The organism is Janthinobacterium sp. 13 (genome assembly GCF_002749695.1).
GTDB lineage: Bacteria > Pseudomonadota > Gammaproteobacteria > Burkholderiales > Burkholderiaceae_D > Janthinobacterium > Janthinobacterium kumbetense.
On record NZ_PEEQ01000001.1, the window covers coordinates 2,120,190 to 2,175,625 of the forward strand.

Below are 55,436 nucleotides of genomic sequence, written 5' to 3' on the forward strand. Positions count from 1 at the left end.
CCGCGCGCGCCGGACAGGTCGATGCCATCCAGCAGCGGCGAAGCGACAGCCTGTTCCGCGGCGATGCGCGCGCGGTCGACGCCGGATGCCGTCGCCGTGCCCATCATGGCCTTGCCCTGCTCGCCCATGATGGTTTTCACGTCGTTGAAGTCGACGTTGATATGGCCCGGCACGTTGATGATCTCGGCAATACCGGCCACCGCGTTGTTGAGCACATCATCGGCATGCTGCATCCATTCCAGCATGCTTTCGTCTTCGTAGATCTCTTCCAGTTTTTCGTTGAGGATGATGATCAGCGAATCGACGTGCAGGGACAGCTGCTCCAGTCCTTCGTCGGCGATGTCCATGCACTTCTGGCCTTCATACGAGAATGGCTTGGAAACCACGGCCACCGTCAGCGCGCCCAGTTCCTTGGCCACTTCAGCCACGATAGGAGCGGCGCCCGTGCCCGTACCGCCGCCCATGCCGGCAGCGATGAAGACCATGTGCGCGCCGCGCAGCGAATCGGCGATGCGCGTGCGCGATTCTTCCGCCAGCTGGCGGCCGACGGCAGGCTTCATGCCGGCGCCCAGACCGGTATCGCCGATCTGGATGATGTTGTGGGCCTTCGATGTCGACAGGGCCTGTGCGTCGGTATTGGCGGCAATGAACTCCACACCCGACATGCCTTTGTTGATCATGTGTTGGACTGCATTGCCACCCGCACCGCCGACGCCGACGACCTTGATGACGGTACCTAAAGCTGTGTTATCGACCATATCGAACTCCATGATGTGCTCCTATCAGATGCGGTTTCCAAGCGCCAGGCCTCATATTGGTAGGAGAACTGGAGATTGAAAACTGCGGTTAAATATAAAATAAAGTTATGTGTGTGTACCTGCGATGCTGCCAAAAAAACCTGACCTACCGGGCGTAAATCAAGCCCTTAAAAATTCCCTAAAAACCATTCCTTCATGCGCTGCCAGACTGCCTTCACCGAGCCGTCCTGACGCGTCACGATGTGGCCGCGCAGGTATTGCTTCTTCGCTTCCAGCAGCAGGCCCAATACCGTGGCATAGCGCGGACTGCGCACCACGTCGGCCAGCTGGCCCCGATACTCGGGCGTGCCAAGGCGCGCCGGTTTCAGGAAAATGTCTTCCGCCATTTCCACCATGCCGGGCATGATGGAGGTGCCGCCCGTGAGCACGATGCCCGACGACAGCACGCCTTCGTAGCCGGATTCGCGTACCACCTGGTGCACCATCGCGAACAGCTCTTCGACGCGTGGCTCGATCACTGCCGCCAGCGCCTGGCGCGACAGGTTGCGCGGGCCGCGGTCGCCCAGGCCAGGCACTTCCAGCGATTCGCCGGGATCGGCCAGGACCTGCTTGGCCACGCCATAGCGGATCTTGATTTCTTCCGCTTCCGCGGTCGGGGTGCGCAAGGCCATGGCGATGTCGTTGGTGATCTGGTCGCCGGCGATGGGAATGACTGCCGTATGGCGGATCGCGCCATCGGAAAATACCGCCACATCGGTCGTGCCGCCGCCGATGTCGATCAGCACCACGCCCAGTTCCTTCTCATCGGGCGTGAGCACCGCATCGGCGGACGCCATCGGCTGTAGGATCAGGTCCGACACTTCCAGGCCGCAGCGGCGCACGCACTTGACGATGTTCTGCACTGCCGACACGGCGCCGGTGACGATATGCACCTTCACCTCCAGGCGGATGCCGCTCATGCCGATAGGCTCGCGCACATCTTCCTGGCTGTCGACGATGAACTCTTGCGGCACCGTGTGCAGCAATTGCTGATCGGTCGGAATGTTAACCGCTTTTGCCGTCTCGATGACGCGCGCCACGTCGGTCGCCGTCACTTCCTTGTCCTTGATGGCCACCATGCCGCTGGAGTTGAAGCTGCGGATATGGCTGCCCGCAATGCCCGCATACACATTACGGATCTTGCAGTCGGCCATCAGCTCGGCCTCTTCCAGCGCGCGCTGGATGGACTCCACCGTGGCCTCAATATTGACCACCACGCCCTTTTTCAGGCCCTTCGATTCGTGCTGGCCCAGCCCGATCACTTCGTGGCGCCCGTCGGACATCACTTCGGCTACCACCGCCACCACTTTCGAGGTGCCGATGTCGAGGCCGACGATCAGGTTTTTCGCGTCTTTTGTCATTTCTTTCGCCTAGTTTTTTGGGCTATTAATTGATTAATTGATTATTCGGTTAAGTCGGTTTTTTAATCGGACTGCCATTTTTCTTCTTGATTGCCGCTGCCGGCCTGCCATCCTTGCCTTCGGCCGGTATCACCAGGCCGGCTGAACTGAGCGCCAGGCCATTCTGGTAACGCATATCGATCGTGTCGATATTTTCCAGCCGGCTCGCCAGCTGCGGGTAAATGCCCACCAGCCGGTCGACCCGCGCCTTCAGGGTCGTATGATTCTGTTCGCGCCCCAGCGCCACGCTCATGCCGTTATCCAGTTTTACGGTCCACGCATAGCGGCTCGACAGCGACAGGGTTTCCGGCACCATCTTCAACGGCGCAAACCACTTTGCCAGCTGCACGTAGGTCGCCAGCACTTCCTTTTCGCTGCCATCGGGGCCGGCAAACGCAGGCAATTCATGGTCGTCTTCCGCCTCGGCCACATTCGCCGTAAACACGTCGCCCTTGACTGACAGCAAGCGCCCGTCCTCGCCCCAGGTACCCAGCGCCTCATGTTCTTCCAGCGCCACGATCAGCTGGTTCGGCCACTCGCGCCGTACGCTGGCACGGCGCACCCAGGGCACCGATTCGAACACGCCGCGCACGCTTTCCAGGTTGGTCGTGAAGAAATTACCCTTGATGCGGCCCAGAGTGCCACTGCGCAGGGTCAGGTAATTCACGTGGCGCAGGCCCTTGTCGTCCGCGCTTTCCACCTTGATCGTGCGCAGGTCGAACATGGGACGCTGCGACACCCACCAGACGCCGGCGGCCACGCACACGACCAGAACCGCGGCCAGCAAGCCGTTGGCAGTCGTATTGAGGCTTTTAGCGTCATGCCACATATCAGCGCTGTCCCTTGTGCATTTTCAGGCTGGCGCCGGCGACAATTTCCAGACACAGGTCTTCATAGCTGGTGCCCTCCGCGCGCGCCGCCATCGGCACGAGCGAGTGCCCCGTCATGCCGGGCGAGGTATTTACTTCCAGCAGGAACAACGCGCTGTCTGCCGTGCGCATCAGGACATCGACCCGTCCCCAGCCTTCGCAGCCCAGGGCGCGGTAGGCGGCCAGGGCGATGCGCTCCATCTCTGCGATGATCGCGCCATCGAGCTGCGGCGGGCAGAAATACTGCGTGTCGTCCGTGAAGTACTTGTTCTGGTAATCGTAATTGCCTTGCGGCGCGACGATTTCAATCGGCGGCAACGCGCGCGCCGTGGCGCCCTTGCCCAGGATCGCAACGGTAAACTCGCGGCCCTTGATGAACTCCTCGGCCAGCACCGAATCATCGAGGCCGGCGGCGATGTCGTAGGCGGCCTGGAAGGCCGACGCTTCGTTGACGGTCGTGATGCCGATGCTCGAGCCTTCATGCGGCGGCTTGACGATCAGCGGCAAGCCCAATTCCGCGGCGACCTTGGCCAAGTCGGAACTGTCGTCCAGTACCGCGTACTTTGGCGTCGGCAGCTGGTGCATCAACCAGATCATCTTGGTGTAGACCTTGTCCATGCCCACCGAGCAGGCCATCACGCCGCTGCCCGTGTATGGAATGCCCAGTTGTTCCAGCGCGCCCTGCAGACTGCCGTCTTCGCCGAAGCGGCCGTGCAGCGCGATGAAGACGCGGTCAAATTGCTCAGCGGCCAATTCGGCCAGGCTGCGTTCGCCCGTATCGAAGCCATGCGCATCCACGCCATGGCTTTTCAGGGCTGCCAGCACGCCCGCGCCGGACATCAGCGACACTTCGCGCTCGGCCGAACGGCCGCCGAACAGGACGCCGACCTTGCCCAATTGTTTAACGTCGATAGCTGAAGCTTGGTTCACGTCAGGCCTTTACAGTGTGAGATTGATACGTTGTCAGTTGTTGCGGGATGCCGCTGATCGAGCCGGCTCCCATGGTCAGCACGACGTCGCCGTCGCGCGCCACGCTCATGATGGTGTCGGCCATGTCCGTCATGGACTCGACGAAGATCGGTTCAATCTTGCCACGCGCGCGCAGTGCATGCGCCAGTGCGCGGCCGTCGGCGGCGACGATAGGCGCTTCGCCCGCCGCATACACTTCGGACAGCAGCAGCACGTCGGGCGCGCCCAGCACTTTCACGAAATCCTCGAACAGGTCGCGCGTGCGGCTATAGCGGTGCGGCTGGAACGCCAGCACCAGGCGGCGACCAGGATAGGCGGCACGCGCGGCGGCCAGCGTTACTTCCGTTTCCACCGGATGGTGGCCGAAATCGTCGACCAGCGCAAAGGTGCCGCCGTTCGGCAGCGCCACGTCGCCATAGCGCGTGAAGCGCCGGCCCACGCCGGAAAACTCGGCCAGGCCCTGCTGCGTGGCGCTGTCGGCGATGCCGATTTCGCGCGCGATGGCAATCGCCGAGCAGGCATTCTGCACATTGTGCATGCCAGGCTGGTTCAGCACCACGTCCAGGTCCGGATAGCCTTCCTGCTGCACGGTGAAATGCATTTCCAGGCCCACGGCGCGCGCGTTGATGGCGCGCACCTGCGCGTCTTCCGCGAAACCATAGGTGGTGACGGGCTTGGTGACGGACGGGATGATGGCACGCACGTGCGGATCGTCGATGCACAGCATGGCGCGGCCATAGAACGGCAAGCGGTGCGTGAACTGCACGAAGGCCTGCTTGAGCTTTTCGAAATCGTGCTCGTAGGTGTCCATGTGATCGGCGTCGATATTCGTGATCACTTCGATCATCGGCGTCAGGTTCAGGAACGAGGCGTCCGATTCATCGGCTTCGGCCACCAGGTAGTCGCCCGAACCCAGCTTGGCGTTCGCGCCTGCGCTGGTCAGGCGGCCGCCGATGACGAAAGTCGGATCGAGACCGCCCTGCGCCAGCACGGAAGCGACCAGGCTGGTCGTCGTCGTCTTGCCATGCGTGCCGGCGATGGCGATGCCGCGTTTCAGGCGCATCAATTCGCCGAGCATCACGGCGCGCGGTACCAGAGGAATCTTGCGCGCACGGGCGGCCGCCACTTCCGGATTGTCTTGCGGGACGGCGCCCGACGTCACCACCGCATCGGCGTCGCCGATATTTTCCGCCGCGTGACCGAGCATGACGGTCGCGCCCAGGCTCGCCAGGCGCTGCGTCGCCGCATTGCTGCCCAGGTCGGAGCCCGACACCTTGTAGCCCAGGTTGACCAGCACTTCGGCGATGCCGCTCATGCCGCTGCCGCCAATGCCGACAAAGTGGATATTGTTTACTTTATGCTTCACAGAGCTAACCTCATGCCAGTTTTTCCAATACGTGTGCGATCGCCTCATTGGCGTCGCGCTTGCCTGCTGCCAGTGCCGCCTGCGCCATCTGCTGGCAAGTGTCGCGGCTCAGCGACGCCAGCAGCGCGCTCAGCGACGCGGCACTCATTTCCGTCTGCGGCAGATGAATCGCCGCGCCTTGTTTCGCCATCCATTGCGCGTTGTCGCGCTGGTGGCTGGTGGTCGATGCCACCAGCGGCACGAGCACGCTGGCCACGCCGGCCGCCGTCAATTCCGACAGGGTGATGGCACCAGCGCGGCAAATCACCAGGTCGGCCTCGGTATACGCCTTGGCCATGTCGTCGATAAAGTCGACCACATTGGCTTGCACGCCCGCCTGCGCATACGCGGCATGCAGGGCATCGATATTCTTCTTGCCCGACTGGTGCGTCACTAGCGGACGTTCCCCCTCCGGCATCAGGGCCAGCGCGGCAGGCAGGCTGTCGTTCAGCGCTTTCGCGCCCAGGCTGCCGCCCACTACCAGGATGCGCAATGGGCCGCTGCGGCCCGCGAAACGCGCGGCCGGCGGCGCCATGGCGAGGATTTCCGCGCGCACGGGATTGCCCGTCACGACAGCCTTGCCGGCAGCGCTGCCGAAATCGGCGGGAAAACCGAAGCACACTTGCTGCGCCAGCGGCACCAGGGTCTTGTTCGACAACAGCAGCGCCGCGTCGGCATTGACCAGCACCAGCGGCACGCCTTTCAGGCGCGCCATCAGGCCACCCGGCACGGTGACGTAGCCGCCCATGCCCATCACCACGTCCGGCTTGCGGCTGGCGATGAAACGGCGAATGGCAAAGAAGCTGGCCAGCATCTTGAAGCCGCCTTGAATGGTATGCGCCAAGCCCTTGCCGCGCATGCCGGAAAATGCGATGGCATCCATGGGAATGCCGCTCTTCGGCACCAGGTCCTGCTCCATGCCGTGAGTCGTGCCCAGCCAGCTCACCTCCCAGCCGCGCGCGCGCATCGTCTGCGCAATCGCCAGGCCCGGGAAAATATGGCCGCCGGTGCCGGCCGCCATGATCATCAGTCTTTTCGTCGTTTTCAAGTTCGTCGCGTTGTTCATAGCCGGCCTCCCCGCATGAGGATCCGGTTTTCGTAATCGATGCGCAGCAAAATCGCCAGGCCGATACAGTTAATCAATACGCCCGTGCCGCCATAACTCATCAAGGGCAAGGTCAGGCCCTTGGTCGGCAGCAGGCCCAGGTTCACGCCCATGTTGATGAAGGTCTGCACGCCGATCCAGATGGCGATGCCTTTCGCCGTCAGTCCCGCGAAGGTCTGGTCGATGGCGATCGCCTGGCGGCCGATGTCGAACGCCCGCTTGATAATCCAGTAAAACATGCCGATCACGACCAGCACGCCCACCAGGCCCAGCTCCTCGCCGATCACGGCCAGCAAAAAGTCCGTGTGGGCTTCGGGCAGGTAATGCAGTTTTTCCACGCTGCCGCCCAATCCCACGCCAAACAGTTCGCCGCGCCCGAAGGCGATCAGCGAGTGTGTCAACTGGTAAGCCTTGTTCAGGGCATTGTCTTCCTGCCATGGGTCGAGATACGCAAAAAACCGCTCGCGGCGGAATTTTGACAGGGCGATGATGGTGACGAAGATCGCCGTCAGCATGGCGCCGATACCGCCGAACCAGATGGCGTTAACGCCGCCCAAAAACAAAATGCCCATGGCGATGCAGACGATCACGCCGAAAGCGCCCAGATCGGGCTCCATCAGCAGCAGCAGGCCGACGAAGCTGACGGCCAGCGCCATCGGCATGAAGCCCTTGGTCAGCTTGTGCATGTATTCCTGCTTGCGCACCGTGTAATCGGCCGCGTACAGCACCATCACCACCTTCATCAGCTCGGACGGCTGCGGCCGCAGGCCCGGTAGGTTCAGCCAACGGCGGCCGCCGTTGACCGACACGCCCAGGCCAGGTATCAGCACCATCACCAGCAGCACCAGGGTGCCGATGAACAGCCACGGCGCCATCTTTTGCCAGGTCGCGACGGGGATACGGAACACCAGCGCGCCGACGACAATCGACACGCCGATGAACAGCGCCTGGCGCACGACAAAATAATTGTTCGTATAGGCGGCAAACTTGCGCGCATCCGACAGCGAGATCGAAGCCGAATACACCATCACCATGCCCAGCAACATGAGCAGCAGGACGACCCATACCAGCGGCTTGTCATAGTCCATCATCTTCGATTGCCGCGCGCGGCTATCCAGCGGCTTGGCAGCCGAACCGGAACCAAAGCTGAAGGGCAGTTGGAAAGCCATCAGATATCCTGTCCGTTTTCCAGGGCGATGTCGCGCACGGCGTCGACAAACACCTGCGCGCGGTGCGCATAGTTCTTGAACATGTCCAGGCTGGCGCACGCGGGCGACAGCAGCACGGCATCGCCAGCCAGCGCCAGGCTGCTGGCGCGTTTGACGGCTTCCGGCAAGGTGGCGCAGTCGACGATGTCCACGCCGGCCGGCTCGAGGGCCGCGCGCAAGGCCGGTGCATCGCGTCCGATCAGCACCACGGCGCGCACGTAGCGCGATACAGGTTCGGCCAGCGGCGAGAAATCCTGTCCCTTGCCATCGCCACCGGCGATCAGCACCAGACGCTGTTCCGCGCCGCCAAACGCCTTGCCCAGACCGAACAGGGCCGCCACGGTCGCGCCCACATTCGTGCCCTTGCTGTCGTCGTAGTATTCCACCTCGCCCACTGCCGTGATCAGCTCCACGCGATGCGGCTCGCCCTGATATTCGCGCAAACCATGCAGCAGCGGCGCGAATGGCAGGCCGATGGCGCGACACAGGGCCAGCGCCGCCAGCGCATTCGAGGCATTGTGCTGGCCGCGGATTTTCAGCGCGTCGGCCGGCATCAGCTTTTTCGCCATCGTCGGCACCGGTTCCGGCGCCGGATCGTTCTTCTTGCGTTTTTTCTCGATCACTTCTTCGCTGGGTACGGCTTGCGCCAGCCAGAAGATGCCCCGTTCATTGACCAGGCCAAAGCTGTCGACTTCCGCCGGTTCGCCCGTGCCGAAGGTGATGGTCTCGACCAACGGGTCGGCCATGTGCATCACGGCCGCATCGTCGCGGTTCAATATGCGCACGGTCTGGTCGCCGAAGATGCGCGCCTTGTCTGCGGCGTAGGCGGCCATGTCGCCATGCCAGTCCAGATGGTCCTGCGACAGATTCAAGACCGTGGCCGCATCGGCCTGCAGGCTGAATGTCGTGTGCAGCTGGAAGCTGGATAATTCCAGGATCCACGCTTGCGGCAAGGTGCTGGCGACGGGTTCCGCCACTTCAGCCTCCGCATCCACCGGCTGCGGCGCAGGCTCGGCATCGAGCACTTCGCGCAGCACGTCCAGCGCGGCCGGGCTGATATTGCCGGCCACGCGCGTGGCAAGGCCGGCGCGTTCGCACAACAAGCCTACGAGGCTGGTGACGGTCGTCTTGCCATTCGTTCCCGTGATGGCGATGACTTTCGGAGCATAGCCGCGTTCTGCCTTCAAGGTGGCCAGCGCCTGCGCGAACAGTTCGATTTCGCCCCACACGGGAATGTTTTTCTCAGTAGCTGCCGGCGCAATCTGCGCCAGTTCGCGGCCCGGCGCGAGGCCTGGGCTGACGGTGACAAAGTCCACGCCGTCAAGCAAGTCGGCCGTGAAGGCGCTGGCGATGAACTGCGCCTGCGGCACGGCGGCCTGCAACGCGGCCAGGCGCTCCGGGGCCTCCCTTGTGTCGGCCACGCGCACGGTCGCACCACTGCGGGCCAGCCACAGGGCCATGGCCAGGCCTGACTCCCCGAGGCCCAGTACCAGTGCGGTTTTAGCGTCGTACATCATCAGCGCAGCTTCAAGGTGGTCAGGCCGAGCAGCACCAGCATCATGGTGATGATCCAGAAACGCACGACAACCTGCGTCTCCTTCCAGCCTTTTTGTTCAAAATGGTGATGCAATGGCGCCATCAGGAAGACGCGGCGGCCAACGCCAAAGCGCTTCTTGGTGTACTTGAACCAGACGACCTGGATGATCACGGACAGCGTTTCAACCACGAAGATGCCGCCCATGATGAACAGGACGATTTCCTGGCGCACGATGACGGCGATGGTACCCAGTGCGCCGCCCAGTGCCAGCGCGCCCACGTCGCCCATGAATACTTTCGCGGGGTGGGTGTTATACCAAAGGAAGGCCAGACCGGAACCGGCCAGCGCGCCGCAGAAGATCACCAGTTCGCCGGCGCCCGGAATGTGCGGGATGAACAGGTAGCGCGCATACGTGGCATTACCGGTCAGGTAGGCGAACAGGCCCAGGGCCGTGCCCACCATCACGGTCGGCATGATGGCCAGGCCGTCAAGTCCATCGGTGAAATTGACGGCGTTGCTGGTGCCGACGATGACGCAATACGTCAGCGCGATGAAGCCCCACACACCCAGCGGATAGCTGATGGTCTTGAAGAACGGGACGATCAGATCGGCCTTCGGCGGCAAGTCCATGGCGAAGCCCGACTGCACCCAGGCGTAGATCAGATTCCACACCTGGCCGGCATTGGGCTCGGAGATGGAGACGGAAAACGCCAGGTAAAACGCGGCGGCGATGCCGATCAGCGACTGCCAGAAGTATTTTTCGCGCGAGCGCATGCCTTCCGGATCCTGGTGCACCACCTTGCGGTAGTCGTCGGCCCAGCCGACGGCGCCAAAGCCCAAGGTGACGATCAACACGGGCCAGATGAAACGGTTCGACAGGTCGGCCCACAGCAAGGTGGAAATGCCGATGGCGATAAGGATCAGCACACCGCCCATGGTGGGGGTGCCGTGTTTTTTCAGATGCGTTTGCGGGCCATCCGTACGCACGGCCTGGCCAACCTTCATGCGCGTGAGCATGCGGATCACGGCAGGACCGGCGCACAGGCCAATCAAGATCGCCGTCAGGGTGGCGAAGACGGCGCGGAACGTGATGAAGTTAAAGACCCGCAATGGGCCAATGTCGTCCTGGAAATAATGAGCGAGCCAGAGCAGCATGATTAGTGAGCTTCCTTGTTATTGTTGTTTGAACCAATCAAATGCTGCACGGCCCGTTCCATCTTCATGAAACGGGAGCCCTTGATTAATACTGTTGCATCCGAACGGCCGGACAAATGCGCATCGAGCGCCGCCAGCAAACCGTCGAACTGTTCGAAATACTCCACGACCGTGCCTGATTCCTGGCTCGCGGCTGCCTGCGCCGGATTGACCAGATGGCGCGCCAGACCGCCCGTCGCCAGCACGTGTTCAATGCCTTTGGCGGCGGCGTAGGCGCCGATCTCTTCGTGGAACTGCTGCCCCTGCGTGCCGACTTCGCCCATCTCGCCCAGCACCAGGATGCGCGGCGCCGCTGCCTGCGCCAGCACATCGATGGCCGCGCGCGCCGAATCCGGATTGGCGTTATACGTGTCGTCGATGATGGTGGCGCCATTGGCGGCGCGTTTTTTCTGCAGCCGGCCGTTCACGGGAGAAAACGCCTCCAGGCCCTGCTTGATATGTTCTGGCGCGATGCCTGCGCCGATAGCGCATGCCACGGCCGCCAGCGCATTGCGCACATTGTGTTCGCCTGCCGCCTGCAAGCCCACGAAGAACTGGCGCAAGCCGCCGTCCTGTGCGCGCACGCTGACGAACAGGTCGCTGCCAAAATCCTCGGCCGCGCGGTGCGTGCAGCTGACATCCGCCTCTTTCGACAGGCCGAAGGTAATGACGGCGCGCGCGCCGGCCAGTTCGCGCCACACGGGCGTGAACTCGTCGCCATGCGGGAAGACGGCCACGCCGTCATGCGCCAGGGCTGCCAGCGCGGCGCCATTCTCGCGCGCCACCGCTACCACCGTGTGCATGAATTCCTGGTGCTCGCGCTGCGCATTGTTCACCATTGCCAGGGTTGGCGCGGCAATCGCCGCCAGACGCGCAATCTCGCCCGGGTGGTTCATGCCCATTTCGATGACGGCAGCCTTGTGTTCTTCATTCAGACGGAACAGGGTCAATGGCACGCCGATCTCGTTATTCAGATTGCCGCGCGTGGCCAGGCGCGCCTCTTCACCAAAGGCGGCTGCCAGGATGGATGAAATCATCTCCTTGACGGTGGTCTTGCCGTTGCTGCCGGTGACGCCGATGACGGGCAAATTGAAACGGCCGCGCCAGCGGTTGGCGATGCGGCCCAGCGCGGCCAGGGTATCGGCGACCACGATGGCCGGCACCTTGCTACTGTCCCAGCCCGCCGGCAGGCGCTCGACCACCACGGCGGCGACGCCGCGCGCGGCCACTTGGTCGAGGAAATCGTGGGCGTCGAAACTCTCGCCGCGCAGGGCCACGAACAGCGAACCGGCTTGGGCGCTGCGGCTGTCGGTGGACACACCGTCAAAAACGGCGTCGCCCGTCAGCTGTGCGCCGTCCAGCGACGGCATCAATTCAGCCAGGCTTGCGTGCATCAGGCTATCCATCAGTTCGTCCTCATCATCGTCAGGCGCGCGGACAGGGCCAGCTGCGCATGGTCGGCATCGGAGAACGGCAGTTTCTTGCCCTTGATTTCCTGGTACGGCTCATGGCCCTTGCCCGCCAACAGGATCACATCCGGCTTGGCCGCGTGCTTGATGGCCGACAAAATGGCCCCGGCGCGGTCTTCGATGGCTTGCGGCTGCGGACCGTCGGCACGCATGCCGGCGACGATCTGCGCGATGATGGCGTGCGGGTCTTCGCTGCGCGGATTGTCGCTGGTGACCAGCACGTGATCGGCCAGCTGCGCGATGGCGCCCATCTGCGGACGCTTGCCCGGATCGCGGTCGCCGCCGCAGCCAAATACGCACCACAGCTGGCCGCCCCGCTCCTGCGCCACCTGGCGCAAGGCAGCCAGGGTTTTTTCCAGCGCGTCAGGCGTATGCGCGTAATCGATGACGACCATCGGCGCTTCCTGGCCGCCCACCTGCTGCATGCGGCCCGGGGCCGGCTGCAGGGATTCGATGCCGTCGATGGCGGCGCGCAGACCGGTTCCGTGCGCCAGCAAGGCGCCCAGCACGGCCAGCGCGTTGCTGATATTGAAGTGGCCCACCAGCTGCGTCTTGATCAGCGCAACGCCCAGCGCGCATTCCAGATGGAAGTCGGTGCCGGCATTACGGCTGCGGAACTGGCTGGCGCGCAGCATCAGCACACCCGGCAAATCGGGCAAGGCGGCCGCATCCTGCAGGGTATAGCCGATAACCGGATACTCGCCGGACAGCTTGCCGTCCACATGGCGGACCAGGCGCAAGCCCATGGGGTCGTCCAGGTTGATGACGACCGTTTTCAGGCCGGGCCAGTCGAACAGCTTGACCTTGGCCGCCTCGTAGGCTGCCATGTCGCCATGGTAGTCGAGGTGGTCGCGCGTCAAATTGGTAAACATGGCGACATCGAAATGCATGCCGGCCGCGCGTTCCTGGTCCAGGCCGATCGACGACACTTCGATGGCGACGGCCTTGGCGCCGGCGTCGCGCATGGCGGCGAGTTTGCGCGCCAGCAGCACGGCGTCCGGCGTGGTGTAGCCGGTCACGTCGAATTCGATGGCGCCGCGCGGCTTGCACAGGCCTACGCCCAGGGTGCCGATGACAGAAGAGGTTTCACCGAGGCGCGCCAGGGCTTGCGCCAGCCACAGCGCGCACGAGGTCTTGCCATTCGTGCCCGTCACGCCGGCGCTGAACATGGCGCTGTCGGGCATGTCGTAAAAAGCATGCGCCACGGGGCCGGCCACGCGTTTCAGGTCGCTGACCAGCAGGTGCGGCACGCTCCATGCGGCGTTCCATTCAACGGCGTCGTGCACGATGGCGGCGGCGCCCTGCTCGATGGCAGCTTCGATAAAATGCGTGGCGTCCGCGTAGGCGAAAAACACGTCGCCGCGCTGCACACGGCGCGAATCGGACGTCAGCTGCCCGGACGGGGCAGCCGTTTTGATCCACAAACTGATGTCTTGTATGGTCATGAGTGACTTCACATGGCCTCCGGGCCGGCATTGGCCGGGACCACGATTTCGGTAACGGAGGAATCGGGCGGTACGTTCATCGCGCGCAGCGCGTTGGTCGCAATCGCCGCGAAAGCGGGAGCGGCAACCTGGCCACCATAGTGGGCAGGGCCGGTCGGTTCATCGATCATCACGGCAATGATGAAGCGCGGTGCCGACATCGGCACCATGCCCACGAACGAGCCGATATATTTGCGCGGCATCGCATAGCGGCCGTTTTCCACTTTATAGGCGGTACCCGTCTTGCCGCCCACGCGGTAGCCGGCGACCTGGGCGCGCTTGGCCGAACCGTGCGCGCCGGAGACCACGAGTTCGAGCATGGCGCGCATTTCGGCAGCCGTCTTCGGCTTGATCACTTGCTGGCCCACGGGCAGTTCATTGACCTTCTGGAACGACAGGGGAATCGTGTCGCCGTCGCGCGCGAACATCATATAAGAGCGCGCCAGCTGGATCAGCGAGACGGAAATGCCGTTACCGTAGCTCATGGTCGCCTGTTCCACAGGGCGCCACGACTTATACGGACGTACGCGGCCGGCCACGGCGCCGGGGAAGCCCCATTTCGGCTGCTGGCCGAAGCCCACCTTGGTAAACATTTCCCACATTTCCTGCGACGGCATGCCCAGCGCGATCTTCGAGGTGCCGATGTTCGACGACATTTCGATGATTTCGGAGACATTGATCACGCCATGCGGCTTGGTGTCGGTGATCGTGCGGTCGGCGATGGTGTAGCGGCCCGGCCCCGTGTCGATCAGGGTGCCCGGCTTGACGCGGCCCGTGTCGAGCGCCAGCGAGACCGTGATCGGCTTCAGGGTCGAACCAGGTTCAAAGGTATCGGTCATGACGCGGTTGCGCAGCTGCTGGCCCGTGAGCTTGCGGCGGTCGTTCGGGTCGTAGCTGGGGTAATTGGCCAGGGCCAGCACTTCGCCCGTGTGCACGTCGAGCACCACGGCGCCGCCGGCCTTGGCATTGAATTTTTCCACCGCTTCCTTCAACTGCGTGAAGGCGATGTACTGGATCTTGCTGTCGACGGACAGGGTCAGGTCCTTGCCATCGTGCGGTTCGTGGATGAAGCCGATGTCTTCGACGATGTGGCCCAGGCGGTCCTTGATCACGCGGCGGCTGCCGGTGGTGCCGACGAGGGTCTTCTGCTGCGCCAGCTCCATGCTTTCCTGGCCCACGTCTTCCACGTTGGTAAAACCCACCACGTGGGTCATCACTTCGCCCTGTGGATAAAAGCGCTTGTATTCCTTGCGCTCGTCGATGCCGTCGATGCCCAGCTTGGAAATCTTGTCAGCCACGTCCATCTCGACCTGGCGTTTCAGGTAAACGAAGCTGCGGTCCGAATCGAGCTTCTTGCGCAATTCGTTGACGTTCATTTCCAGCAGGCCGGCCAGCGCATTGATTTTCTCGGGCGACGCCTGCAGCACGTCGTCGGGAATGGCCCAGATGGCTTTCACGGGGACGGACGAGGCGAGCACCTGGCCATTGCGGTCGGTGATCTTGCCGCGCGTGGCCGGCAATTCCAGCGTGCGCTCATAGCGCGCCTTGCCCTGCTTTTGCAGGAACTGCGTCGAGACGCCCTGCAGCCACAGCGCGCGCGCGCCCAGGCCGGCGAAAGCGAAGAACAGCAGGAACAGCACGACGCGCGAACGCCAGACGGGCAGGCGCACCGCCAGTACGGGGTTCTTCGAGAATGGCACGCCTTTCGATGCCGCCACCCGGCCGTTGCTGTTACCGCCCAACTTCATTATTCGCCCTCCGTCAGGTATTGCGTACGCGCCGCCGTCAGCGGCGTCATGCTCAGGTCGCGCCGCGCGATCGATTCGATGCGTTCATGCTTGCCCAAAGTGGACTGGTCCAGCTGCAGTTGCGCCCAGTCGATGTCGAGCTGGCGCGACAGCGCTTGCGCGCGCTCCAGGTCGATCAACAGGTGGCGCGACTGGTATTGCGCGTTCACCAGCGACAGGCCGCAGCACACCAGCAGGGCCGACAGCACGACACACAGCTTGCCAGTCATCGGGCGCCGCCGTTTGCAGGGGCGGCCAGCGGCAGGCGCTGCGCCACGCGCATCACGGCCGAACGCGAACGGGGGTTGCCCTCGATCTCGGCGTCGGACGGCTTCATCTTCGAAATCAGCTTCATTTCCGGCTGCGGCAAGTCCACCGCGCGGATCGGCAGGCGGCGGTCAGGCTGCTCCACGTTCGCCTTCGAGGCGAAGAAGCGCTTGACCATGCGGTCTTCCAGCGAATGGAAACTGATCACGGCCATGCGCGCGCCGGGCGCCAGGCAGGCATACGCCTGGTTCAGGCCGATCTCGAGATCCTCGAGCTCTTTGTTAATGAAAATGCGTATGGCCTGAAAGGTGCGGGTAGCGGGGTCCTTACCCTTCTCGCGGGTCTTGACGGCGCCTGCCACGATGCCGGCAAGCTGTCGTGTGCTTGAAATTGGCTGGACTGCCCGGCCAGCAACAATCGCCTTTGCAATCTGAAAAGCAAACCGTTCTTCCCCATAATCGCGTATCACTTTCTCTAAATTCTGCTCGGTTTCCACCGCCAGCCATTCGGCCGCGGAGATGCCGCGCGTGGTATCCATGCGCATGTCCAGCGGTCCGTCGTTGCGGAAGCTGAAACCGCGCGCCGCGTCGTCGACCTGCGGCGACGAGATGCCCAGGTCGAGCAGGATGCCGTCCACCTGCTGCACGCCGCGTTCGGCCAGGCTGGCCGTCATGGTGGCAAAGCTGTCGTGGACGATTTCAAAGCGGGGGTCGCCGATCTGTTCGGCCGTGGCGATCGCCTGCAAATCCTTGTCGAAGCCGATCAGGCGCGCATCGGCGGCCAGGCGCGACAGGATCAATCGGCTATGGCCGCCGCGGCCAAACGTGCCGTCGACGTAAACGCCGTGCGCGCGGTCGCCCGACAGGTCGAGCGCATCGACCGCTTCATCGAGCAGCACCGTGCGATGCTGAAATTCCGGCACCGTGAGTTGTGTCATTACGGAGCCTTAGAAAGAAAAATTGGAAAGTACATCGGGGGTGCCGGCATCGATCGCCTGCTGTTCTTTGTCGGCCAACTTGGCGGCATCCCATATTTCAAAGTGGCTGCCCATGCCGATCATCATGACTTCGCGCGCCAGCCCGACGGCGTTGCGCAATTCAGGCGAGATCAGCACGCGGCCGGCCGAGTCCAGCTCGACGTCGACGGCGTTGCCGAGGAAGATGCGCTGCCAGGCGCGCGCCGACATGGGCCAGGCGGCGATTTGCTGGCGGTGGCTTTCCCACACGGGACGGGGGAAAAACAGCAGGCAACCATCGGGGTGTTTGGTCAGGGTCAAGCGGCCTTCGCATTGAATCGCCAGCGCGTCACGGTGCTTGGCAGGGATAGACATCCTGCCTTTGGCATCGAGATTGATTGCGGACGCGCCTTGAAACACGGAAGACCTTTTTTGAGCTTGGGTTGCGACGCTTGCGCATCATGATGAAAAGGGAAAATTTCCCACAAAAACACACTTTTTCACACAGTTGCCCACTTTAGAGGAAGCAAAGATAGTGGTCAAGCGGTTTCCGATTGGCAAAACAGGAATTTTATTAATGAAATTAAGGACTTAGCGCATATCGTTGAAGGAGTCTCAAATAAAAATATATCGATAAATTAGATACTTATGAAAGATAGTGAATGTGCTACCTCATCTGCACACATGTGTTTTCCTACCGTAAACATCGAAAAAAACGAAATCGAAAAATTGAATTTTTTACAGTTAGTTGACACATGACAATAATTTCGTCATCCAGACACAACAGCAATCAGCCGCAACGTAAGACTTGGTTTAAAGCAAAAAATAATCGTCCACGGCGCGTATCGGCCCTGTTTTCAGGGGTTGGCCTGACGCAGGAAAACTATTTTTGCAATGCAGCAATTAATTGTAGATAAGAAACTTTAACCAATTATTCACTTTTAGTTGTATATACAACTTTATCTTAAGTGCTATACTTTTAGAAACAAAAAAAGCCCCGTTGCGGGGGCTTTTGCGTGGCGCGCAGCAGGAAAAGCCGCCGCTGCCGAGGTGCTCCCTGGCAGGCCAGGGAACGGAATTCAAGTGAAGCAGGCCGGTAGGCCGGATTTTGTTACGGCGCCTTCCCTTGCAGGTTGGCGCTATGACAGTCATTCCTCTAGGCGCCAGATTACTCGGGCGCTCAAGCTTTCTACCCGCACGCTCCGCGAGCAGCATCATCGCGTGCCTATTTGAAATTGCACCAGGTGGAGGTTACCGCGTTTCACCGTAACTTAATACGCTCGTCTCTGTGGCCCTATTCCTCGCCTTATACCTTGCGGCTTTCGACGGACGGCCGTTAACCGTCACCCCGCTCTATGGAGTCCGGACCTTCCTCCCGCCAGCGCATTGCTGCGCCGGCCAGCGACTGTCTGGCCTGCTTCACCCGCCATTGTACCGCGCCGCAGCATGTTTCTGCAAAAAGGTCGGTACAGGCGCGGCGCCGCCCGCCGGGCGCCCTCGTCGTCACCCCGGGGGATTGTGTAATTCGGTGTCGCCATTTCAAAAGCCGGGCCAAATCGGCTCACATAGAATGAGGCAAGCTGCTTGCATGCAAGCGCATGCGCACCGCTTGCCCCATTTCTTTGCCACCCACTAGAATATAAAGAGCCGAACATGACGCAACAATCCCGTACCGGCGGCCAGATCCTGGTCGATGCCCTGCAGATCCACGGTGTCGACACCGCCTTTGGCGTGCCTGGCGAAAGCTACCTCGACGTGCTCGACGCCCTGCACGACTCGGGCATCCGCTTCATCATCAACCGCCAGGAAGGCGGCGCCGCCTTCATGGCCGAAGCCTATGGCAAGCTGACGGGCAAGCCGGGCATCTGCTTCGTCACGCGCGGACCGGGCGCCACCAACGCCTCGATCGGCGTGCACACGGCCTACCAGGATTCCACGCCAATGATCCTGTTCATCGGCCAGGTGGGCAATGATTTCGTCGACCGCGAAGCGTTCCAGGAAATCGACTACCGCCGTATGTACGGCCAGATGGCCAAGTGGGTGGCGCAGATCGACCGCGCCCAGCGCATCCCCGAATACCTGGCGCGCGCCTTCCAGGTGGCCACCAGCGGGCGTCCCGGCCCCGTCGTGCTGGCCTTGCCGGAAGACATGCTCATTTCGCTGGCCACGGTGGCCGACACGCGCGCCTACCAGCCGGTGCAGGCGGCGCCATCGGACGCCCAGCTGCAGCAGCTGCGCAGCATGCTGGCCACCGCGAAACAGCCGCTGGTCTTGCTGGGCGGCACCACCTGGACGCCGCAAGCGTGCGCCGACCTGCAACAGTTCGCGGAAAGCAATCACCTGCCCGTCGCCTGCGCCTTCCGTTTCCAGGACTTGCTCGACAATGCCCACCCGAACTACATCGGCGACGTCGGCATCGGCATCAACCCGAAACTGGCCGCGCGCGTGAAAAATGCCGACCTGGTCATCGCCATCGGCCCGCGCCTGGGCGAAATGACGACGGGCGGCTACACCCTGTTCGACTCGCCCGTGCCGCGCCAGCGCCTGGTGCACATCCATACGGATGCCGAGGAGCTGGGCAGCGTCTACCAGGCCGAACTGATGATCAACAGCGGCATGCCGCAAGTGTGCGCCATGCTGGCCGCCATGGCGCCCGTCGATGCTGCCGCATGGAAACATACGCCGGCCGAAGCGAAGGCCGAGCTGGCCGCCTACCAGGAGCGCCCGCCCATCTTCCAGGATGGCCGGGCGCCGCTGGACCTGTGGCAAGTGACACAAGAGATCATGGCGCAGGCGCCTCTCGATACCATCCTGACGAACGGCGCCGGCAATTACGCCTCGTGGGCGCACCGTTTTTACCGCTACGGCGCCATGCGCACGCAGCTGGCGCCGACCAACGGCGCCATGGGCTATGGCGTGCCGTCCGGCGTGGCGGCGAAGATCGTGCACCCCGAGCGCACCGTGATCACCTTTGCCGGCGACGGCGAATACATGATGAATGGCCAGGAATTGGCCACCGCCGTGCAATACCAGGCGGGCGTGGTCATCATCGTCTTCAATAACCAGATGTTCGGCACCATCCGCATGCACCAGGAACGCGATTACCCGGGCCGCGTGTCGGGCACGACCCTGCACAACCCGGATTTTGCGGCGCTGGCGCAAGCGTATGGCGCGCATGGCGAAGTGGTGGCTACGACAGAAGAGTTCGCTCCTGCCCTGCGGCGGGCGCTGGCACACGCCAAGGCCAACAACTTGCCGGCCTTGATCGAGCTGCGCTACGACGGCAACCTGATCACGCCGAACGCGACCCTGGCCACCATCCGGGCGAATGCGGAAAAAGCGCAAGCGGCCCAGTAAGCCCCTTGCTGCGCTGAAAATAGCAAAGGCCCGGTCGATACCGGGCCTTTTTCTTTTTCACAGCGGCAATCGCTCAAGCTGCGGGTGCTGGCGCGCTTTCCTCGGCAGGCACTGCCTCGGCGGGCGCCTGCGGCATCGGCGGGCATGGCGTGCAGTTTTTCAAAGGGCGGCCGAAATCGCGCACGCGGCTCAGCTTCATGGGCATGCGCACGTTGCCGCCGCAATAATCGCCTTCCAGGGTCAGGGTCTGGCCGTCCTTGGAAAACTTGCCGACGATGGTGCGCTCTTCGCTGTCGGCGCCGGCGATGGTGAAGTCGAAGGCGCCCGTGGCGGCGTCCAGGTTGACGTCGTTGGCCACGATGGGCCAGCTCAGGGCGCCTGCCGTGAATTCATAGATGACGGAATCGGCCTCGGCGAAGCGATGCAGGGTCACGCGCTGGCCACCGATTTCGCCGCTATCCTTTTGCAGGCACAGGTCGGAATAGACGGCCACGCCATAGCGCTCCAGTCCGGCCGGCTTCTTGCCCTTGACGGCAGCGACTGAGGCGCCTGTGGCGCCAGCGAACAGCAGCGCGGCCAGCAAGACAGCCAGGCGCGGCGAAGTGGATGAATACATGGCATTCCTTTACTTGAGTAACGGCGCCATTATAACTGGCGCCGCCAATGCAAAAACGCGCCGCCAGGACTAGCCTGGAGACGCGTTTCCTTGCTTGTCAGCATCCCCGAAGGGATGCTGACAGCGGTACTAAGCTTCGCTTGCGCGAATATTAGAACGAGTGACGAACGCCAACGTTGAAGGCTTTGTCGCCCGAACCAACGTTGCTGTTGTTACCAACAGTGTAGGTAGCGTTGTTTTTGTTCTTGATCTTGGCGTACGAAGCGTAGGTGCTGGTGCGCTTCGACAGAGCGTACGAGTAGCCCACTGCCCATTGATCAGCATCAGCGTTAGCAGCGGTTTTGTCGTTCGTGCGGATGAACGAAGCCATCACGGTGCCAGCTGGGCCAACAGGTACGGTTGCGCCGACCAGGATGTTGTTGCTGTCGGTGCTAGCAGCAGCTGGAGCGTAGTTGTAGTAGTTGTTGCCGTTAGCATCAACACCTTTGTTATTCAACTGGGCGCTCTTCAGGCCTTTGTTTGCGCCGTATGCGACGTAAGCTTTAACAACTGCGAAGTCGTAGTTAGCTGCAGCCAACCAGTTACGTGCGCTAGCGGCTTGAACGCCGATGTCGTCGTTGCTGGTGTTGTTGTAAGCCAGACGTGCGTTCAAAGGACCGTTCGAGTAGCCAGCCGACGCGCCGATTTGACGGCCATACTTGTTCGACTCAGCTTTTTCGCCGAAGGTGTAAGCCACGTCAGCGTCAAAGCCGTTGAAGTTTGGCGAGGTGTACAGCACGGTGTTGCTGGTGCGGGTGTTCGCTGGGAACAGGTTCTTGGCGGAACCAGCGTAGCCCACTGCGAATGGATCAGCAACTTTCGACAGGGTGTTGTACCAAGGGGTGTATTGACGACCCAGGGTCAGGGTACCGCTCGTTTTGCTGCTCAGACCTACGTAAGATTGACGACCGAACAGGCCTTCGTCTTTACCTTGCGCGCCGTTGTCCACGCCGAAACCAGCTTCCAGAACGAACAGAGCCGACAGGCCGCTGCCCAGATCTTCGGTGCCTTTGAAGCCCAGACGGGAAGCCGAAGCAACGCCGCTGTCCAGTTTATTCACGGAGCCAGCTTTGCCGCCGCGCTCGCTGACGAAACCAGCGTCAACGGTACCGTAGATAACAACGCTCGATTGAGCTTGGGCTACGCCGGTGGCTGCTGCCAGAACTGCCAGGGTGATCAGAGTTTTTTTCATTGCGATTTCCTTTAATTTTGAAGCAAAAAGTAATACAGCCTATGCATCTCGAGCTGCGCTCTAACAGAGCGCTTTTTATGAGTGAGGGCAAGGTCTCCACCTGCCACATTGCTGTTCCGGTCAGGGGAACAATTCATATCGGTATCGGCACGCTATTGCACCGATAAGCTTGAAGGCTGCAGAGCGACCGTATTTTCATGCGCCGGTTCGGTGCTCAAAGGGCACCGGAAGCGGCACTATAACGACCGTTTCACATTCCATCAAGTTCCAACATGTTACTTCCGGTACCAGGCCGAGTGCGTTTTCAGGCATCCCGGTCATCGCCAACCGTACTACGCGACAGAGCCAGTGCCCCTTGCCAACCAATGCATTGGCCTGATTGACCATTCCATCATAACGCATGCCTTGTCGACACCCGTTGTATTAGTGCAACAGTATCAGGCGCATGATTAAAACGTCAACATGCTTTACCCGCCATTTGCCCTGCATGATTTACGCGACAAAGCGCACAATTTGTCAGGCGATAATGGATAAACGGGACGAAGCATACACGGCATCGCCAATGTTTGCTGCCGGATGCCCGCAAATGGGAAATATGACGCCCTGTTTTGGTGCGTTGCCGCATTATTCAGGGGCGTAGGCGCGATTTTCGATGTCGGCGCGCGCGTGGGGAAAATAGGCAGAGTATCAATACAATTACTGACTTTCCGGTAATTTAAATTGCTCACATAGAAATGTTTTCCATGTTTTCCGGTACCCGCGCCGGGTGCCCGCTTGGAACGGATGAGGACGACTCTTGCTTGTAAATTTCGCATCAGTTGAAACAATTTCTTACAATGTTGCCTTCTCAATATTTTGACATATTTGTGTCATAAAAACGACATATTGACCGAAATCAAGTTTTCGCCAGCCCAATTCCACACAATTTACTTTTTCTTTTTCGCTTTTTTTGCTTAAAAGCATCAAGAAACATGCTTAGCACCGGCTTGCGCGCCGGAGCATGCGCATGAAAGGGCCCAGCACCGGCAGTTTTTCATACAATTCTTCCGCCGCATCCCAATAATCGCGGTGCAATACCACCCGCCCCAGCCCGTCGAAACGTACATGTGTTGCTCCACGAATACATTGTTCGCCAGATACCAGGCGTTTCATGCGAAAGCGAAACTCCCACGTCAGGAACGCTTGCTCCCCCTGCCCCAGGCTTTCCAGCACGACAAACCGCGGGGCATCGACTTGCACGAACATGTGCTCGAAGATGGCCAGGATGGCGGCATGGCCCTCCACCTCGTTGAACGGGTCCTTGAAACGGGCGTCTGGCGCGTACACGGCACCCAGCTGGGCCAGGCTCTCCAGGCTCAGGTGCTCGTAAAACGCCACCAGGCGCGCCAGCGCACCTTCCATGGTTGCGCTCATAGGCCCGTCACCTTGCGGATCAGCCAAAAATAGGCGCGGTACGGCAACAGCCGCGCCAGGCGCATGGTATTGGTAAAGCGTTTCGGAAAGTGGATGTGGAATTGCCCCCGTTCGATCCCGTCGAGCATGGCGGCGGCCGCGTCCTGTGCCGTCATCAGGGCCGGCATGGTGAAATCATTGTTCGCCGTCAAAGGCGTGGCGACAAAACCAGGGTTGATTTGATACACATCAATCCCACGCGGATGCAAGTCCAAATACAGCGACTCCGTCAGGTTGATCAGCGCCGCCTTGCTGGCGCCATACGCGAGCGCCTTGGGCAAGCCGCCATAGCCTGCCACCGAGCCGACGATGCCGATGCCGCCGCTGCCCTGGCGCAACAGCCACGGCAAGGCAGGCTCCAGGCAATTGAAGACGCCGCCCACGTTCAGGGCCAGCAAGCCCTGGGCCGCCTCGAGGTCGAAGCTATCGGCGCGCATGGCCTGATAGCCGCCAGCGACCACCAGTATCAGGTCGATATGCGTCCACTGCTGCTGCAATTGCACGCAGACGGCCCGCACTTGCGCATGCTGCGTGATATCGAGCGGCAAGGCCTGCGCCAGCGGCTGTCCCTCGCACAGCTGTTCCAGGCTGGCGCGGTGGCGGGCAGACAAGGCCACGCACGCGCCCTGCTCCAGCAGCAAGGTGGCGCACGCGGCGCCGATGCCGCTGGACGCGCCGATGATCCACACGCGCTTGCCGGCCCAATTGCTGATCTTGCGATTCATGGGGCCGCCTGTGGACGCTTGCTGAACGATAAGGTGACGGCGCCCAGGCTGAAGCCGAACTTGCTCATGGCGGCACGGTTGAGCATGACCTTGTCATCCATCAAGAACATCCAGTCCTCGAAGTCGACGTGGTAGACCGTGCCATCGACGGGCAGCGCCAGCACGTATTGCCAGCGCAGCGCATTGCCCGCCACTTCGCCGATGGCTTCCCCGATCACGTCGGGCGCCGTGCCGATGAAGCGCCCGGGCGCCGTCTTGCGCAAGGTCCACACGCGCCGTTGCCGGCTGCCGTCCGCATACGTGAAATCCTCGTCCAGGGTCCCCGTCTCGCCCACCCAGCTGGCCCGCATCACCACGGTGAAACGCTTGACCACCTTGCCGGAGCGGTCCTGGAAGATGCCGTGGGCATCGAGCGTGCCGTTGAAATACTGTTGCAGATCCAGTACGGGCAATTCCTGCGCGTACGTGGCCGGCGTGGGCGGCGTGGAACAGGCGGCCAGCGCCAGCAGCAAGGCGGCCAGCGGCAGGCAACGTTTGCAATAAGTCATGAAGCGCATGCGCGATTCTCCCGATGGTCACTATATATATGTTGTAGCGGCGCGCGCCACAGCATGAGCGCCGCCAGCAGTTTCAAAACACAGGGCAGCACGGCGTAGGCGGCAGACAGGGCCGGCAAGCCGCCGCTGCCGCTGCCCGGCACATAGCCGAGCCAGGCCAGCAGGGGCAAGGCGATGCCGGCCGCCAGCGCCAGGCTCATTTGCACGCCCCAGTTCCACCAGCCGAAATACGCCGCTTCGTGCCGCCCGGCATGGCCGGCCGCGCCGATCAACCCTGCCAGCAGGGCCGGCGGCAAGGCCAGGTCGGCGCCCAGCGCCAGGCCCGACAGCAGGCAGATGGCGGCAAAACCCCAGGCGGCGCCCTCGCCCAGGCCATACGCCCAGACAAACACGCTGGCGGCCAGCAGCATGGCGCCGCCCCAGGCGCGCGCTTCGCCAAAGCGGCGCGCCAGGGCCACCCACACGGGCATGGAAGCGGCCGCCGCGCAAAAGTAGACGATCAGGAACGGTCCCGCGTATGGGCCCAGGCGCAAGTAGTCGCTGGCAAAGAACAGGAACAGGGTGGCGGGAATGGCGGCAGCCACGCCATTGACGAGCAGGACGGCAAACAGCCAGCGAAACGCGCGCTGGCGAAATGGCAGGCGCCAGGCGCCAGCGGGCAGCGCCGCCGTGCCTTGGCGCAAGACCGGACGCGGCGCGCGCGCCAGCAGCAACGCACCTGCCGCCAGCAGGCAGCCGGCAAAGGCCAGCGACAGGCCGTCATAGCCGAGCACGGACGTCAGCCCCGCCGCCAGGATCACGCCGAGCAAGCCGCAACCTTCGCGCACGGCCGTCACCCGCGCCCGCTGCGCGCGCGCCTGGCTCAAGGCCGCGCCCCAGCTCTGATGCGCGATGCCGGCCAGGCCATAGGCGGCGTACACGAGCAGCAAGGCAGCCAGGAACCAGGCCAGGGTGGCCGCTTGCGGCATGGCCGGCGGATGGAACAGGGCGCCAAAGCCCAGCAACAGCAGCGGCAGCGATGCGCCGACCAGCACGGCATAGCTGCGCCCGCCGCGCGCCATCCAGGCGCCGAGGGCCGGGTCGATGAAGGCGGCGGCAATGCGCGCCGCCAGCAGCACTGCGCCGATTTGCGCCAGGTCAAGGCTGCTGCGCTGCGCATAAAACGGCGCCACATATATATAGATGGGCAGCGCCAGCATGGCCAGCGGCAAGCCGAACAGGCCATAACTGAACAAGGCCGGCAAGGTCAAGGCGCTGGCCCTGGTATTCATGGCAGCGGCGCCGCACTCTGCAGCAAGGCGGCGCGCAGCTTCGGCGCCGTGCTCGACGGCGACAGCCAGATGGCGAAGAAGGCGCGCGCGAAGTCGCCATCGTTCACGTCGGCCAGCACCTTGCCATCGAGATAAAAGCGCACGCCAGGCGCGATGCCCGCCCGGTAGGCGCCCGCGATGCGCTGGTCTTCCTTGACGTCAGGAAAGATGCGCTGCATGGTGGCCAGCCACGCCAGGCGCTGCTCCGGCGTGCCGGCGCCGATTTTCTGCATCTGTTCATAACTGGCTTCGGCGATCTTCTTGCCGTCGAGCGAGCGCGCGTAACGCAATTCCAGCACGAAGGGTGCCGTTGCCGACGCCGCGCCCTGGTAACCGTTCGCGCCCACCCAAAGTTGCGCCCGATAAATACGCATGCCGAACCACGTGTATTCCCCCTCGCCCGCCAGGCGGGCTTCGGGCACGTCGGCCGCGATAAAGGCCGGCGGCGCGGCCGCGGCGCCAAACATGGTCAACGACAGCAAAGCGGCGACGAGCAGCTGGCGCATCATCACTCCTTGATCAGGGTAAATTGCATCACATCCGTGTTGTGCGCCTGGAAGGCGGCCTCGCAATACGCGAGGTAAAACTCCCAGGTGAGCAGGAAACGGCCGTCGAAACCCTGCTTTTCCAGCGCCGTGCGCTGGGCCAGGAAGCTGGCGCGCCACTGGCGCAAGGTTTCCGCGTAATCGAGGCCAAAACTGAAGGCGTCTTCCACGCGCAAGCCCTGCGCCTCGGCGGCGCGGCGAAATTCGGCCGGCGAGGGCAGCATGCCGCCCGGGAAAATGTACTGTTGAATAAAATCCGTGCTCTTGCTGTAGCGCTCGAACAAGTCGTCGGCGATGACGATGGTCTGGATGCAGGCGCGTCCGCCCGGCTTCAGGTTGCGCGCCACGCACGCGAAATAGCCGGGCCAGTAGCTTTGTCCCACGGCTTCGAACATCTCGATCGAGGCGATGGCGTCATACTGGCCCGCGCTGTCGCGGTAATCGCACAGCTGAAAGTCGGCCTGCCCTGCCAGGCCCGCGTCCTGCAGGCGCTGGCGCGCATAGGCGAGCTGTTCGGTCGACAAGGTCAGACCCGTCACGTGCGCGCCGCAGTCGCGCGCCGCCGTTTCCGCAAAGCCGCCCCAGCCGCAACCGATTTCCAGCACGCGTGCGCCCGGCTGCAGTTGCAACTGGTCCGCGATGCGCGCGTATTTCGCCCCTTGCGCCTGCTCCAGGCTGGCGCCTTCGGTGAACAGCGCGCTCGAATACGTCATCGACGGGTCCAGCCACAGCTGATAGAAGGCGTTGCCGATGTCGTAATGGGCATGGATATTCTTCTTGCTGCCCGCGCGCGAATTGCGGTTGAGCAAATGCCGGACCTTGTACACCAGGTTGCCCCACCAGTTGCCATAGATCAATGACTCGATGTGCGCGCGGTTGCGTATCATCAACTCGATCAAGCCCGGCAAATTATCCGTGCGCCAGTCGCCGGCGATAAACGTTTCCGCAAAGCCGATGTCGCCCGAGCGCAGGACGGCCGCGCACAGGCGCCAGTTGTGCAAGTCCAGGGTGACGGGATGGCTGCCATCGCCGTACAGCAAGATGCTGCCGTCGGGCGTGCGCAGGCGCAGCGCGCCGTATTGCAATTTTTCCAGCAGGCGCACGATCATGCGCCCGGCAGCGGGCATGTCCACGTGCGCATGCCCATGCAAGGGAGTGGAACTGCTGCGCGCATGCAGGCCGGTCGGCAGGGAATCGGAGCTCATCGGGACACCTTTTCTTGTGGAGGGTGGGGTTTGCTGAAAAACGGCACGCGGCGCAACCACAGGCGCAAGGCTTGCCAATGGATGCGCGCCATCACGCCGAACGTCATCAGGGGATAGCGCAGCAAGGCCCAGGCGATGGCGCCATCGCGCAGCGGCTGCGCCGTGCCGGACAAGCTCGTCTGCAGCAGCGGACCGTCGAGGTCGTCGTAATCGACCCGGGCCAGGTGGCGCTCGCCATCCTGGTCGTTGTTGCGCAGGAAACGGAAGCGGTACTGGCCTTCCACCTTGCAAAACGGCGACACGTGAAAGATTTTCTTGGCGACCAGTTCGCTGCCATACGCGATGGCACCGCCCTGCTCGAGCAAGTACAGATGGCGCTCGCCAAAGGTATTGCGCACATCGCAGAGCACGGCCCGCAGCGCACCGTCAAGCCCGTGACAAAACCAGAAACTGACGGGATTGAAGACATAGCCGAACATGCGCGGCATGGTTTGCAGCCAGATTTCGCCGCCCGCGTCGACCACGCCATGCTGGCGCAGCAAGCCGTCGATCCAGTCCAGCAGCGGTGTCGTGCCATCGCCATGGTCGCTGTCGCGGAAGGACAGCACATTGGCGCCGTTGCGCGAAATCAAACGGGCAGGAAAATCGTGCGCGCCCAGGCTGCGCAGGGGCAGGCGCAAGTAAAACATGCCGTAAGCAAAAGCATGCGCGCGCGGACGCAGCCGCGCATGGCGCACCTGTCCCAGGCACAGCTGGGGCTGCGGCCGGAGCGGCTGCGTGGGATCACGCGGCATGGCCGAGCTCCGCCGACGCCAGGCCGTTCAGGGCTTGCGCCACGGCCAGGCCCGACTTCAAGCCGTCTTCATGGAAGCCATAGCCCGTCCAGGCGCCCGCGAACCACGTGTGCTGCGCGCCCTGGAAGCCGGCCAGGCGCGTCTGGGCGGCAATGGCCGCGCCATCGAACACGGGGTGGGCATACGAAAATTCGTCGATGATGCTTGCCGGATCGGGCTCGTCGAGCGGATTGAGCGAGACGATGACGGGCGTGGTGAACGGCAGCGGCTGCAGCTGGTTCAGCAAATAATGCACGCACACTTGCGGCGCTTCGCCCTCCCCCGCTGCCGGCCGCCCCTGGTAATTCCAGGCGGACCAGGCACGGCGGCGCTGCGGCAGGCAGGAGGCATCCGTATGCAGCACGGCCCGGTTCGGCTGGTAGCGCACGGCTTCGAGCACGGAGCGCTCGTCGTCGCGGATATCTCCCAGCAGGGCCAGCGACTGGTCGCTGTGGCAAGCGAGCACGACGTGATCGACATGCTCGACGCCGGCGGCCGTATGCAGCTCGACCATGCGCGCGCCGCCGTGCCCCTGGCGGCGCACGGCCAGCACGGGGCACGCCAGGCGCTGCTGCGGTATGCCCGCCAGCAATTTTTCCACGTACACGCGCGAGCCGCCCCGCACCGTGCGCCATTGGGGCCGGTCGCTCACTTGCAGCAAGCCATGGTTGTGGCAGAAACGGATGAACGTGGCCAAGGGAAAGGCCAGCATCTGGCGCGCCGGACACGACCAGATGCAGGCGGCCATCGGCAGCAGATACCAGTGACGGAATTCGTCGCCATAGCCGTGCAGGTCGAGGAATTCTCCCAGCGACAGGGCCGGCGCCGGCAAGGCAGCCGTGGCCAGGGCGCTGGCCTGGCGGTTGAAGCGCAGAATGTCGCGCAACATGCGCAGGAAGGCGGGGCGCAGCAGATTGCTGCGCTGGGCAAACACGGTGTCCAGATTGGCGCCCGCCCATTCCAGCACGCGGGCGTCGGGCGCAGCGCCCAGCGGCATCTTCACGGAAAACGACATGTCGCTGTCGGCCGCCTCGACGCCGAGTTCGTCAAACAGTTGCACCAGATGCGGGTAGGTGGCGTGGTTAAACACGAGAAAACCCGTGTCGACGCCATGCGTGACGCCATCGAGCGTGACATCCACCGTATGGCTGTGGCCGCCAAAGTAATCGCCCGCCTCGTACAAGGTGACGTCCTGGCCCGATTGCGCCAGGCGATAGGCACACGACAATCCTGCGATTCCTGCTCCGACGACGGCAATTTTCATGAGTGCACCTGTGTTATGTTTGTCCTGGACAAAACAAGCTGCATCGATAGTCAGTCAAATATTGATCTATGTCAATGAGCACCTGTTGTCGTTCACAAACTTATACGCGAGCAATATCCAATCGGATTCAGCTATTTGGTACGGGGCGGCGGAAGGCGTAGAATGCCAGTAACGTTCTTTTCGGCATGCGAGCACCCCCACTGGTATGGATACTGACCTGCAACTCTCTCCTGCCTTCAGCATCGGCGATGTCGAACGCGACACCGGGCTGGCCAAGGAAACCTTGCGCGTGTGGGAGCGCCGCTACGACTTCCCCCAGCCGCGGCGCGACGCCTTTGGCGAGCGCAGCTACCCGGCCGAACAAGTGCAAAAGTTGCGCATGGTCAAACGCCTGCTGGACCTCGGATTTCGTCCGGGAAAAATCATGCAGCACAGCACCGCGCAACTGCAGCAGCTGGCCAGCGCCGGCAGCACGCCGCCGCCCGCGCCGGCGCCCCAGCTTGAACACTACTTGGCCCTGTGCCGCAGCCACCAGATGGCGGAACTGGGCGACGCCCTGCGCCAGGCGCTGGCCGTGCTGGGCTTGAAAGCGTTCACCATCGACGTCATCGCCCCCCTCACCCGCATGGTGGGCGAAGCGTGGGCTTGCGGCGAACTGGCGGTTTACGAAGAGCATCTGTATAGCGAAACCTTGCAGACGGTGATGCGGCACGCCATCTTTTCCCTACCGCAAGTAAGCAGCCCATCCATGCGCTCGCCGCGCATCGTCCTCAGCACCTTGCCGCAGGAGCGTCACGGCCTGGGGCTGCTGATGGCCGAAGCGCTGTGCGCGGCGGCCGGCGCCCATTGCATGTCGCTGGGCGTGGAAACGCCGCTGACGGACATCGTCGCGGCCGCCCGCGCGCAGCGGGCCGACATCGTCGCGCTATCGTTTTCCAGCGCCAGCAAGCAACGGCAGACGCGCGACAGCCTGCAGCAGCTGCATGCAAGCTTGCCGCCAAGCATGGAATTGTGGGCAGGGGGACGCAGTCCCGTGCTGAGCAGGCAGCCGCCACCCTTCTTGCACGTGCTGGACTTGCGGCAAGTCGACGAAAGCATCGCCGACTGGCGCCGCCGCCACCAGGCGCTGGCCCTGCAAACCCACTGAACCGGCGGAAAAGCGCGGCAACTGCGGCGATCTCCGTGGATAGCGGCGCAATGTTGCCAATCGAACAGTAAAGCATGAAGGGCCGGGCGCGCTCTGGTAGAATAGCCCGTAACACAGTGTCCGGCGCCGCCGGGCCTTAGGTCAGCACCCGCCACCACACATCCATGTTTAGTTTCTTCAAGAAAAAACCCATCGCTCCCGAGGCTGCACCAGCCGAGCCCCTCGTCCTTCCCGCCGCCACGCCGCCTGCACCGCAGCTTGCCGCCACGCCCCTGAGCGGCGCGCCGGCCGAGCTCGTGCCCGTGATCGTCGCAGCCGAACCCGAGAAAAAATCGTGGATGACGCGCCTGAAGGCCGGCCTGTCGAAAACCTCGAACACCCTGTCCGTGCTGTTCGTCGGCGCGAAGATCGACGACGCCCTGTACGAAGAGCTGGAAGCGGCGCTGCTGATGTCGGACGCCGGCATCGACGCCACGGAATTCCTGCTCACGGAATTGAAGAAAAAGGTCAAGGAAGACAAGCTGCTCGACGCGGCCGCCGTCAAGGCCGCCCTGAAAGTGCTGCTGATCGACCTGCTCTCGCCGCTGGAAAAGCGCTTCGAACTGGGCCGCCACAAGCCGCTGGTGATGATGATTTCCGGCGTGAATGGCGCAGGCAAGACGACCACCATCGGCAAGCTGGCCAAGCACATGCAGTCGAATAACCAGTCCGTGCTGCTGGCCGCGGGCGACACCTTCCGCGCCGCCGCGCGCGAACAGTTGATGGTCTGGGGCGAGCGCAACAACGTCACCGTGATTTCGCAGGAATCGGGCGATCCGGCCGCCGTGGCCTACGACTCCGTGCAATCGGCGAAGGCGCGCGGCATCGACGTGGTGATGGTCGACACGGCGGGCCGCTTGCCGACGCAGTTGCACCTGATGGAAGAATTGAAGAAAATCAAGCGCGTGATCGGCAAGGGCATGGATGGCGCGCCGCATGAAACCCTGCTTGTGATCGACGGCAACACGGGCCAGAATGCCCTCACGCAAGTGAAGGCCTTCGACGATGCCCTGCAGCTGAGCGGCCTGGTGATTACCAAGCTGGACGGTACCGCCAAGGGCGGCGTGCTGGCGGCGATCGCCCGCGTGCGTCCCGTGCCCGTGTATTTCATCGGCATCGGTGAGAAAATTGAAGACTTGCAGCCTTTCGTGGCTGCCGAATTTGTCGAAGCGCTGCTAGGATAAGCCTATACATGATTGAATTTCAGCACGTCTCCAAGCAATACTCCGCCGACGCCGTGGCGCTCAGCGACATTTCCCTCAATATTGCCAAAGGCGAGCTGGTGTTTTTAGCGGGCCCGTCCGGCGCCGGCAAATCCACCTTGCTGAAAATGATCGCCGCCATGGAACGCCCCACGTCGGGCAAGCTGATCGTCAATGGCCAGGACATGGCGAAGATCAAGCCGGCCGGCGTGCCCTTCCTGCGCCGCAACATGGGCCTGATCTTCCAGCAGCAAAAATTGCTCAACGACCGCTCCATCCTGGCCAACGTCATGCTGCCGCTGCTCGTCGTCGGCGCCCACAAGACGGCGGCCGAACAGCGCGCGCGCGCCGCGCTCGATAAAGTCGGCTTGCTGGACCGCGCCATGGCGCGCCCCCTGTCGCTGTCGGGCGGTGAGCAGCAGCGCGTGTCGATCGCGCGCGCCATCGTCAACCGGCCGCAGATCATCCTGGCCGACGAACCGACGGCCAACCTGGACCGCGCCAGCGCCAACAAGGTGCTCGACGCCCTGAAAGCGTTCCACTCCGTGGGCGTGACTTGCCTCATTTCCAGCCATGACGAACAGATGCTCGACGCCGCCGCCCGCGTGATCCACCTGAAGAACGGCCAGCTGGTGGCCATCGACAAGGCCACGCAGGCGCCCGTGTTCGCGCCGCCCGACCCCGATTTCGCCCCCGGCGCCGGGGATGACGCGGGAGAACAGGCATGAGAGGCTGGTTCCGTCAACATCGCTTCGCCCTCGGTTCGGCGCTGATTCACTTGCGCAAGTCGCCGGGCGGCTTCCTATTGAACGTGCTCGTCGTCGCCATCGCCCTGTCGCTGCCGTTCGCCGGCTTGACCATGCTCGACAATGTCCGCCCCATGTCGGAACAGATGTCGGTCGACCCGGAAATCAGCGTCTTCCTGAAGATCGACACGCCGCGCGAGCAAGCCGTGGGCCTGGCGGGCGCCATGCGCAAGATTGTCGGCGAGCAAAAGGCGAAGATCGTCTTCATCCCGCGCGAACAGGCGCTGGACTCGCTGAAAAACAAGAACGGCCTGGCCGATGTGCTCAGCACCCTGGGCGACAATCCCCTGCCCGACAGCTATGTGCTGAAACTCGACGCCTTCAGCAGCGCCAGCGAAGCGCAGGATGTCGATGCCGTGGCGGAACAGCTGCGCCACTTGCCCGGCGTGGAATCGGCGCAAGTCGATTCGGCCTGGGTCAAGCGCCTGGCGGCCCTGCTGGGCGTGCTGCGCCTGGTGCTGCTGCTGCTGGCCATTACCCTGGGCGTGGCCGTGATCGCCGTCGTCTTCAACACCATCCGCCTGCAAGTGATGCAGCAGCGCGATGAAATCAGCATCTCGAAATTGATCGGCGCGACGGACACCTTCATCCACCGCCCCTTCTATTACACGGGCGCACTGCTGGGCTTGTGCGCCGGCGCGCTGGCCCTGGGCGCCGTGGCGCTGGCCTTGCAGCCGCTGAACACGGCGATTGCCGAGTTTGCCCGCCTGTATGCGTCCGAATTCCAGCTGGTGCCGCTGGCGCCGCTGCCGATGGCCGGCTTGCTGGCCGTCAGCGCCGGCCTGGGCCTGATCGGCGCCTTCCTGTGCGTGCAGCGCCACTTGGCGCGCCTGAACTGATCTTCTTTCCCATGGCGGCGCCTCCGGTGCCGCCATGCGCCCTCCCCATACTGCTGTTATCTTGATATTAAGCAAGTATTCTTAAGGTTCGCTTCAGCCAGAGGCCGTAGACTGGCTACGTTGTCGTGAAGCGGCCTGTAGTGCTGTTCAGATCGCTATTCAGACATATTTATCAGGCATTCATTCGCCATAGCATTTAGGCTATCAGATCGATTAAATGTGCTGATTGGCACTCTCAAGCAGAGAGTGCTAATATAGGGACATACCAACAGCAGAACCGCCATGGACGCCAGATCAAGATGGTGCCGCGATCTGCAAAGTGCAAGACCGAATACGCAAAAACGACGATACAAGCTGCCACGTCGCGTGACGTGGCCAACTGGAACAAAGCAAGACTACGAGGGAGAAAACATGACTATGATGTCCGCAACGTCCGCATTGGTTCCGACCAAAAGTAATGCGCTGGGCCTCGGGTTCACTGGCAATCTGGGCAATATCGACGCCTATATTTCGGCCGTGAACCGCCTGCCCATGTTGACCCACGACGAAGAAATTTCGCTGGCGACACGCCTGCGCGAAAAAAATGACCTGGCCGCCGCGCAAGAACTGGTGCTGTCGCACCTGCGCCTGGTGGTCTCGATTGCCCGCGGCTACCTGGGCTATGGCTTGCCGCACGCCGACCTGATTCAGGAAGGCAATATCGGCTTGATGAAAGCCGTGAAACGTTTCGATCCGGACCAGGGCGTGCGCCTGGTGTCGTACGCCATGCACTGGGTGAAAGCCGAGATGCATGAGTACATCCTGAAAAACTGGCGACTGGTCAAGGTCGCGACGACGAAGGCGCAGCGCAAGCTGTTCTTCAACCTGCGCAGCCACAAGACGGGCCTGGACGCGATGACGCCGAAGCAGATCGATGCGCTGGCCAAGCTGCTCGACGTGAAACGCGAAGAAGTGATCGAGATGGAAACGCGTTTGAGCGGCCGCGACATTGCGCTGGAATCGCCGACCGACGATGAAGACGACAAGTTTTCGCCGATCGCCTACCTGTCGTCGGAGCAAAGCGAGCCGACCAAGGTGCTGGAAGCGGAACAAGTGACGCGCCTGCAATCGGAAGGCCTGGAAACGGCCCTGTCCAAGCTGGACGCCCGTTCGCGCCGCATCATCGAAGCGCGCTGGCTGGCCAACGACGACGGTTCCGGCGCCACCCTGCACGCGCTGGCGGAAGAGTTCGGCGTATCGGCCGAGCGCATCCGCCAGATCGAAGTGGCGGCACTGAAAAAAATGAAGGGCGCGCTGGCGGCCTACGTGTAATTCCCAGCAATGCCGCAATGTAAAAGGCGCCGCAAGGCGCCTTTTAGTTTTACTACTTGATGTTTATCAACAGATAAACATGGCAGCCAGTTAAGCTGCAGCCAGGCCCTTGCTGATCAATTCAGCAACGACTTCATTCAGATCCGCGCCGCGCTCCTTGGCCAGGGTCTGCAATTGCAAGACCAGATCGCTGTTCAGCTTGACGGCGAATGGCACCAGGCCCAGGGCCTGGTCGCGCTTGCGCTGTTCGCGGCGGTCGACGACCACCGCTTCCTTACCGAATGCACCGGCGCCGGGAACATTCATCTTTCCCATCAGTTTCTTGGCATCGCTTTTGGCCAGGTCGGTTTTTTTCATGGTTGTTTCCTGATTTTCAAAACAACCATTCTACGCAGTAATCGGCGCGCCGCGTGGCTCGCGCCTCAATTCATCGGCAGCACGCCAATAGTGCGCCGGAAAAATATCATTTTGTTACTATCATTTTATCCCACGCGTGAACAAGCACGCCGGGGACGCACCACCTGAAAGGAAAAACATGTCTACTCTGAACCGCTCTTACCGCACCGTACTGCTTCCCCTGTTCTTCGCCTGCCTGGCCATGCTGGCCGGCTGCGGCGCGGCCGGCAGCGCCGGCGACGCGGAAAACACGCCGCGCAGCGTCACCCACGTGCTTTCGCCGGGCGAACAGGTGGCCATCACGGCCACCGATACCCTGAAACTCGAACGCGTCAACGACAGCCGCTGCCGCAAGGGCGCCGTGTGCGTGTGGAAAGGCTACGTCAGCTACAGTTTCAGTTTGCTCAACAGCGCGGGCGCGACCGACATCGTCCTGTCCGAGTCCATGCCCGGCGCCGCCAGTTCCGTCACCGTCAACCACCTGACGTTCACCCTGCTCGACGTCGACCCGGCCACGCCGCCCGCCCTGAACGCGGCCGAGCCCACCTACCGGGTCAAGGTGAAAATCACCCAGGGCGCGCTGCCCCGCTAAAGGCTAGGCATCGTGGCGCCGCTGGCTGTCGGCGGGCGCCTGCTGCCGCTCCAGCATGCCGTAATCGCGCACGACGGCGGCGATGCGCAGCCGGTAATCGTCGAACACGCCGTGCCGGCCGGCCGATTGCGCCGCGCGGTGCGCTTCCAGCTGCCGCCACTGCGCCAGCGCCGCCTCGTCGCGAAAGAACGACAGCGACAGCAGTTTGCCTGGCTCGCTCAGGCTGCTGAAGCGCTCGATGGAAATGAAACCGTCCACCTCATCGAGCAGTGGCCGCAGGGACGCCGCCAGGTCCAGGTACTGCTGGCGTCCTGCGGCGCTGGGCCAGACCTCGAAAATCACGGCGATCATGCGTTTGCTCCTTGCACAAACACGGGGATGCGGGCGTTCAGCGACGGCAGATAACGCCACGCCAGCGGCAAGCCTTCCAAAGCCCCGGCCCACGCCTGCAGGCAAGCCGTGGCGATGGCGAGCGCGATGGCCTGGCCCGGACAGGCGTGGCGGCCATGACCAAAACCCGACTCCGCCTGGCCGGCGCTGGCCAGCACGACGAGGATCATCTGCCCGGCCGGCACGCGCACGCCATTGCACTCCGCGTCTTCCGCCGTGTAGCGGCGCGTGTTGTGGATGGCGGGATCGCGCAGGCTGACTTCGTGCAGCATGGCCAGCCACAGCTCGGGCGCGGCACTCAATTGCGTGGACAACTCCGGCTGCGCGCGCAAGGCCACGATGGCATTGCCCAGCAAGCCGGCCGTGGCGTCGCACGTCTGCGACAGCAAGCCCACGAGGTTGGCCAGCACGCCGCCCGACGCTTGCCAACCCAAGGCATCCGCCTCGGCCACGATGGCGGCCAGCATGCTGCCGGGCCTCACGTCGCCCGCGCGCAGCAGACGGCCAAAACTTTGCAGCAGAGCATCGGCCGCCACTTGCGCGCCGGCCAGTTGCTCGGCATTGCTCAGCGGCGACAGGCAGGCGACAAACGAGCGCGTCCAGGCGGCCAGCGCCGGCCATTGCGCTGGCGCAAAGCCCAGCAAGTCCGCCATGGCGAACAGGGGCAGCTCAAAAATCGCATCGTTCAGCTGGGCGGCGCTACCGGGCACCCGCTCGCCGGCAAGGTGCAGCGCCCGCCCCTGCAAGCGCGCCATATCCACCTGGCCCAGCGCGCGCGCCAGCACCTGTTTTGGCAAGGCATGCCGTTCGCCATCGTTCATGCGCACCAGTTCGGCAAAGATCGCGCCGCATGGCGTGCCCGCCAGGTTGTGCGGCACGCCCAGGTCCGCTGGGCGCACGCGGCAGGCGGGATGCGCCAGCACGGCGCGCACGCCGGCCGCGCCCGTCGCCAGCCAGCAGTCGAGCTGCGCATCGAATCGCAGCGGCGGGCCGTCCGCCAGGCGGCGATAGTAATCGTACGGCGCCGCGTGGGTGACGGCAGAGAAAGGGTCGGCGGGGTCGGTAACAGAATCGGTGAGCGGCATGCGGCTTCCATTGCAGTGAGGTAGGGAGCAGAGTATGCTGGCCCTTCCACCACAACACTTCGCTAGCGAACGAATCATGGATGACAAGCATCAAGCCCGCACGGCCGACATGGGACTGGCGCAACTGGCCGGCGCCATCGCCGAACCGGCCCGCGCGCGCATGCTGTGCAGCCTGCTCGACGGCCATGCGCGCACGGCCACGGAATTGGCGGCGCTGGCCGAGGTGGGCGCTTCGACGGCCAGCGCGCATCTGAGCCGGTTGCGCGACGATGGCTTGCTGTCGATGCTGGCGCAGGGCAAGCACCGCTACTACCGCCTGGCCAGCATGGAGGTGGGCCAGGCCCTCGAAGCGCTGCTGGTGGTGGCCGGCGTGGCGGCGACGCCGTTTACCCCCACCACGCCGGACCGCCTGCGCCATGCGCGCACTTGCTACGACCACATGGCCGGTACGGTGGCCGTCGCCCTGCATGACCAGTTGCACACGCAAGGCTGGCTGCTGGACGATGGCGGAGAATATCGTTTGTCGGAAGCGGGCGCGGCTGGCATGGCGGCCCTGGGCATCGACGTGCCGCAATTGCAGCGCCAGCGCCGCCGCTTCGCCTGTGCCTGCCTGGACTGGAGCGAACGGCGCGCCCACCTGGGCGGCGCGCTGGGGGCGGCCCTGCTGCAGCTGGCCCTGCGCCAGCGCTGGGCCGAGCGCGAACTCGACAGCCGTGCCCTGCACCTCACGCCGGCCGGTGAACGACGCCTGCTGGCCGCCTTCCGTGGCGCCTGAACGGTGCAGGATTTTGTATCTCGAAAGCAACTAGAACGCGAAAAAATGCGCTTTTATCATTGTTTTCATTCATCATATGCTGCGCCCTTGAGCGATCATCTTTACCTTTCGGCCATGGAAAGAGTCCATCTTGAAAACAGTGTCATCCAGCACGCATCCCGCCAGCACCTGCCATAACTGCCATAGCGATGCGCCAGGCAACTTCTGCAGCGCCTGTGGCCAGACAACGGCCGTGCACATGCCCAGCGCGCGCGAATTCCTGCATGAATTTGTCGCCCATTATGTGGCGCTCGAAGGCAAGCTCTGGCGTACCCTGGCCCTGCTGCTGTTCCGCCCTGGCGCACTCAGCAACGAATACCTCGCGGGACGCCGCGTGCGCTACGTCGAGCCGCTGCGCGTCTACCTGACCTTCAGCATCCTGTTCTTTGCCATCCTCAAATTCAGCAGCCCCGACATGTTCCTCACCGTCCACGACCAGCAAGCCCAGGTAGGCGCCCATGGCCCCCGCCAAGCTCCGGAAAACCAGACGTCGGCCATGCAGGTCAGCATTTTGGGCCAGACGCCCACCCTGCCGCGCCAATGGCAAGACTTTGAGCAACTGCCCACGGCCGAGAAACAAAAACTCGTGGTGGAAAGCTTTTTCCATTACGCGCCGTACGCCATGTTTTGCCTGATGCCGCTGTTCGCCCTGTTCCTGAAAATCCTCTACCTGGGCAGCGGACGGCGCTATGGCGAGCACTTCCTGTTCGCCCTGCATACGAATGCCTTCGCCTTCATCACGATGGCGCTGATGATCCTCATCCCCGTCGACCTGGTCCGCCTCGTGCTCGGCGCCTGGCTGCTGGCCTACCTGCCCTGGGCCATGTGGCGCGTGTATCCAAGCGGCAAACTCGCCACCGTCTGCCGCTGGCTGCTGCTGATGGTCGCCTACAGCCTCGCCATGAGCCTGGCGATCGTGGCCTGCATCGCCATCGGCGTGATGCTGCGGCATTAAGTTACGCCACCAAGAGGCGCTCTGGCGGTCCTGCTGCCAGCGGACGCACCGCCATTGATGCAGATCAATGACGATGGCTTGTGGCCGCTGGCCCTGGGCGTGCTGGCGCACGGGCCATGCCTGCGCGCAGCAGCGCTGCCCTGCCCGCTTATCAGCTGAATAGCTGATTGTTGCCGGGTTTGCTAGAATCGCACACGTTTCCGTCCGTATCCCAACCCCTGACTACGCACAGATCACGCATGCATCCACGTTTGTTCGCCCCATTTATCCTCGTTGCGCTGCTGAGCGGCTGCACGGTACTCGCCCTGCGCCCCAACAGCGGCGTCGAAAACCGCACGTTTACCGTGCAGGAAACCCCGCGCCTGCGCATCGACGCGCCCAAGGCGCGTATCCAGAATCCCATGCCGAATGACCACTTCATCGGCATCGCCCTGTCCGGCGGAGGCAGCCGCGCAGCCAATTTCTCGGCCGCCTCGCTGGAACAGCTGGAGCAGTTCGGCCTCGTCAGCGGCGCCTCGGCCATTTCCGGCGTCTCGGGCGGCGCCATCGCGGGCGGCTACTATGCGCTGCATGGCAAGCAGACGGACTGGCCCTTGCTGCGCAGCAAGCTGAAAACGGATTTCTTTGGCCAGACCATATTGAAACCCGCCAACCTGACGACGATGTTGTTGACGAACAAGACGCGCACCTCGTTCCTGTCCGACGTGCTGGATGATGTGCTGTACGACAAGAAAACCTACCAGGACTTGCCGCACGGCGGCCCCATCTTCCTGGCCAACGCGACGGACGCCACGGATGGCGGCAAGCGCGTGGTGTTTTCCTATGAGTATTTCTACAGCACCCTGCATTCGCCGATCCAGGATATCCGCCTGGCCACGGCCGTGGCCACCTCGGCCGCCTTTCCCGGCGTGTTCGATTCCGTCACCTTCGAGCGTTTCCGTCCGAAAAACAGTTTCGTGCCAGAACTCGGTTCCGAGTCGCGCGAATCGCCGTCCTACGTGCACCTGTTCGATGGCGGCGCGGCCGACAACCTGGGCGTGGAAACCCTGTGGGACGTGGCCCTGACGCAGCTGTACGGCAACGACATGGCCGTCGTGCCGCCGCGCCTGAACAGCAAGCCCTTCATCCTCATTTCCATCGATGCCAACGCGCCCAATTCCAGCGCCGTCTTTGAAAAGATGTCGGACGAGCGCCAGCCGCTGGACCGCATCTTCAACAAGAATATCTACGACGCCGTCGACGCCCTGTTTTCGCGCCAGCGCAAGGAAAACCTCGTCAAGATGGGCTTTGGCCAAGCCCGCTTCGATACCATCACGCATGAAAACTTTGGCGACCTGAGCCAGAAATTCGTCAAGAGCAAGCGCACCTCGGCCTTTGCCATCCCCGTGCTGTGCCGCCCCCACCTGGGCCAGTACCGCTGCGAAGTCGATGCGGCCGATCCCTTGCCGGGCCAGATCCGCACGCGGCTGGAAGGCTTTGCCTGGCACATTTCCATCGATCAAATTGCCTCGCTGGCGCTGCGCCTGGCCAGCGAAGACGTACACGTCGACAGTGCCCGCAAGGAAGAGCGCGCCGCCCTCGTCAAGCTGCAACGGCTGGCCACGCAGACGAAAACCCATCTGAAGCTGACGGGCCCGGAAAATTGCAGCCCGGAAGTGTTGCAATCGGCCCTGTACAGCGCCGCGCGCGTGCTGATCCTCGACGACGAGGAATCGCGCTTCGCCCTGTGCGACTACATGCTGGCGGGCCAGCTGATCAATGACGACACCGTCTGCAAGCAGCGCTATGTCCACGCCGTGCCCCGCTTCGCCATCGAAAGCGAAGACTTGCAGTACCGCAATCTGAGTTCGGACGGCAATTCCGTGAACGTGCCGATCCGCTGCAAGAAGTGAGCGCGCACAAAAAAGCCCGCACGATCGCTCGTGCGGGCCTTAGCGCAAGGATACCTGGCGCCCGGTTGATTTAGATCAACCGACTACGCCTGCGCATGTAGCTGCGGCTTAACGCGCCTTCCAGTTCCTGCTCCGTCTTATGCTGGTTCACCGTGTACAGGGCCCACAGGGCCGCCGGCGCCCAGCCGATCACAGTGCACTGCAAGATCAAGGCGGCGGCACCGGCCAGCGGGCGCCCCAGCATGAAAAACGTGAGACACGGAAGTAGCAAGGCTATCAGCAATCGCATCACGACATACTCTCCTTCAATATAGAGCAGCGGACAAGGGCCGGTATCCGGTCCGTCCCCCGCCCGCTGCGTACTGCTCCTTAATAAAGTCTGGCAAAATCGTCGCGAGCGAATGCGAGTTGCGGCCGAGAAGCGCAGCTGTGCGAATGCACAGTGAGCATCACAGGCCGCAAATCGCGGCGCGCAGCAGATTTGGCCAGACCTTTATAGATGCACGGAAATCTGGGGCATTAAGTCGTCAAAGGTGCGACCGTTGCCGTTTTCTCCGATGGCGTGCATCTTCCATTCGCCGTTATGGCGGTACAGCTTGGCCATGATCTGTGCCGTGTGGGAACCTTGCACAGACAGGTTGAAACGCGCGACTTCCTGGTTATTGCTGGCATTCAAGATGCGGCAATAGGCGTTTTCCACCTGCGAGAAGTTCTGGCCAGTAAAGCTGTTGACGGTGAAGACGAGGCTCTTCACGTGCGCCGGCACTTTCGACAGATCGACATTGATCTGTTCGTCGTCGCCATCGCCCGCGCCCGTGCGGTTGTCGCCCGTGTGGACGATGCTGCCGTCCTTGCTTTTCAGCTGGCGGAACCAGACGATGTCGGACGTGCTCTTGTTGTCATCGAACATGACGCACGAAGCGTCCAGGTCGACGGCTTCCGTCTTCGAACCGAAACCGAGGAAACCCTTGGTCTTGGCCGCATCCCAGCCCAGGCCCATGGTGATACGGGTCAGGGTGGTACCAGCTTCTTTGTCCAGAGAAATCTTCTGGCCCTTGCTCAAATTGACAGACATACGCATAGCTCCTGTTTGGTTGATTACTGCTTGATTACGCCGGCTTGCTTTGGGTCCAGGCGAGGAAGGCTGCGCGGTTGCGCGAACACACGAGGATTTTTCCCGTGCCTGAAAACTTCAGTACCATGCCCTCGCCGCTGGTCTGGCTGTTGATCAGGTTACCCAGAAAGCCGCCGCTGCTGCCGGTCGTCATGGAAATTTCGTATTGCAGGCGGTTGTCCCAGCACACGACGTGCGAGTTATCGATCACCACGTCCTTGCCAGGCGTCACTTCGAGTATCGACATCGCGCCAAAACCGGATACCGCCAACTGGCCGCTGCCTGCCGTCTCGGTGATGAAAAAACCACCGCTCTGGGCAAACAGCGCATTGCCAAGGCTTTGCGTGCGCACCTTCAATTCCACGCCAGACGTGGCCGCCACGAAGGCGCCGTCGCTGATCATGTATTGCTGGGCGCCAACCTCGAGCACCCGCATCGCGCCGGGCAAGGTGGGCGACAGCAGACAATCGCCGTCGCCCCGCATGGCCTCGATATGCTGCTGAAAGAACGATTCCCCGTTGGCAAAGGTGCGCATCAGCGCGGCGCCTATGCCGCCCGTCATCTTGCCTTTCAGCTCAAGATTGGTTTCCATCATCACCATCGCATTGGACTCGCAATAAATCTTCTCGCCCTTGGCAAGCGACACATGCAGGAACGGGTCGACGTCCCCGGTAATAGTAAAAACTGGCATCTGACTGTTCCTTCCTCAACGATGATGGTGATGGCGGCGGTCTACATAGTGAACCACCCTTAATGCAGCGTAACGGTACCGCACAAAACCGTAGCGAGCGGATGTGATTTGTGGCTGAGAAGCGCAACCGTACTTTAGTACGGTGAGCATCGCCGGCCGCAAAGCGCACCGCGCAGTAGGTTTGGTGTGGTTACCTTACACGCCGACGCCGAACGAGGCAGCCAGAGGACCTAAACCGCCCTTGTAACCCTGGCCGATGGCCTTGAATTTCCAATCGCCGCCATTGCGGTAGATTTCGCCGAAGACCATGGCCGTTTCCGCCGAACCGTCTTCCGACAAGTCGAAGCGGGCGATTTCCGTGTTGCCGTTGGCATTCACGCAACGCACGTACGCCTTCGATACCATACCAAAGTTTTGCTTGCGCGCTTCGGCATCGTGAATCGTGACGCAGACGGCGATCTTGTCGATCTCCGCTGGCACCGTGGCCAGGTCGACGACGACGGTTTCATCGTCGCCATCGCCGGCGCCCGTGGTGTTGTCGCCCGAGTGGGTGACGGAGCCGTCGCTCGATTTCAGGTTGTTGTAGAAAATCATGTCGACGTCGGCGCGAACCTTGCCGTCGGCCTTCAGCAGGAACACGGAACCGTCGATGTCGAACGCGGCGCCGTCGGTGGCGCGGGCATCCCAGCCCAGGCCGATGATCATCTTCGAAATGCCAGGGGCTTCCTTGCTCAGGTTGACGTTGCCGCCTTTTTGCAAACTGATTGCCATGATGTATTACTCCTATGTGGGTTGTGTAAGACCAAACACCTGGCGTCCTCCACCGGCCTGACTCCCCAGGCCGGCGGCGACGCTTGCTACAACTTGCCGACAAACGGGTGTAGTCGTTTGTCGCGCATTCTTTACACTGCCTTGACCGCTTCCAGCGCTTCCGTCCGGCCTTCTTCGAGGGCCATCCTGCGCTTGTAGCGGATCGACGACCACAGCGAGGCGAGGATGAAGGCCACCCCGATCAGACCCGTGAAGATCTCGGGAATGTGGAACTTCATGCTGACCAACATGATCACGGCCAGGATACCGATCGCATAGTGCGCGCCGTGCTCCAGATAAACGAACTCGTCGAGCGTGCCCTTGCGCACCAGGAACACCGTCATCGAACGCACGAACATCGCGCCAATGGCCAGGCCCAGCATGATGATCACGACATCCTTGGTGATGGCAAACGCGCCGATCACGCCGTCAAAGCTGAACGAGGCGTCGAGCACTTCCAGGTACAGGAAGCCGCCAATGCCGCCGCGCTTGACGATGTCGCCCACGTTGCCGTCGCCGTTATCGCCTTCCAGCAAGCCGCTGACCACATCGACGCCCACGTAGGTCAAAATACCCCACAGGCCGGCCGTCAGCACCACCAGTTTCTGGCCTTCTTCGATCATCGACAGGCTCGCCATCAGGGTGCCCAGCGCGATCATCACGGAAATCGACGATATCTTGCCCAGCGCGCCCAGTTTTTCTTCAATACGGCCCAGCCAGTGCGTTTCCTTCTCCGAGTCCAGCAGGAAGTTCAGGAACACCAGCAGCAGGAAGATGCCGCCGAAGGCCGCCACTTCCGCATGGTGATTCGTCAGGTGCATCGAATACTGTTCAGGATTGCTCAGTGCCAGATTCCATACTTCCATCAAGCCCAGGTCGGCCGCTTGCGCCACGATGACCAGCGGGAACACCAGACGCATGCCAAAGACGGCGATGATGATGCCGACGCCCAGGAACAAGCCCTGCCAGAACTTGTCCCAGTTCTTCAGCACCGAGGCGTTGACCACCGCGTTGTCGAACGACAGCGAGACTTCCATCACGCCCAGGATCACCGCGATACCGAGCGCCGCCAGCATCGTCTGCACGCCGCCGTGCGTGTAACCCCACCAGGCGGAAATGCCCAGGCAGATAAATGTCACTAGAAATGACACTCTGAAATGTTTCATCGATAGTTCCCCTTTATCCAAATTCAATGGAACGTAGTATAGGGACGTGTGACACATTTAAAAATAGAAGATAATGGAAGTATTACTTCGTAAAAACAGAAGACAGAGGATGCAGCGATGAAAACCACCGGTTTCAATTACCGCCATTTGTACTTCTTTTGGGTGGTCGCCAAGGAAGGCGGCGTGACGCGCGCGGCTGAACGGCTGGGACTGGCCGTGCAAACCATCAGCACCCAGCTGGCCCTGCTGGAAAAGGAACTGGGCAAGTCGCTGCTGCAGCCGCAGGGGCGGCGCCTGGTGCCGACGGAAGCGGGCCGGCTGGCGCTCGGCTACGCGGACCAGATTTTCCTGCTCGGCGAACAGATGCAGGAAGCGCTGGCCGACACCGACGCGGAAAAGATGCGCCTGACGGTGGGCATTTCCGATTCCTTGCCGAAACTGATGGCGTACCGCATGCTCGACGCCACGCGCAGCCTGGACAAGCCCGTCAAGCTGGTGTGCCTGGAAGATGAATTCGAGTCCTTGCTGGCCGACCTGGCCTTGCACAAGCTGGACCTGGTGTTGACGGACCGTGCCGTGCCGGCCGGCGCCAGCCTGCGCGTGTCCAGCCACCTGTGGGGCGAGAGCGCCATGAAGCTGTTCGGCATCCCCGCGCTGGCCGCCCAGTACCGCGACAATTTCCCGCACAGCCTGCACGGCGCCCCCTTTTTACTACCCGCGCGCAACAACGCCTTGCGCGGGCGCATCGACGAATGGATGGTGCAGCAAGGCGTGCGTCCCGACGTGGTCGGCGAATTCGAGGACAACGCCATGCTCAACGCGTTCGGCCGCAAGGGCCTGGGCCTGTTCTTCGCCTCCGCCAGCCTGGCGGCCGATATCGAAGAACAATTCGGCGCCGTGCTGGTGGGCGACGCCTCGTCCCTGCGCGAGCAGTTTTACGTCATTTCCAACGAGCGCAAGATCATGCATCCTGCCCTCGACGTCATCCTGGCGGCCATCCAGGGGCACCCGAAGATTCACAAGGAAATCTGATAAATCCATTCGAAAATAACGTTTGAATAATTAATCAAAAGCGATTGTAATGAAGCCTGAGACAAACACGCGCCCCTCCCTCGCCGGAAAGGCGCGACCACCATAAAAAAACAGGAGCGGCACCATGTCCACGGCAGGCAAGACGATCGATATTCCCGATCTCATCAACAACAACAAGATCGGTTCCTTCCAGATCGGCATGCTGATCCTGTGCGGGCTGTGCGTCATCATGGATGGCTTCGACGTGCAGGCGATGGGCTATGTGGCGCCCGCCATCATCGCCGACTGGCACGTGAGCAAGGCCAACCTGGGGCCCGTGTTCGGCGCGGGCTTGCTGGGCATGCTGGTCGGCTCGCTCGTCTTCAGCATCACGGCCGACAAGTTCGGCCGCCGTCCCGTGCTGATCGGCTCCACCATCTTCTTTTCGCTGTGCATGCTCGTCACGCCGCTGGCCACCACCATCGAACAATTGCAGCTGATCCGCTTCATCACGGGCCTGGGCCTGGGCGCCGTGATGCCGAACGCCATGGCACTGGCCGGCGAATACAGCCCCCTGCGCAAGAAAGTCACCTTGATGATGCTTGTCTCGTGCGGCTTTACCCTGGGCGCCGTGCTGGGCGGCTTGCTGTCCGCCGCGCTGATTCCCGCGTTCGGCTGGCAATCCGTGTTTTACGTGGGCGGCGTCGTGCCGCTGGTGATCGGCGTGCTGATGTTCTTCCTGCTGCCGGAATCGATGCAATTCCTGGTATTGAAGAAACGCAAGCTGGATAAAGTCGCCAAGTGGCTCAAGCGCATCGACCCGACGGTCAGCATCACGGCCGAAACCCAGTATGTCGTGCATGAAAAGGAACACAAGGGCGCGCCCGTGCTGCAATTGTTTACGGGCGGCCGCGCGAAGATGACGATTTTGTTGTGGGTCATCAACTTCATGAACTTGCTGAACTTGTATTTCCTGTCGAACTGGCTGCCGACGATTGCCAAGGAAGCGGGCCTGTCGACGGCCAACGCCGTGCTGGCCGGCACGGCCCTGCAAGTGGGCGGCACCATCGGCACCCTCGTCATGGGCCAGCTGATCGACCGCTCCAGCTTCCGCCGCATCCTGCTGCCCTGCTTCCTCGTTGCGGCAGTCGCCATTGCCCTGATCGGCCGCCCGGATGTGTCGCTGGCCTTCCTGTTCATCACGATCTTCATCGCCGGTTTTTGCGTGGTGGGCGGCCAGCCGGCCGTCAACGCCCTGGCGGCCAGCTACTATCCGACCACCCTGCGTTCGACGGGCATCGGCTGGAGCCTGGGCGTGGGCCGCATCGGCTCCATCATCGGCCCCGTGCTCGGTGGCGAACTGATCCGCCTGAACTGGCCCAACAGCACGATTTTCCTCGTCGTCGCCATCCCGGCGGTGGTCTCGGCCGTCATGGTGTTTGCCATGCGCGGCGGGCCGCAAACGGCGGCCAAAGGCTGAACAAGCGTGAAAAACCTGCCGCGCCCGCCCGCCTGCACGGGCGGCGAGCGCGGCTAAATTAGGCTATGGCGCCCTTCGTCGTTTAAGATGTCGTTTTTACAGCCCATCTTCAGCGCCCCCATGCACAATGTCTTGCTAGTCCTGCTCGCCCTCTTCCTGGTCGCGCTGAACGGTTTTTTTGTTGCCGCCGAGTTTGGCATCGTCACCTTGCGGCGCACGCGCATCCGCGCCATCGCCAAGACACAGGGGCTGCGGGGCCGCATCCTGGCCAAGGTGCATGGCCAGCTGGACGCCTACCTGTCCGCCTGCCAGCTGGGCATCACCCTCGCGTCGCTGGGCCTGGGCTGGGTCGGCGAACCGGCGTTCGCCGGCTTGCTCGAGCCCCTGTTCGGCGCCATCGGCGTGACGTCGCAAGAGCTGATCCACGGCGTGTCCTTCGTCGTCGCCTTCAGCGTGATTTCCTTCCTGCACATCGTCGTGGGCGAACTGGCGCCCAAATCGATGGCCATCCGCAACCCGGAAGCCGTCGGCCTGTGGAGCGCGATTCCCCTGTACGGCTTCTACTGGACCATGTACCCGGCCATCTACCTGCTCAACGCCAGCGCCAACTGGGTGCTGCGCCTGGCGGGCCTGTCCGGCAAGGGCGGCCACGACGCCCATTATTCGTCCGAAGAACTGAAACTGATCCTGCGCACCAGCCAGCCGGGCGAGAAATTTACGCGCGACGAGCGCAACATCCTGGCGCAGTCGCTTGATTTCGAACAAATGACGGTATCGGACCTGATGCGCCCGATCAATGAAGTGATCGCCCTGCACGCTTCCAACACCCTGGAAGAAAACCTCGACACGGTACTGCGCAACCGCTTCAGCCGCTACCCGTATTTCGACACGAATGAAGACGACGTGCTGGGCGTGGTGCACCTGAAGGACCTGTTCTTTGCCCAGCAGGCGGGTAAACCGATCACCTCGCTCACGCCCTTCCTGCGTCCCGTGGACGTCATTTCCGCGCGCACGCCGGCGCTGGAACTGTTCCGGCGCTTTCGCGACGGCGCGCCCCACTTCGCCCTGATCGGCGAAAAGGGCAAGCGCCCGCTGGGGTTCATTACCCTGGATAACTTGCTCGGCGCCATGGTCGGCGAAATCCGCGATGAATTCCGCCGCAATGAAAACGACTGGCTCAAGCAGAGCGACGGCACCCTGATCGGCAAGGCCAGCCTGCCCATCTTCTCGCTCGAACGCATCCTCGGCATCGATATCGAAAACGAGGAACTGGGCCTGGACGACGTGGAATCGGTGGGCGGCTTGATCATGGTCAAGCTGGGAGATATTCCAAAGCAGGGCCAGCGCATCACCTTCGTCGACTTCGACATCGTCGTCAAGAAGATGAACGGGCCCCGCATCGTGCTGATCAAGGTGATCCCGAAACAGGAACGCGACCTCGATGCGGACTTGCGCGATTAATCTTTTTTCAAGGTAAGCGTATCTTTGCCTTGCGGCACGGTGGTTTCGCCCACCGTCCACGTTTGCAGCAAGCTGTACAACACCGCCAGCAGGGTCGGGCCGATAAAGATGCCGACGAAGCCGAAGGCCAGCACGCCGCCCAGCACGCCCAGCAGCACCAGCAGGAAGGGCAAGCTGCTGCCGCGGCTGATCAACATGGGCTTGACCACGTTGTCCACGCCGCTGATCAGCAGCGCGCCCCACACCAGCATGAAGATGCCCCAGCCCGTCTGCCCGTCGGTAAACAGCCAGATGGCGGCGCCGCCCCAAATCAGGGGCGGGCCCACGGGAATCAGCGAAAAGATGAAGGTGGCCACGCCCAGCAACGCCACGGCCGGCACGCCGGCGATCAGGAAACCCACCACCGCCACCAGCGCTTGCGCCAGCGCCGTGCCCAGCAAGCCGTACATGACGCCGCGCACGGTGCGGCTGATGGTCAGGCCCACGCCGGGCGCGCTGTCGCCGATGATGCGGCCTGCGCCCGTCATCAGGGCGCGGCTCAGCTGCTGGCCGTCGCGGTAGAGGAAGAAGCTGACGAACACGGCCAGGCTGGTCTGCGCCAGGCCCGTGCCCAGCAGGATGCCGCCGGAAGCGAGGAAGTGGCGCGCCGGTTCCAGCATGGTCTTACCCAAATTCAATAATTCCTCGCGGTCAGCCAGCAGGCGCTGCACATAGCCGTCGATGGTTTCGCCCACCACGGGAATGCTGGCCAGCCAGGCCGGCGGATGCAGGCCGCCCGATTCCAGCGCCGCGCGCAGCTGTTCATAGATGCGCGACACATTGTCGGCCAGGTTGTAGGTGACGAGGGCCAGCGGCAGCACGATGACCAGGATCAGGGACAGGGTCATGATGGCGGCGGCCCAGTTGCGCCGGCCTTTCAGGCGTTCGAGCAGGAGCAGATACAGGGGCCAGCTGGAAATGCCCACGCAGGCGGCAAACAGCATGGCGGCGAGGAAGGGCCGCAAGACGAAAAAGCAGCCGATCAACAAAAAGATGATGGCTGCCAGACGGGCGTGGGGCTCGAAACGTTTATCCATGTACTGCGTATCCTGAAGATGGCGCCCGGGGGCGCGACCAGGTCAGGATAGCAGAAGTTTAAGATCGTGCGCGATGGCGGCAGGCTTTTCGCCGTGGCGCACGAACAGGCGGATCTTGCCTTCGCGGTCGAAGACATAGGTGCCGGCCGTGTGGTCGACCGTGTAGCTTTCGTCCGTCTCGCCCTCGACCTTGGCGTAATACACCTTGAATTCCTTGGCCACCTTGGCCGTCGCGGCCGCATCGCCGTACAGGCCGACGAAACGCTTGTCGAAGGCGGGCACGTACTGCGCCAGCAATTGCTGCGTGTCGCGCTCGGGGTCGACGGTGACGAACAGCACTTGCACCTGCTCCGCCTGCGGGCCCATTTCCTGCATCACCTGGGCCATGTCGGCCATGGTGGTGGGGCAGACGTCCGGGCATTGCGTGTAGCCGAAGAACATCAGCACCAGCTTGCCCTTGTAGTCGGCCAGGGTGCGCGGGTGGCCCGTGTGGTCCGTCAGCGCGAACTCGCGCGCATAGCCGAGGCCTGTCACGTCCGTGTTCTTGAAGGCCAGCTTGGGCGCGGCCGGCTTGCCGCAGCCGGCCAGGACGGCGACCAGTGCGGCCGCCAGCAACAGTGTCAGGGTTTTTTTCATGTTCCGAGGGGAATGTAGTGGTCGACCAGCAAAGCCGCGAACAGCAAGGCCAGGTAGATGATGGAAAACGTAAAGGCCTTGCGCGCGATCAAGTCCGTGTAGTGGCGGTACATCTTCCACGCGTAATACAGGAAGCCGGCGTTGAGCACCACGGCCGAAGCCAGGTAGATCAGGCCGCTCATGCGCACGGCATACGGCAGCAAGGTGGTGGCGGCCAGCGCGATCGAGTACAGCCAGACGTGAAATTGCGTGAACTTCAAGCCGTGCGTGACGGGCAGCATGGGCAAGCCCGAGCGCGCGTAATCGTCGCGGCGGTACATGGCCAGCGCCCAGAAATGCGGCGGCGTCCAGACGAAAATGATCAGGACCAGCAGCCACGCCTGCATCGGCACGTCGTTGGCGACGGCCGCCCAGCCCAGCGCGGGCGGCATGGCGCCGGACAGGCCGCCGATGACGATATTTTGCGGCGTGGCTGGTTTGAGCACCATGGTATAGATCAAGGCATAGCCGACAAAGGTGACAAAAGTCAGCCACATGGTCAGCGGATTGACGAGGTGGTACAGAATCGCCATGCCCAGGCCGCCGATCACCAGCGCGAACACGACCGTCTGTTTCACCGTGATGTCGCCCATGGCCATGGGGCGGCGCGCCGTGCGGGCCATGCGCGCGTCGATTTCGCGCTCGGCCAGGCAATTGACGGCAAACGCGGCGCCCGCCAGCAGCCAGATGCCGATGGTGCCGAACACCACCGCGTGCCAGTCGGGCAATTCCTCGCTGGCCAGGAACATGCCGATGACGGCGCAAAACACGGCCAGTTGCGTCACGCGGGGCTTGGTCAGCGCCCAATACTGGGCGATGCGGGGGGAAGGTTTACGGCTGATGGTCTGAGTAGTCATTTATGCGGTACGGGAAGGACTGGCTGGTGCCGAGGGCACTGGCGCGGCGGCGCAAGCGCGCTGAACATTGCGCGCAACATCGAGTTGGAATTTAGCCTTGTAGTTTAACATGGTCAGCAATAACACGAGCAGCGCCGCCCCGCCGTTATGCATGACGGCAATCGACAGCGGCCAGCTCAGGTAGATGGTCGCCAGGCCCGTGGCCGCCTGCAGGGCCAGCACCAGCGCCACCCAGCGGGCCGTGCCGCGCAAGGACGGCAGTTTCCACGCGCGAAACACGGTATAGCCGATACCGGCCAGCACGATGAAGGCGAAATTGCGGTGCACCCAGTGGATGGCCGTCAGCGCGGAAAACGGCAAGTAATGGCCGGCGGCCGTCTTGCCCAGTTCGCGCCACAAATGGAAACCATGCTCGAAATCCATTTCCGGAATCACCTTGCCGCCGCACAGGGGGAAATCCGTGCACGCCAGGGTGGCGTAGTTGGTGCTCACCCAGCCGCCCAGCGCGATCTGCACGGTGAGCAGCACGAGCGACATGACGGCCAGCGCGCGCACGGGGCGCAGCACGGACGCGTCCGCATCGGCCCGCTTGATAGGCGCCACGGCATGGTCCTGGCGTCCGCCCAGCCACGTCAGCATGGCCAGCAAGCCCATGCCCAGCAGCAAGTGGATGGTGACGATCACCGGTTGCAGCTTCAGGGTGACGGTCCACGCGCCGAACGCGCCCTGCAGGCAGACGAACAGGAACAGCGCCGTCGGCAGCGCGGGGGCGAATTCCTGCCGCTTGCTTTTCTTCCACTGGCGCCACGCCTGCACCATCATCGCCACGATCAAGACGCCAATGGCCATGGCCAGGTAGCGGTGCGTCATTTCGATCCACGCCTTGACCACCGTCACGGGGCCCGTCGGCATCAGGGTTTCCGCCGCCACGATGTGCTCGTGCGCGAGGAAAGGATTAGCAGAACCATAACAGCCAGGCCAGTCAGGGCAACCGAGGCCGGAATCGGACAGGCGCGTAAAACCGCCAAACATGATCAGGTCGACCGTCAGGAAGACGGCGATCCATACGAGCTTGCGGTACTTATTGGCGTCCGCGGACACCCAGACCATGGTCAGCGGCAGCAGCGCCACCAGCAGACCGGTCAAGCCCAGCTGGGCCAGCGCGGAGAGATGCATCGTCGGCATGCGGTCCCCTCAACCGATCGCCGAAGCTTTGAGCAGCTTGGCGATGTCTTTCTTGATCTTGTTCGGGTCCGCGTCTTTCGGGAAGCGCATCATCAGATTGCCCAGCGGGTCGATCAAATACAGATGGTCGCTCGTCTTGCCGCCCGCTTCCACGGGCAGCCACGCTTTCAGGGCGTCGTTATTGACGCGCAGCATGCTGGTGCCGTCGAATTCACGCATCACCAGGGTGTCGAGCGGCTGACCATCCGTCACCAGCCAGACCCGTTCCAGACGTTCGCGCTCCTTGCCCTGCATGAGGCGCAGTTGTTGCATGTCAAACAATTGCTTCTTGCATGTTTCCTGGCAATCGGACGGTCCCGTTTGCAGCAGCACCCACTTGCCCTTGAACTGGGCCAGCGGCGCGGCCTTGCCGTCCAGTTCCGCCACCTGCAGCTGGGCTTCCGGTATCGGATGCAGACGGGGGTCGATCAGGGCGCCGTAGTTGTTGCGGCCCGTGGGCTTGATGATGTAATACGTGAAATACGAAGCGATGATGGGAAAGGCGCATACGGCCACCACGGCCAGCAGTTTCCACCGTCCTTGTACCTGTTTATTGCTGCTGTCTTGCGTTGCTTCAGGGCTGTTTGTTTGCACGTCGAAATCCTGTAAAGACAAAAAATAGAAAAGCCATCAGTGCCAGTGCATACCACTGGAATGCATAGCCGCGGTGCTTGTCGGCGCCCAGGTCCGGCGCCGGCCAGTCGCGCACGGGAAGCTGGCTGGACGCTGGCGTCGTGGCTGCCGAATCGACTGGATCAGCTGTTTGTTCAAGGATAAAAGGTTGCAAGGCCAGGCCGCTGGCCTGGGCCAGCTGGGCGATATCGGCATTTTGCACGATGGCGTGCGGCGCCAGGGGCGGCGCCGTGCCCAGCTCCATCACATGGCCCGCGTTCAGGCGCGCGATGCTGGTAATGGTGACGGTGCCCGTGGGCGTGGCGTAGTCGGGGATGCGCGTGCGCTCGGCATTGTTGCGCGGCAACCAGCCCTGCGCCACCAGCACGTGCATGGGGGAACCGTCGATCTGGAAGGGCGTGAGCACGTGAAAGCCCGCTTGCCCCTTGTAGGGGCGGTTGTCCAGGTACACCGTCCAGGCGGGAAGAAAATGGCCCGTGACGGTGACCCTGCGGTATTCGATCGCTTGCGCATCGGCCGGCGACAGGGGCGCGGCCGTCAACGCCAGCGGTGCGGCCTGGTTGCCCGCCTCGAGCCTGGCGGCGCGGGCGACCTTCTCGTCGCCACGGCGCTGCTGCCATTGCGCCAAAGAAATCCCCAGGGCCACCAGTAGCAGCATTACAACAAATGGAATCCATCTAAAATGGAAGCGGATACGCATTACAATGAAACCTCCTCAAGCCCGGCGCTACCATCCATGAAAATCCTCGTTGCCATTGCCTTCATCCTGATCCTGGGCAGCCTGGGCTCGGCCCTGTTCTTCCTCATGCGCGACAAGGGCAAGAGCAACCGCACCGTGCAGGCGCTGGCCTTGCGCGTGGGCTTGTCGATCACCCTGTTTTTGCTGATCCTGCTGGCGCACAAGCTTGGCTACATCCAGCCCACTGGAATTCATTAACACCCGACATTGCCTGATTGGCAAATTCTTCACACTAAGAAAAAAGCCGTACCCAGGATGTCCCGGTACGGCTTTTTTTATGGTGCCGGCGCGCCTAACAACCACGCGCGCCCTGCCCCGCCATTATAACCAATACACGACCACGTACAGGCCCAGCCAGACGACGTCGACAAAGTGCCAGTACCAGGCGGCGCCTTCGAAGCCGAAGTGGTGCTCGGGCGTGAAGTGGCCTTTCAATACGCGGTACAGGATGACGGACAGCATGATGGCGCCCAGGGTCACGTGGAAGCCGTGGAAACCCGTCAGCATGAAGAAGGTGGCGCCGTAGATGCCCGACGTCAATTTCAAGTTCAGTTCGCTGTAAGCGTGGATGTATTCATACACCTGGAAGCCCATGAAGATGGCGCCCAGCACGATGGTGGCAAACAGGAACAGGGCCGTCATGGCGCGGTGACCGGCGCGCAAGGCGTGGTGCGAGATGGTCAGCGTGACGCCCGACGTCAGCAGCAAGGCCGTGTTGATGGTTGGAATCCAGAACGGCGTCATGGTGGTGAATTCCTGCACCGTGCCGGCCGGGCCCGTATTGCCCCAGTGGGCGGCGAAATCGGGCCAGATCACCTTGTGGTCGAGGTCGGCCAGCCACGGCATCGAGATGCTGCGCGCATAGAACAGGGCGCCGAAGAAGGCGGCGAAGAACATGACTTCCGAAAAGATGAACCAGCTCATGCTCCAGCGGAAGGAGTGATCGATGCGCTCGCTGTACAAGCCCTGCTCCGATTCGCTGATGGCGTCGCCGAACCAGAAATACAGCACCAGCAGGATGCCGGCGATGCCCAGGTAATTCACGTACGGGCCCCAGGAGACGTCGTTGACCCAGGCCGAGGCGCCGATCATGGTCAGCAGCAGGCTGGCGCCGCCCAGCATGGGCCAGCGCGACGGGCCGGGCACGAAATAATAGGGTACGGCGGCGTGGTTGGAACTCATCATCATCTCCTCAAAAACTTATAGGGTGGTTTTTTATAATTTATAAAACGACGAATTTAACAATTGAAATCAGGATGCCGATCAGGCAAGCCACCACCAGGAAACCGGCGATGACGATGTGCACGGGATTGAGCTTGGCCGAATCCGTGTCGAAATCGCTCTTGCGGCGCAGACCCGTGAATGACCACACGACGGCCCGCAGCGAATACAGGAACGACGCTTTTTCCGGTTTGGCGGATTCGCCCATGGCACTCTCCTATTGGACGGCCGGCGTCTGAGCCTGGCTCAGACCGGCAATCTCGAAAAAC

At 62.4% G+C, this 55,436-nt stretch carries 56 protein-coding genes and 1 other RNA gene (2 of these 57 cut by a window edge); 14 read left to right on the top strand and 43 right to left on the bottom strand.

From position 1 onward, the window contains the following. From ftsZ to rnpB, 16 genes are all read right to left on the bottom strand, one after another. On the bottom strand, positions 1-770 hold the 5' portion of the coding sequence (gene ftsZ, locus CLU94_RS09225; RefSeq protein WP_034748865.1) for a cell division protein FtsZ. 439 nt of this gene lie to the left of the window's left edge; 770 of the gene's 1,209 nt are visible here — the first part of the coding sequence; it begins with the start codon at positions 768-770; the stop codon falls past the left edge of the window. A gap of 155 nt (positions 771-925) precedes the next feature. Continuing rightward, positions 926-2,158 carry a cell division protein FtsA gene (gene ftsA, locus CLU94_RS09230; RefSeq protein ID WP_010394955.1) on the bottom strand — a complete coding sequence of 411 codons (1,233 nt, stop codon included), beginning with the start codon at positions 2,156-2,158 and terminating at the stop codon, positions 926-928. Between the two features lie 49 nt (positions 2,159-2,207). Continuing rightward, complete coding sequence (locus CLU94_RS09235) at positions 2,208-3,026, bottom strand: cell division protein FtsQ/DivIB (protein ID WP_099665427.1); 819 nt, start codon at positions 3,024-3,026, stop codon at positions 2,208-2,210. Between the two features lies 1 nt (position 3,027). Further along, positions 3,028-3,996: a D-alanine--D-alanine ligase gene (locus CLU94_RS09240; protein ID WP_251351077.1), complete on the bottom strand. Its 969-nt coding sequence runs from the start codon at positions 3,994-3,996 to the stop codon at positions 3,028-3,030. Between the two features lies 1 nt (position 3,997). Continuing rightward, a complete protein-coding gene (gene murC, locus CLU94_RS09245; RefSeq protein ID WP_099665429.1) occupies positions 3,998-5,401 on the bottom strand; it encodes a UDP-N-acetylmuramate--L-alanine ligase in 1,404 nt (467 codons plus the stop codon). 10 nt (positions 5,402-5,411) lie between these two features. Beyond that, positions 5,412-6,506 (bottom strand): undecaprenyldiphospho-muramoylpentapeptide beta-N-acetylglucosaminyltransferase, encoded by a 1,095-nt coding sequence (murG, locus tag CLU94_RS09250; RefSeq protein WP_099665430.1) that lies wholly within the window; start codon positions 6,504-6,506, stop codon positions 5,412-5,414. Then, positions 6,503-7,714 carry a putative lipid II flippase FtsW gene (gene ftsW, locus CLU94_RS09255; RefSeq protein ID WP_099665431.1) on the bottom strand — a complete coding sequence of 404 codons (1,212 nt, stop codon included), beginning with the start codon at positions 7,712-7,714 and terminating at the stop codon, positions 6,503-6,505. Before ftsW ends, murG begins: the two co-directional genes overlap by 4 nt. Beyond that, complete coding sequence (gene murD, locus CLU94_RS09260; protein WP_099665432.1) at positions 7,714-9,270, bottom strand: UDP-N-acetylmuramoyl-L-alanine--D-glutamate ligase; 1,557 nt, start codon at positions 9,268-9,270, stop codon at positions 7,714-7,716. The genes ftsW and murD overlap by 1 nt, the downstream gene beginning before the upstream one ends. Then, positions 9,270-10,445 carry a phospho-N-acetylmuramoyl-pentapeptide-transferase gene (gene mraY / locus CLU94_RS09265; protein WP_077399841.1) on the bottom strand — a complete coding sequence of 392 codons (1,176 nt, stop codon included), beginning with the start codon at positions 10,443-10,445 and terminating at the stop codon, positions 9,270-9,272. Before mraY ends, murD begins: the two co-directional genes overlap by 1 nt. A gap of 2 nt (positions 10,446-10,447) precedes the next feature. Continuing rightward, the gene (locus CLU94_RS09270; protein ID WP_099668228.1) at positions 10,448-11,878 is read right to left on the bottom strand and encodes a UDP-N-acetylmuramoyl-tripeptide--D-alanyl-D-alanine ligase; all 1,431 of its coding nucleotides are present in this window, start codon (positions 11,876-11,878) and stop codon (positions 10,448-10,450) included. Between the two features lie 11 nt (positions 11,879-11,889). Then, a complete protein-coding gene (locus CLU94_RS09275; RefSeq protein ID WP_099665433.1) occupies positions 11,890-13,398 on the bottom strand; it encodes a UDP-N-acetylmuramoyl-L-alanyl-D-glutamate--2,6-diaminopimelate ligase in 1,509 nt (502 codons plus the stop codon). Positions 13,399-13,406: 8 nt separating this feature from the next. Continuing rightward, the gene (locus tag CLU94_RS09280) at positions 13,407-15,185 is read right to left on the bottom strand and encodes a peptidoglycan D,D-transpeptidase FtsI family protein (protein WP_034748891.1); all 1,779 of its coding nucleotides are present in this window, start codon (positions 15,183-15,185) and stop codon (positions 13,407-13,409) included. Beyond that, positions 15,185-15,454: a cell division protein FtsL gene (gene ftsL, locus CLU94_RS09285; RefSeq protein WP_034748894.1), complete on the bottom strand. Its 270-nt coding sequence runs from the start codon at positions 15,452-15,454 to the stop codon at positions 15,185-15,187. The genes CLU94_RS09280 and ftsL overlap by 1 nt, the downstream gene beginning before the upstream one ends. Further along, positions 15,451-16,428 carry a 16S rRNA (cytosine(1402)-N(4))-methyltransferase RsmH gene (rsmH, locus tag CLU94_RS09290; protein ID WP_099665434.1) on the bottom strand — a complete coding sequence of 326 codons (978 nt, stop codon included), beginning with the start codon at positions 16,426-16,428 and terminating at the stop codon, positions 15,451-15,453. Before rsmH ends, ftsL begins: the two co-directional genes overlap by 4 nt. Before the next feature lie 9 nt (positions 16,429-16,437). Further along, positions 16,438-16,866 carry a division/cell wall cluster transcriptional repressor MraZ gene (mraZ, locus tag CLU94_RS09295; protein WP_034748899.1) on the bottom strand — a complete coding sequence of 143 codons (429 nt, stop codon included), beginning with the start codon at positions 16,864-16,866 and terminating at the stop codon, positions 16,438-16,440. Positions 16,867-17,527: 661 nt separating this feature from the next. After that, positions 17,528-17,867: RNase P RNA component class A (gene rnpB / locus CLU94_RS09300), an RNA gene on the bottom strand. A gap of 232 nt (positions 17,868-18,099) precedes the next feature. On the opposite strand from rnpB, the gene CLU94_RS09305 reads away from it, so the two are divergent. Then, positions 18,100-19,803, top strand: a complete 1,704-nt coding sequence (locus tag CLU94_RS09305) for a thiamine pyrophosphate-binding protein (RefSeq protein WP_099665435.1) — start codon at positions 18,100-18,102, stop codon at positions 19,801-19,803. A 73-nt stretch (positions 19,804-19,876) separates the two neighbouring features. Here the strand turns inward: CLU94_RS09305 and CLU94_RS09310 are convergent, their stop codons facing one another. The 10 genes from CLU94_RS09310 to CLU94_RS09355 form a co-directional block, all read right to left on the bottom strand. Continuing rightward, positions 19,877-20,419, bottom strand: a complete 543-nt coding sequence (locus CLU94_RS09310; RefSeq protein ID WP_099665436.1) for a hypothetical protein — start codon at positions 20,417-20,419, stop codon at positions 19,877-19,879. 151 nt (positions 20,420-20,570) lie between these two features. Further along, positions 20,571-21,650 carry a porin gene (locus tag CLU94_RS09315; protein WP_099665437.1) on the bottom strand — a complete coding sequence of 360 codons (1,080 nt, stop codon included), beginning with the start codon at positions 21,648-21,650 and terminating at the stop codon, positions 20,571-20,573. Between the two features lie 975 nt (positions 21,651-22,625). Further along, positions 22,626-23,063 carry a nuclear transport factor 2 family protein gene (locus CLU94_RS09320; protein ID WP_099665438.1) on the bottom strand — a complete coding sequence of 146 codons (438 nt, stop codon included), beginning with the start codon at positions 23,061-23,063 and terminating at the stop codon, positions 22,626-22,628. Beyond that, the gene (locus CLU94_RS09325) at positions 23,060-23,827 is read right to left on the bottom strand and encodes an SDR family NAD(P)-dependent oxidoreductase (RefSeq protein ID WP_099665439.1); all 768 of its coding nucleotides are present in this window, start codon (positions 23,825-23,827) and stop codon (positions 23,060-23,062) included. The genes CLU94_RS09320 and CLU94_RS09325 overlap by 4 nt, the downstream gene beginning before the upstream one ends. Then, positions 23,824-24,384, bottom strand: a complete 561-nt coding sequence (locus CLU94_RS09330; RefSeq protein WP_373609986.1) for a DUF3833 domain-containing protein — start codon at positions 24,382-24,384, stop codon at positions 23,824-23,826. The genes CLU94_RS09325 and CLU94_RS09330 overlap by 4 nt, the downstream gene beginning before the upstream one ends. Beyond that, positions 24,372-25,655, bottom strand: coding sequence for an MFS transporter (locus tag CLU94_RS09335; RefSeq protein ID WP_099665440.1), 1,284 nt, complete (start codon positions 25,653-25,655; stop codon positions 24,372-24,374). The genes CLU94_RS09330 and CLU94_RS09335 overlap by 13 nt, the downstream gene beginning before the upstream one ends. After that, entirely contained in the window at positions 25,652-26,203 is a 552-nt protein-coding gene (locus CLU94_RS09340) for a chalcone isomerase family protein (RefSeq protein WP_257218740.1), read from the bottom strand. Before CLU94_RS09340 ends, CLU94_RS09335 begins: the two co-directional genes overlap by 4 nt. Next, complete coding sequence (locus tag CLU94_RS09345) at positions 26,203-27,444, bottom strand: SAM-dependent methyltransferase (RefSeq protein ID WP_373609987.1); 1,242 nt, start codon at positions 27,442-27,444, stop codon at positions 26,203-26,205. The genes CLU94_RS09340 and CLU94_RS09345 overlap by 1 nt, the downstream gene beginning before the upstream one ends. Further along, positions 27,441-28,238: a DUF1365 domain-containing protein gene (locus tag CLU94_RS09350; RefSeq protein ID WP_099665441.1), complete on the bottom strand. Its 798-nt coding sequence runs from the start codon at positions 28,236-28,238 to the stop codon at positions 27,441-27,443. Before CLU94_RS09350 ends, CLU94_RS09345 begins: the two co-directional genes overlap by 4 nt. Continuing rightward, positions 28,228-29,541 (bottom strand): NAD(P)/FAD-dependent oxidoreductase, encoded by a 1,314-nt coding sequence (locus tag CLU94_RS09355; protein ID WP_099665442.1) that lies wholly within the window; start codon positions 29,539-29,541, stop codon positions 28,228-28,230. The genes CLU94_RS09350 and CLU94_RS09355 overlap by 11 nt, the downstream gene beginning before the upstream one ends. A 205-nt stretch (positions 29,542-29,746) precedes the next feature. On the opposite strand from CLU94_RS09355, the gene CLU94_RS09360 reads away from it, so the two are divergent. The 5 genes from CLU94_RS09360 (at position 29,747) to rpoH (ending at position 34,885) form a co-directional block, all read left to right on the top strand. After that, positions 29,747-30,688, top strand: coding sequence for a MerR family transcriptional regulator (locus CLU94_RS09360; RefSeq protein ID WP_099665443.1), 942 nt, complete (start codon positions 29,747-29,749; stop codon positions 30,686-30,688). A gap of 164 nt (positions 30,689-30,852) precedes the next feature. Further along, positions 30,853-31,911 (top strand): signal recognition particle-docking protein FtsY, encoded by a 1,059-nt coding sequence (gene ftsY, locus CLU94_RS09365; protein ID WP_099665444.1) that lies wholly within the window; start codon positions 30,853-30,855, stop codon positions 31,909-31,911. Between the two features lie 8 nt (positions 31,912-31,919). Beyond that, positions 31,920-32,657, top strand: coding sequence for a cell division ATP-binding protein FtsE (locus tag CLU94_RS09370; RefSeq protein WP_077399798.1), 738 nt, complete (start codon positions 31,920-31,922; stop codon positions 32,655-32,657). Further along, positions 32,654-33,574, top strand: coding sequence for a permease-like cell division protein FtsX (gene ftsX, locus CLU94_RS09375; RefSeq protein ID WP_099665445.1), 921 nt, complete (start codon positions 32,654-32,656; stop codon positions 33,572-33,574). Before CLU94_RS09370 ends, ftsX begins: the two co-directional genes overlap by 4 nt. Before the next feature lie 417 nt (positions 33,575-33,991). After that, positions 33,992-34,885, top strand: a complete 894-nt coding sequence (gene rpoH / locus CLU94_RS09380; RefSeq protein WP_034784924.1) for an RNA polymerase sigma factor RpoH — start codon at positions 33,992-33,994, stop codon at positions 34,883-34,885. Positions 34,886-34,975: 90 nt separating this feature from the next. Here the strand turns inward: rpoH and CLU94_RS09385 are convergent, their stop codons facing one another. Then, the gene (locus CLU94_RS09385) at positions 34,976-35,242 is read right to left on the bottom strand and encodes a hypothetical protein (RefSeq protein WP_077399791.1); all 267 of its coding nucleotides are present in this window, start codon (positions 35,240-35,242) and stop codon (positions 34,976-34,978) included. 178 nt (positions 35,243-35,420) lie between these two features. On the opposite strand from CLU94_RS09385, the gene CLU94_RS09390 reads away from it, so the two are divergent. After that, positions 35,421-35,873 (top strand): hypothetical protein, encoded by a 453-nt coding sequence (locus CLU94_RS09390; protein WP_099665446.1) that lies wholly within the window; start codon positions 35,421-35,423, stop codon positions 35,871-35,873. 3 nt (positions 35,874-35,876) lie between these two features. Here CLU94_RS09390 and CLU94_RS09395 read toward each other — a convergent pair whose 3' ends face one another. Further along, positions 35,877-36,224 carry an antibiotic biosynthesis monooxygenase family protein gene (locus tag CLU94_RS09395; protein ID WP_099665447.1) on the bottom strand — a complete coding sequence of 116 codons (348 nt, stop codon included), beginning with the start codon at positions 36,222-36,224 and terminating at the stop codon, positions 35,877-35,879. Continuing rightward, positions 36,221-37,348, bottom strand: coding sequence for a cytochrome P450 (locus CLU94_RS09400; protein ID WP_099665448.1), 1,128 nt, complete (start codon positions 37,346-37,348; stop codon positions 36,221-36,223). The genes CLU94_RS09395 and CLU94_RS09400 overlap by 4 nt, the downstream gene beginning before the upstream one ends. Before the next feature lie 76 nt (positions 37,349-37,424). On the opposite strand from CLU94_RS09400, the gene CLU94_RS09405 reads away from it, so the two are divergent. The 3 genes from CLU94_RS09405 (at position 37,425) to CLU94_RS09415 (ending at position 41,009) form a co-directional block, all read left to right on the top strand. After that, positions 37,425-38,123: an ArsR/SmtB family transcription factor gene (locus tag CLU94_RS09405; protein ID WP_099665449.1), complete on the top strand. Its 699-nt coding sequence runs from the start codon at positions 37,425-37,427 to the stop codon at positions 38,121-38,123. 139 nt (positions 38,124-38,262) lie between these two features. Then, the gene (locus CLU94_RS09410; RefSeq protein WP_257219057.1) at positions 38,263-39,117 is read left to right on the top strand and encodes a DUF3667 domain-containing protein; all 855 of its coding nucleotides are present in this window, start codon (positions 38,263-38,265) and stop codon (positions 39,115-39,117) included. A gap of 239 nt (positions 39,118-39,356) precedes the next feature. Continuing rightward, positions 39,357-41,009 (top strand): patatin-like phospholipase family protein, encoded by a 1,653-nt coding sequence (locus CLU94_RS09415; protein WP_099665450.1) that lies wholly within the window; start codon positions 39,357-39,359, stop codon positions 41,007-41,009. A gap of 70 nt (positions 41,010-41,079) precedes the next feature. Here CLU94_RS09415 and CLU94_RS09420 read toward each other — a convergent pair whose 3' ends face one another. The 5 genes from CLU94_RS09420 to CLU94_RS09440 form a co-directional block, all read right to left on the bottom strand. Further along, positions 41,080-41,298 (bottom strand): hypothetical protein, encoded by a 219-nt coding sequence (locus tag CLU94_RS09420; RefSeq protein WP_034784905.1) that lies wholly within the window; start codon positions 41,296-41,298, stop codon positions 41,080-41,082. A 204-nt stretch (positions 41,299-41,502) separates the two neighbouring features. Continuing rightward, the gene (locus tag CLU94_RS09425) at positions 41,503-42,084 is read right to left on the bottom strand and encodes a TerD family protein (RefSeq protein WP_099665451.1); all 582 of its coding nucleotides are present in this window, start codon (positions 42,082-42,084) and stop codon (positions 41,503-41,505) included. Positions 42,085-42,118: 34 nt separating this feature from the next. Next, positions 42,119-42,814: a TIGR00266 family protein gene (locus CLU94_RS09430; protein ID WP_099665452.1), complete on the bottom strand. Its 696-nt coding sequence runs from the start codon at positions 42,812-42,814 to the stop codon at positions 42,119-42,121. Between the two features lie 195 nt (positions 42,815-43,009). Further along, positions 43,010-43,585: a TerD family protein gene (locus CLU94_RS09435; protein ID WP_070222543.1), complete on the bottom strand. Its 576-nt coding sequence runs from the start codon at positions 43,583-43,585 to the stop codon at positions 43,010-43,012. Positions 43,586-43,716: 131 nt separating this feature from the next. Beyond that, the gene (locus tag CLU94_RS09440) at positions 43,717-44,790 is read right to left on the bottom strand and encodes a DUF475 domain-containing protein (protein WP_076568380.1); all 1,074 of its coding nucleotides are present in this window, start codon (positions 44,788-44,790) and stop codon (positions 43,717-43,719) included. A gap of 117 nt (positions 44,791-44,907) precedes the next feature. On the opposite strand from CLU94_RS09440, the gene nhaR reads away from it, so the two are divergent. The 3 genes from nhaR to CLU94_RS09455 all read left to right on the top strand — a co-directional run bounded on the left by nhaR (position 44,908) and on the right by CLU94_RS09455 (position 48,742). Further along, positions 44,908-45,822: a transcriptional activator NhaR gene (gene nhaR / locus CLU94_RS09445; RefSeq protein WP_099665453.1), complete on the top strand. Its 915-nt coding sequence runs from the start codon at positions 44,908-44,910 to the stop codon at positions 45,820-45,822. A gap of 124 nt (positions 45,823-45,946) precedes the next feature. Then, positions 45,947-47,281: an MFS transporter gene (locus CLU94_RS09450; RefSeq protein WP_099665454.1), complete on the top strand. Its 1,335-nt coding sequence runs from the start codon at positions 45,947-45,949 to the stop codon at positions 47,279-47,281. A 120-nt stretch (positions 47,282-47,401) separates the two neighbouring features. Beyond that, the gene (locus tag CLU94_RS09455) at positions 47,402-48,742 is read left to right on the top strand and encodes a hemolysin family protein (RefSeq protein ID WP_099668233.1); all 1,341 of its coding nucleotides are present in this window, start codon (positions 47,402-47,404) and stop codon (positions 48,740-48,742) included. Here CLU94_RS09455 and CLU94_RS09460 read toward each other — a convergent pair. The 6 genes from CLU94_RS09460 to CLU94_RS09485 are packed head-to-tail and all read right to left on the bottom strand — an operon-like array spanning position 48,739 to position 53,865. Beyond that, positions 48,739-49,818 carry an AI-2E family transporter gene (locus tag CLU94_RS09460; protein ID WP_099665455.1) on the bottom strand — a complete coding sequence of 360 codons (1,080 nt, stop codon included), beginning with the start codon at positions 49,816-49,818 and terminating at the stop codon, positions 48,739-48,741. The two genes, CLU94_RS09455 and CLU94_RS09460, sit on opposite strands and share 4 nt — an antisense overlap. 42 nt (positions 49,819-49,860) lie before the next feature. Next, the gene (locus CLU94_RS09465) at positions 49,861-50,454 is read right to left on the bottom strand and encodes an SCO family protein (protein WP_099665456.1); all 594 of its coding nucleotides are present in this window, start codon (positions 50,452-50,454) and stop codon (positions 49,861-49,863) included. After that, positions 50,451-51,350, bottom strand: coding sequence for a heme o synthase (gene cyoE / locus CLU94_RS09470; protein ID WP_070258805.1), 900 nt, complete (start codon positions 51,348-51,350; stop codon positions 50,451-50,453). Before cyoE ends, CLU94_RS09465 begins: the two co-directional genes overlap by 4 nt. After that, entirely contained in the window at positions 51,351-52,526 is a 1,176-nt protein-coding gene (locus CLU94_RS09475; RefSeq protein WP_099668234.1) for a COX15/CtaA family protein, read from the bottom strand. An 18-nt stretch (positions 52,527-52,544) separates the two neighbouring features. Next, entirely contained in the window at positions 52,545-53,168 is a 624-nt protein-coding gene (locus CLU94_RS09480) for an SCO family protein (RefSeq protein ID WP_099665457.1), read from the bottom strand. Continuing rightward, a complete protein-coding gene (locus CLU94_RS09485) occupies positions 53,149-53,865 on the bottom strand; it encodes an SURF1 family protein (RefSeq protein WP_373609991.1) in 717 nt (238 codons plus the stop codon). The genes CLU94_RS09480 and CLU94_RS09485 overlap by 20 nt, the downstream gene beginning before the upstream one ends. Positions 53,866-53,943: 78 nt before the next feature. On the opposite strand from CLU94_RS09485, the gene CLU94_RS09490 reads away from it, so the two are divergent. Then, positions 53,944-54,144, top strand: a complete 201-nt coding sequence (locus CLU94_RS09490; RefSeq protein WP_034748996.1) for a twin transmembrane helix small protein — start codon at positions 53,944-53,946, stop codon at positions 54,142-54,144. Positions 54,145-54,267: 123 nt separating this feature from the next. Here CLU94_RS09490 and CLU94_RS09495 read toward each other — a convergent pair whose 3' ends face one another. The 3 genes in view from CLU94_RS09495 to CLU94_RS09505 are tightly spaced (at most 40 nt apart) and all read right to left on the bottom strand, a layout consistent with a single transcriptional unit that may run on beyond the window. After that, positions 54,268-55,128, bottom strand: coding sequence for a cytochrome c oxidase subunit 3 (locus CLU94_RS09495; RefSeq protein ID WP_099665459.1), 861 nt, complete (start codon positions 55,126-55,128; stop codon positions 54,268-54,270). A gap of 40 nt (positions 55,129-55,168) precedes the next feature. Further along, positions 55,169-55,375: a DUF2970 domain-containing protein gene (locus tag CLU94_RS09500; RefSeq protein WP_077399736.1), complete on the bottom strand. Its 207-nt coding sequence runs from the start codon at positions 55,373-55,375 to the stop codon at positions 55,169-55,171. Positions 55,376-55,384: 9 nt separating this feature from the next. Then, on the bottom strand, positions 55,385-55,436 hold the 3' end of the coding sequence (locus CLU94_RS09505; RefSeq protein ID WP_099668235.1) for a cytochrome c oxidase assembly protein. The gene runs 521 nt beyond the window's last position; only the last 52 of its 573 coding nucleotides appear in the window; its start codon lies beyond the right edge, outside the window; its stop codon occupies positions 55,385-55,387.

What these genes read in the sequence shown, in the direction of transcription:
- ftsA (WP_010394955.1), bottom strand. Translation starts at nt 2,158, where the DNA reads ATGACAAAAGACGCGAAAAACCTGATCGTCGGCCTCGACATCGGCACC.
- CLU94_RS09235 (WP_099665427.1), bottom strand. Translation starts at nt 3,026, where the DNA reads ATGTGGCATGACGCTAAAAGCCTCAATACGACTGCCAACGGCTTGCTG.
- murG (WP_099665430.1), bottom strand. Translation starts at nt 6,506, where the DNA reads ATGAACAACGCGACGAACTTGAAAACGACGAAAAGACTGATGATCATG.
- ftsW (WP_099665431.1), bottom strand. Translation starts at nt 7,714, where the DNA reads ATGGCTTTCCAACTGCCCTTCAGCTTTGGTTCCGGTTCGGCTGCCAAG.
- murD (WP_099665432.1), bottom strand. Translation starts at nt 9,270, where the DNA reads ATGATGTACGACGCTAAAACCGCACTGGTACTGGGCCTCGGGGAGTCA.
- mraY (WP_077399841.1), bottom strand. Translation starts at nt 10,445, where the DNA reads ATGCTGCTCTGGCTCGCTCATTATTTCCAGGACGACATTGGCCCATTG.
- CLU94_RS09270 (WP_099668228.1), bottom strand. Translation starts at nt 11,878, where the DNA reads ATGCACGCAAGCCTGGCTGAATTGATGCCGTCGCTGGACGGCGCACAG.
- CLU94_RS09275 (WP_099665433.1), bottom strand. Translation starts at nt 13,398, where the DNA reads ATGACCATACAAGACATCAGTTTGTGGATCAAAACGGCTGCCCCGTCC.
- CLU94_RS09280 (WP_034748891.1), bottom strand. Translation starts at nt 15,185, where the DNA reads ATGAAGTTGGGCGGTAACAGCAACGGCCGGGTGGCGGCATCGAAAGGC.
- ftsL (WP_034748894.1), bottom strand. Translation starts at nt 15,454, where the DNA reads ATGACTGGCAAGCTGTGTGTCGTGCTGTCGGCCCTGCTGGTGTGCTGC.
- rsmH (WP_099665434.1), bottom strand. Translation starts at nt 16,428, where the DNA reads ATGACACAACTCACGGTGCCGGAATTTCAGCATCGCACGGTGCTGCTC.
- CLU94_RS09305 (WP_099665435.1), top strand. Translation starts at nt 18,100, where the DNA reads ATGACGCAACAATCCCGTACCGGCGGCCAGATCCTGGTCGATGCCCTG.
- CLU94_RS09310 (WP_099665436.1), bottom strand. Translation starts at nt 20,419, where the DNA reads ATGTATTCATCCACTTCGCCGCGCCTGGCTGTCTTGCTGGCCGCGCTG.
- CLU94_RS09315 (WP_099665437.1), bottom strand. Translation starts at nt 21,650, where the DNA reads ATGAAAAAAACTCTGATCACCCTGGCAGTTCTGGCAGCAGCCACCGGC.
- CLU94_RS09320 (WP_099665438.1), bottom strand. Translation starts at nt 23,063, where the DNA reads ATGAGCGCAACCATGGAAGGTGCGCTGGCGCGCCTGGTGGCGTTTTAC.
- CLU94_RS09325 (WP_099665439.1), bottom strand. Translation starts at nt 23,827, where the DNA reads ATGAATCGCAAGATCAGCAATTGGGCCGGCAAGCGCGTGTGGATCATC.
- CLU94_RS09330 (WP_373609986.1), bottom strand. Translation starts at nt 24,384, where the DNA reads ATGCGCTTCATGACTTATTGCAAACGTTGCCTGCCGCTGGCCGCCTTG.
- CLU94_RS09335 (WP_099665440.1), bottom strand. Translation starts at nt 25,655, where the DNA reads ATGAATACCAGGGCCAGCGCCTTGACCTTGCCGGCCTTGTTCAGTTAT.
- CLU94_RS09340 (WP_257218740.1), bottom strand. Translation starts at nt 26,203, where the DNA reads ATGATGCGCCAGCTGCTCGTCGCCGCTTTGCTGTCGTTGACCATGTTT.
- CLU94_RS09345 (WP_373609987.1), bottom strand. Translation starts at nt 27,444, where the DNA reads ATGAGCTCCGATTCCCTGCCGACCGGCCTGCATGCGCGCAGCAGTTCC.
- CLU94_RS09350 (WP_099665441.1), bottom strand. Translation starts at nt 28,238, where the DNA reads ATGCCGCGTGATCCCACGCAGCCGCTCCGGCCGCAGCCCCAGCTGTGC.
- CLU94_RS09355 (WP_099665442.1), bottom strand. Translation starts at nt 29,541, where the DNA reads ATGAAAATTGCCGTCGTCGGAGCAGGAATCGCAGGATTGTCGTGTGCC.
- CLU94_RS09360 (WP_099665443.1), top strand. Translation starts at nt 29,747, where the DNA reads ATGGATACTGACCTGCAACTCTCTCCTGCCTTCAGCATCGGCGATGTC.
- ftsY (WP_099665444.1), top strand. Translation starts at nt 30,853, where the DNA reads ATGTTTAGTTTCTTCAAGAAAAAACCCATCGCTCCCGAGGCTGCACCA.
- CLU94_RS09370 (WP_077399798.1), top strand. Translation starts at nt 31,920, where the DNA reads ATGATTGAATTTCAGCACGTCTCCAAGCAATACTCCGCCGACGCCGTG.
- ftsX (WP_099665445.1), top strand. Translation starts at nt 32,654, where the DNA reads ATGAGAGGCTGGTTCCGTCAACATCGCTTCGCCCTCGGTTCGGCGCTG.
- rpoH (WP_034784924.1), top strand. Translation starts at nt 33,992, where the DNA reads ATGATGTCCGCAACGTCCGCATTGGTTCCGACCAAAAGTAATGCGCTG.
- CLU94_RS09385 (WP_077399791.1), bottom strand. Translation starts at nt 35,242, where the DNA reads ATGAAAAAAACCGACCTGGCCAAAAGCGATGCCAAGAAACTGATGGGA.
- CLU94_RS09390 (WP_099665446.1), top strand. Translation starts at nt 35,421, where the DNA reads ATGTCTACTCTGAACCGCTCTTACCGCACCGTACTGCTTCCCCTGTTC.
- CLU94_RS09395 (WP_099665447.1), bottom strand. Translation starts at nt 36,224, where the DNA reads ATGATCGCCGTGATTTTCGAGGTCTGGCCCAGCGCCGCAGGACGCCAG.
- CLU94_RS09400 (WP_099665448.1), bottom strand. Translation starts at nt 37,348, where the DNA reads ATGCCGCTCACCGATTCTGTTACCGACCCCGCCGACCCTTTCTCTGCC.
- CLU94_RS09405 (WP_099665449.1), top strand. Translation starts at nt 37,425, where the DNA reads ATGGATGACAAGCATCAAGCCCGCACGGCCGACATGGGACTGGCGCAA.
- CLU94_RS09415 (WP_099665450.1), top strand. Translation starts at nt 39,357, where the DNA reads ATGCATCCACGTTTGTTCGCCCCATTTATCCTCGTTGCGCTGCTGAGC.
- CLU94_RS09420 (WP_034784905.1), bottom strand. Translation starts at nt 41,298, where the DNA reads ATGCGATTGCTGATAGCCTTGCTACTTCCGTGTCTCACGTTTTTCATG.
- CLU94_RS09425 (WP_099665451.1), bottom strand. Translation starts at nt 42,084, where the DNA reads ATGTCTGTCAATTTGAGCAAGGGCCAGAAGATTTCTCTGGACAAAGAA.
- CLU94_RS09430 (WP_099665452.1), bottom strand. Translation starts at nt 42,814, where the DNA reads ATGCCAGTTTTTACTATTACCGGGGACGTCGACCCGTTCCTGCATGTG.
- CLU94_RS09435 (WP_070222543.1), bottom strand. Translation starts at nt 43,585, where the DNA reads ATGGCAATCAGTTTGCAAAAAGGCGGCAACGTCAACCTGAGCAAGGAA.
- CLU94_RS09440 (WP_076568380.1), bottom strand. Translation starts at nt 44,790, where the DNA reads ATGAAACATTTCAGAGTGTCATTTCTAGTGACATTTATCTGCCTGGGC.
- nhaR (WP_099665453.1), top strand. Translation starts at nt 44,908, where the DNA reads ATGAAAACCACCGGTTTCAATTACCGCCATTTGTACTTCTTTTGGGTG.
- CLU94_RS09450 (WP_099665454.1), top strand. Translation starts at nt 45,947, where the DNA reads ATGTCCACGGCAGGCAAGACGATCGATATTCCCGATCTCATCAACAAC.
- CLU94_RS09455 (WP_099668233.1), top strand. Translation starts at nt 47,402, where the DNA reads ATGCACAATGTCTTGCTAGTCCTGCTCGCCCTCTTCCTGGTCGCGCTG.
- CLU94_RS09460 (WP_099665455.1), bottom strand. Translation starts at nt 49,818, where the DNA reads ATGGATAAACGTTTCGAGCCCCACGCCCGTCTGGCAGCCATCATCTTT.
- CLU94_RS09465 (WP_099665456.1), bottom strand. Translation starts at nt 50,454, where the DNA reads ATGAAAAAAACCCTGACACTGTTGCTGGCGGCCGCACTGGTCGCCGTC.
- cyoE (WP_070258805.1), bottom strand. Translation starts at nt 51,350, where the DNA reads ATGACTACTCAGACCATCAGCCGTAAACCTTCCCCCCGCATCGCCCAG.
- CLU94_RS09475 (WP_099668234.1), bottom strand. Translation starts at nt 52,526, where the DNA reads ATGCATCTCTCCGCGCTGGCCCAGCTGGGCTTGACCGGTCTGCTGGTG.
- CLU94_RS09485 (WP_373609991.1), bottom strand. Translation starts at nt 53,865, where the DNA reads ATGCTGCTACTGGTGGCCCTGGGGATTTCTTTGGCGCAATGGCAGCAG.
- CLU94_RS09490 (WP_034748996.1), top strand. Translation starts at nt 53,944, where the DNA reads ATGAAAATCCTCGTTGCCATTGCCTTCATCCTGATCCTGGGCAGCCTG.
- CLU94_RS09495 (WP_099665459.1), bottom strand. Translation starts at nt 55,128, where the DNA reads ATGAGTTCCAACCACGCCGCCGTACCCTATTATTTCGTGCCCGGCCCG.
- CLU94_RS09500 (WP_077399736.1), bottom strand. Translation starts at nt 55,375, where the DNA reads ATGGGCGAATCCGCCAAACCGGAAAAAGCGTCGTTCCTGTATTCGCTG.